Genomic DNA, 55,821 nt, shown 5'->3' with positions numbered 1-55,821 from the left:
GCAAACTCCGGCGCCGGCAACTGGTACACCTCCGATTGATGGACGACCTTATCCACGCCACTGCCCCGTTCCTCGCAAATGCCGAAGCGGCGCATCATGGACGCGAGCCTCTCGTTTCTCGAGCGCGGGGGGGTATCCAGAAAGCGTTGGACATCGACTAGCGGCGTACCGGGATTGGTGATCTCAATTCGATCGCGAAAGATCTCCACCATCGGGCCAGCACCGCCGACCGCGAAGTCCTGGTGAATCAATGCATTGACAAGCAGTTCCCGGATGGCCAGTGCTGGATACATCGGCACATCTTTTCGCAGCGCGCTACCGATGACTTCCTTGCCGGGCAGCAGGGCGCCGATATAGCCGATCAGCGCCTGGAAACCGGCCGCATAGCCTTTCTCGCCAATCTGCTCGCGCAACGTGGCGATACGGTCATTGTCCCGATACGCGACGACTCGTACGGCCTTGCGTCGCAGACTGTGAAAGTCATCGATTCGTCTGGCAAACAGGACACCACCCAAGTGAGTGATATCCCATCGACCATTGTTGCGTCGGATCAGATCCTCCGCTCTCAAGCGCTCCAGAATCGAAGCTCGACCATCCGGTAGCGGTGTACCGGTCAGTTCGAAATAAATCGGATAGTCGAGCAGGGTAAGGACGTCTTCGTCGGTCGCACCGGCATGCGCGACCATGACTTCGAAGTGGGTATCGTCGAAGATGCGTCAGAGCGCGCGCTCTTTCTCCGGGAAGTCCCTGAGCTTCTTCTTTATCGAACCGATCCTGATGTACTCGTTATGCCGAAACTGAACGGGATGGCGATACGCGCGACCGATTTCAAGGAGGACGACTCGCTTTCCGTCGATTTCGGTCTCCAGAAATCGAAACGAGATTTTGGGATTGAGTAACCGAAGCAACCAGCTCTCGAGCTCTTCGTTTCCTACCTTTGCTTCCCGAGGGGCAAAGTCGGTACCGACGATGCAGTGAGTCTCGTTGTCAACGCCCCAAATGAGATAGGCGTGCGGTTTGTTCGCGAGCGCAGCAGAGTTGGACAACGCGGACAAGTACTCGCCGATCTGTTCCGCATCCGCACGGTTGCGCTTGAATTCAAGCCATTCTGTTTCGACCGGCAAGGAGCAAAGCTCGCGAACAAGCGCAATGAAATTGTCTGAGTGGTACGGTGGATTCATGACGACGCCAGGGAAGGAGGCTGCTTGGGGCCGGACCGGTCGGTCGCCGCAGCGTATCGAGCGATACTCCCCCTTGCTGTCGTGAATCGACGAATTCTGATGCCTTGCGTCAGGACGACAAGAAACATGCCGACCATGGCGGCGGCAATGCCGACCAGGAACCGCGGGCCGGGCTAACGGCCGGAAACTTGGCCATCCGGCAACGCCGTCGCACCCGGCCCCAACGCCCTCTGCATCAGCGCCGTATCGATCCACTGTCCATGCTTGAACCCGACCGCCTCCAGGCGGCCGGCCATGCGGAAGCCCATGCGTTCGTGCAGCGCGATCGAGCCGTTGCCTTCGCCGCCGGCCGGGCAGGCGATCACGGCGACCATCTGGCGCCAGGGACCGTTCTCGCAGCGGGCCAGCAATGCGGCGAGCAGGACCGCGCCGATGCCGCGGCCGCGGTGGCGCTCGTCCAGGTAGATCGAGTCCTCGATGGTGTGGCGGTAGGCGCTGCGCGTGCGATAGCTCGACGCGTAGGCGTAGCCCGCGATCACCGGGCGGCCGTCGATCTGCAGCTCGGCCACCAGATAGGGCAGCCCCTTGGACAGCACGGCGGCGCGGCGTTCGCGCATTTCATCGAGCGTCGGCGGGACTTCCTCGAACGAGGCTCGGCCGTGCAGCACGTGGTGGGTGTAGATCGCATGGATCGCCGGGAGATCGTCGTCAGCGGCATCGCGCACGGTCGGCGCGGCAAGGGTGGCCTGGTTCGTGGTCATGGCGTCTGCAGTGGTACGGAAGGGAACGCGCGGCGTACCGGTTCGCCGGCGCTGCTTGTATAGTCCGTCGTGTTCGAAGATGACAACGTTTGTGTTTCGAGGTGACGGACCGATGATCAAGATTTACCACAATCCGCGCTGTTCCAAGTCGCGCGACACGCTGGCGCTGGTGCACCAGGCCGCCGAACGCCTGGGCGAACCGGTCGAGGTGGTCGAGTATCTGAAGACGCCGCCGACGCTGGCCACGCTCAAGCAACTGCAGGCGCTGCTCGACGTGCCGGTGCGGCAGATGGTGCGCGACAACGAGGCGATCTACGCCGAGCTCGACCTGGCCGATCCGGGGCTTAGCGATACCGAGGTGCTGCAGGCCGTCGCCGATCATCCGATCCTGCTGCAGCGGCCCATCGTGGTGCGCGGCCAGCGCGCGGCGATCGGCCGGCCGCCCGAGAGCGTCGCCGCGCTGCTTTCCTGAGCCCCAAATAGAAACCGGCCTCCGCGTGGAGGCCGGCCCGGTGCTGGAGGCGCGGTAGCTTCAGGCGGGTCGTTATTGGACACCCAGCCAGTGCATGGCCTCCTGACCGAAAGCGATGGCCGCCAGGACGATCAGCAGCAGGACCAGCGCCACGGTGCTGACGTAGACCGTGGCCTTGGCGATGTCCGCTTCATCGTCGGCGGGGTGGGAGTGGGCGACACTGCGCGCGTGCGGTGGCCGGTGCAGCCGTTCGGCCAGATGCCGCCAGTGAAGATCGGGATGGAAACGCATGATCGACACCTCCTCGACAGGAACGCGCGTCAGGCGGTCTTGACCAAAGCGGCGGACCGCCATGCATGGCGAGGCCGCCGCAGTTGCGCACGGCGCGGCGTCGGAACGGCCATGCACGCTTTTACTATAGGCGATGGCGGCATGGCGGGCGCCGCGGCGTGGCGCGGACGCGACCTAAGGGTCAACCCTGCTGTGCGAGGTCGTCGGGCGGCGCGGAGGTGTCGCCGGGTTCGGCGGGTTCGGCGGGGGGCTGCGGGGCGATCGCGGCGAGGGCCGCTTCGCGCTCGCGCAAGGCGGCCAGCATGTTGCAGAACATTGCGCCCTGCTCGAGCGCATCGTCCAGCGCGACATGCGTATGCGGCAGTGGGTCCTTCCACGCGTCCGGCAGCGCGGCCTTGACGGTGCGGCGGTAGCGCAGGCCCGTCAGCGAGAAACCCAGTGTCTTGATGTCGAGCGCGGCCCAGCCGAACGGCGAACGGCCGGCGAAGCGCATCATGTACCAGAACATCCAGGTGAAATCGAAGCCGGCGGGAAAGGCCACGAACACCGGCTTTCCGGGCAGGCTCTCGACCCATTCGACGTAGCGCACCAGCGCCTGCTCGGGCGGCTGCAGGTCGCGCCGGCACGCGGCCCATGCCTCGGGCTCGGTCTCCCACCATTTCATCTGCACCGGATGGCCGACCGCGCCCGGCAGCGTTTCCAGATTGGCCGAGAAAGTGCCGAGCACGGTCTTGTCGGCCAGCATCGCCACCGAGGCGAACGACAGCATCGAATGCGGACCCGGGATCGGACCGTCGGCCTCGACGTCGGTGCTGACGTAGATTTCGGGGCGGGTGTCGGGAGCCTGTTGCCTGGCCATGGTCGGATGCGCTGTTAACCCACGTTGATCAGATGATCGGCGACGAAGGGGTTGTCGCGCCGCTCGTCGCCGAAGGTCGAGACCGGTCCGTGGCCGGGCACGAAGGTCACGTCGTCACCCAGCGGCCACAGGTTGGTACGGATCGAGCGGATCAGGTCGGCGTGGTTGCCGCGCGGGAAATCGGTGCGGCCGATCGATCCGGCGAACAACACGTCGCCGACGATCGCCACGCGGTGCGGCCGGGAGAAGAACACGACATGGCCGGGCGTATGGCCGGGGCAATGGTAGACCTCGAGCGTTTCTTCGCCGAACTGCACCGTATCGCCCTGATCCAGCCAGCGATCGGGCTCGAACGCCTCGGCGTGGCCGAAGCCGAAGCGCTGGGTCTGCTCGGGCAGCTGGTCGATCCAGAACTGCTCGTCGCGATGCGGTCCCTCGATCGGCACGCCGAACTCGCGCGACAGCGCGGCGGCGCCGGCGCAGTGGTCCAGATGGCCGTGCGTCAGGAAGATCTTCTCCAGCGTCACGTCCTGTTCCTTCAGCGCGGCGTGGATCCGGTCCAGATCGCCGCCGGGATCGCAGACCGCGGCGCGCCCGGTGCGCTCGTCGATCAGCAGGGAGCAATTCTGTTGGAACGGCGTGACGGGGATCAGCAGGACTTTCATCGTGAAGGGGTTTGGACGAGCGCGCGGCAGCCGCGGCGAGTGGGTTCGATTCGACGTTCCGGCCGATGTGCCGGCCTGTGTCGTCGCATTGTAGCGTCGGCCTTTGGTAGACACCGTCCGGCACAAGATATGTGACGAGTCATCCTTTTTCGTTGTATCGCTGTCAACGGCAGGGATAGTCCCGAGAATCGCCGCAATCCGTTGTCAGTTCGTGGATTGCGAGCAATTGCACGCCGTAGCCAGACAATTCGTAACAAAATCACTGTAAATCGCGCGGACGACCGATGTTAGACTCGCGCGATGCTTTGGCCGACCCACCCCCTGACCCATGCACGCCGCGCGCTCCGCTACGGCTTTCACGCCGTCTGCGCGTTGACGCTGGCCGCCTGTGCGGTGTCGCCGAATAACGATCCCGATGGCGCCGCCGCCGACCAGAATGCGGCGCCGACGGCTGCCTCGCCCGCCGCGAAACAGGCGCAGGCACGCAAGTCCCGAGTCCCGAACCAGGACAATCGCGCCGCCGCCGGCAACGAGACGTCAAGCGCCCCGAATACCGAAACGCCGGCCCCGACCGGCTCGTGGCGCCTGTTCAGCTGGGGCGATGACGACAGCAGCGACAGCGAGTCCGCGTCGCGCGGTACGCCGCGCGGCTCGTCGCTGGAAGGCCTGCGCGCGGATATCGGCACCTTCGAGCAGCGCGGCACGGCCTCGTGGTACGGCAAGCAATTCCATGGCCGCAAGACCGCCAACGGCGAGCGCTTCGACATGGGCGCGATGACGGCCGCGCACCCGTCGCTGCCGCTGGACAGCTGGGTGCTGGTCCGCAACCTGCGCAACGACAAGGTGGCGGTGCTGCGCATCAATGACCGCGGCCCCTATCACGGCAACCGCGTGCTCGACGTGTCGTATCGCGCGGCCAAGCGGCTCGGCTTTGTCGACCGCGGGCACACCCAGGTCGAAATCCGCCGGCTGTCGCGCACCGAACTGGCCGCGCTCGGACCGTTGCGCGAGCCCGGCATGGACGATGGCGCCACCGACGGCGGTGGCGACGGCGTCGACGACGACACCGTGGCCAGGACCGTCAAGCCGAAGCGCGTGGTGCTGAAGACCCGCAAGACGGCCAGCAAGGCGAATGCTCGCTGAGGCCGGTACCCCTTTCCTCGCCTCCTTCCTCGCGCACCGGCGCGGCTCCGGCTGCGTCGTCGCCGCCGACCCGGCGACCCGCGGTATCGGTGTTTGCCTCGGTCACCACGTTGGTCTCTTCGCCGGTTCCACCCGGCACCTTTACCGGAGCGCCTGAGCGGCGCGGACCACGATGCCGGCGCGCATGGCTCCGCCTCGCATCTCTCCGGCCTTATTCCTGCTCGCGGCTCGCCAGCGCCAACTGATAGAGCGCCGCGGTATCGGCCCCCGTAATCGCGGCGGCCAGCTTGGCGGCGCGCTTCGCCGGCAATTCCTCCAGCAGCAGCCCCAGTACCCGCTGTGCGTTCGCGTCCAGCGCCGCCTCCCCTTTGGCCGGCGCGCCGGCCCCCTCGATCACCAGCACGAATTCGCCCTTGCCCCGGCCCGGATCGGCGGCCAGCCAGGCCGGCGCGTCGGCGACCGTCATCGTCTCGGCCTGCTCGAACAGCTTGGTCAGTTCGCGGCCGATCAACAGCCTGCGCGTTGGCGGCAGTTGCTGCGCGAGCGCGGCCAGCGTGTCGGCAATGCGGTGCGGCGCTTCGTAGATGACCCAGGCATGTTCCAGCGTCGCCAGCGCGGCGATGGCCCCGGTGCGCGCCTTGGCCTTGCTGGGCAGGAAGCCGGCAAAGGTGAAGCGGCCCGCGCCGGTGTCGAGCATGTCGCCGGCGACCGACAGCGCGGTCACCGCGGCACTCGGTCCGGGCAGCGGCACCACGCGATGGCCGGCCGCGCGCACCGCCTCCACCAGCCGTGCGCCCGGGTCCGAAATGCCGGGCGTGCCGGCATCGGAGACATAGGCGATGCGCTCGCCGGCCGCGAGCCGCTCGGCCACGCGCGCGCCGGCCTCGCGCTCGTTGTGCTCGTGCACCGCCAGCAAGGGGCGCTGCAAGCCCAGGCGCGACAGCAGCTGGCCGGTATTGCGGGTGTCCTCGCAGGCGATCGCGTCGGCCAGGCCGAGCACGTGCAGCGCCCGCAGCGTCAGGTCGGCGAGATTGCCGATCGGCGTGGCGACGACGTACAACGTGCCGGTGGGATAGGACTGGCCGGTTGCCAGCGAGATCCAGTCAGTCATGCTTGAGAACTTCCGTTGATGCGCACATTCAAATCCACGGCACGCGACCCGGCACGACGCTCGGCGGCAGGTTCGGCGGCAGGTTCCGAGCCAGGGACGAAGGACACGTCGAAAGCGCGCGGCGAACGCGCCGAAGCGCGGGCGCTGGCCTATCTGCAGGGCCAGGGTCTGGCGCTGGTGGTGCGCAATTATCGCTGCAAAGGCGGCGAGCTGGACCTGGTGATGCGCGCGCCCGACGGCACGCTGGTCTTCGTCGAGGTCCGTTCGCGCAGCAGCGACGCGTTTGGCGGCGCGCTGGCCAGCATCACGGTGACCAAGCGCCAGCGCATCCTGCAGGCCGCCAATCACTATCTGGCGACGCTGGACCACGCGCCGCGCTGCCGGCTCGATGTGGTCGCGATCGGACCGCGCCGGCTCGAATGGCTGCGCGACGCGTTCGGCGCGGGCGAGTCGGAATGACCGGGCAGCGCTTCGTCGCCGGACGTTTGCATCGCACGGTGGCCGCCGCCGGCAGGCTGTCCGTCATAATGCGCGTTGCGGCGCACGGCCGACCGGGCATGCCCGGGCGCGGCGCAGGCCGCCGTGCCGGCTGCCGATCCTCTTTCGCATTACCGCTACAGCAAGGAACGCATGAAGACTTCGCTTTTTTCGCGCGACGCGCTCGCTGAATCGACGCCGGGCCGTGCCCAGCCCGTCCGCGGCGCCAGCCGGCTGGCCGCCGTCGCCCGCGCCGCCGCCACCGCCACGCTGATGCTGACGGCCGCCACGCAGTTGAGCGGCTGCTTTCCGGTGATCGCCGGTGCCATGGGCGCCGGCGTGATGAGCGCCACCGACCGCCGGCCCACGTCGATCCAGGCGGTCGACCGCGGCCTGCAGCTCGAGATCGAAAACACGCTGGCGACGCGCTACAGCGGCGCGGCGCGCGTCAATGTCACGGTGTTCAACAAGAAGGTGCTGCTGACCGGCGAGGTCAAGGACACCAATCTGCGCCAGCAGATCGAGCAGTACGTGCGGGGCCTGCCGAATGCCCGCGAGGTCATCAACGAGCTGGAAGTGGTGTCGTCGCCGTCGTTCGCGGCGCAAAGCCAGGACGCCTTCGTGACCAGCAAGGTCAAGACGATGCTGATGACCGCCGAGGGCGTGCCGTCGAATTCCACCAAGGTCACCACCGAACGCGGCGTGGTCTATCTGATGGGCCTGGTGACCCGCCCCGAGGGCGATCGCGCCACCGAGACGGCGCGCAATGTCGGCGGCGTCAGCAAGGTGGTCAAGGTATTCGACTACATCGACGAAACCGAGCGCGCCCGCCTCGACGCGGCCGCCTCGTCGCAGAACGCGGCGCCGGGCGAACCGGTCGGCGGCACCCCGGCACCGGTGCAGACCACGCCGGGCACCGCGGCGCCGGCCAACTCGGCCCCCGCCCCCGTCGGCGCCGATCTGTCGTCGCCGGTTACCGCGCCGACGACTTCGCCCGTCCCTGGCCCGGTCGGCCTGCCTCCGGGCCGCAATCTGCCCTGATTCTGTCCCGATTCTGTCCTGACCCTGCCTGACCGCACAGGCGCGCCGGCGATCCGTCAAACCGGCCCGGCGCGCCTGGCCCGCTCCCTCCACCGTCCGACTCCCTCCCGCCCCGCCTCCGGCTGACCTACGCTGGTGTTGCGGCGACCCAATGGCGTTCGCCGTCCGACCATCTGCGAAAACCGCAGTACGCCCGCGCGGGCCGATGTGATAGGGTTGCCCTGCCTTGCGCGTCACTCACGCGCCCCGGCCGGTCGCTCGTCCGGTCCGCGTCGCGCGGCCGATCGATGCGCCGAAGTGCCGATCCGAGGAGCGAGACCATGAAGAACAACGATCCCCTGCGAACTGCCGCGGCTTGCCTGGCCGCCCTGGCAATGCTCGCGATGGCGCCGGCCGGCGCCGCCGAGGCCACGACCGAACAGGCGCGCAACTGGGCCGCCGCCTGCGCCGCCTGCCACGGGCCGTCCGGGCGTGCGCCCGCCGGAAGCCCGGTGCCGGGACTGGCCGGCCGGCCGCAGTCCTATTTCATCGAACAGATGCAGGCGTTCAAGACCGGCAAGCGGGAGGCCACGGTGATGCACCAGATCGCCAGGGGCTATACCGACGAGCAGATCGCGGCGATGGCGAAGTGGTTCGCCGCGGTCAAGTAATGCGGTCCCACGAACGAGCAAGGGGAGGCTGACATGCAACGACGCAAATTTCTCGGTGCGGCCGCGGCCGCCGCGGCCGTCGGTCCGGCGACCCTCGGCACGCTGCTCGGCGGCTGCGCCAGCGCCGGCACGCCGCGCGCCAGCGGCGGCAAGGTGGTGGTGGTCGGCGGCGGCTACGGCGGCGCGACCGCCGCGCGCTATCTGCGCGAATGGAGCGACAACACGATCGACGTGACGCTGGTCGAGCCGAATCCGACGTTCATCTCCTGCCCGCTGTCGAACCTGGTACTGGGCGGCAGCAAGCGGATTGAGGACCTGACGATTTCCTACGACGCGCTGAGCCGGCGCCACGGCGTCAAGGTCGTGCGCGACACCGTCGCCGCGATCGACCCGTCGAAGCGCCAGGTACGCCTGGCCAGCGGCGGTACGCTGCCGTATGACCGGCTGGTGCTGTCGCCGGGCGTCGACTTCATGCCCGACGACGTGCCCGGACTGAAGCGGCCCGGGGGCGACCAGATCCTGCACGCATGGAAGGCCGGTCCGCAGACGGTGGCGCTGCGCCGCCAGCTCGAAGCGATGCGCGACGGCGGCACCTATGCGCTGACGGTGCCGCTGGCGCCTTACCGTTGCCCGCCGGGACCCTACGAACGCGCTTGCCAGGTGGCGCACTATTTCAGCCAGGCCAAGCCGCGCAGCAAGGTGCTGATCCTCGACGCGAACCCCGACGTGACGTCGAAGGCCGCGCTGTTCAAGCAGGTCTGGGCCAGCAAGTACAAGGGCATCGTCGAATACCGGCCGCAGTACAAGACCGTCGATATCGACCCCGCCACGCGCACGCTGAAGTTCGAGGTCCAGGACGACGAGCGGGTCGACGTCGCCAATGTGGTACCGGCCCAGCGCGCGGGCGCGATCGCCGTCAATACCGGACTGGCGACGGCCAACGGCCGCTGGTGCGAGGTCGACTTCCTGACCTTCGAATCGAAGGCCGTGCCGAACATCCACGTGCTGGGCGACGCGATCCAGATCGCGCCGCTGATGCCCAAGTCCGGCCACATGGCCAACCAGCACGGCAAGATCGCGGCGGCCGCGATCGTCGCGCTGCTGTCGGGCCGGCAGCCCAATCCCGAGCCGCTGTACAACAACACCTGCTACAGCTTTACGTCCGATCGCGAGGTGATCCACGTTGCCAGCGTGCATCGCTACGATCCGCAGAAGAAGACGATGGTGACGGTGCCGGACTCCGGCGGCGTGTCGACGGCGCCCAATACGCTGGAAGGCACCTACGCGTTCGCCTGGGCCAACGCGATCTGGGCGGACGCGCTCGGATAAGCCGGATAAGCCCCCGGGAGCGCCCGGGCAGCGCCGCGCCAGGCGAGGACTCGGCAATGCCGGCGTCAAGCCACCGCAAATGACGTGACCGCTGCGGCGTCGCGCCGCGGCTTGCCGCTTGCGCCGGCATGAATCTCCTCGCGTGCGCCATAGCGGCTGGTGCATACGCGGCTCCATGTGTCGATGACGGGCGAAATGCGGCAATACTGCGCGACGTAGTTCTTGTTCGGATGCGTGCGCAGCAGCGGCTGCAACGGTTTGATGTCGCCGTCCGCCGCGATGGCGTCCCGCGCCGACTTGTCGATGGCGGTCGCGATGACCGAGTGGCCCCAGACCAGCTGCAGCGCACTGCGCGACAAGGCCGTGCCAGGTTGCGCCTGCTTTTCCACGGCAGTGCCCGTCAGAAACGCCGTCACCTTGCGGCCGTTTTCCGGGCTGATGCGCCAGCCGTTGCCGAGCGGATCCATATGAAGCAGGTCCAGCAGGGACAGTCGTATCCGATCGCTGGCCGGTTTGTCCGACAGCACGAAGTTCATCGCGCGGTGATATGCCCCCAGGCCGCAGGCGACGTGATCGTTCGCCAGGATGGCCGCGTCCTCGCTCGTCGCCACGGTGTCGCGCAGCGCGATCCACAGTTGCGGCACGCGGTCCTGGCCCGCGCGATTGATGGCAAACGAGGAGTGCGCGCCCTGAATGAGGAAGGGCAGCACCCGCCTGCGGGCATCGCTGAACGACATGCCGCGGATTTCGTTGGCCAGTGTGTCGGCAATACGCTGGATGGTCGCATCGTCGTCCAGCATCCGGCACAGGCCGGCCACCGCGCTTCCCTGGTGCATCGGATCGCCGGTTTCCGCGAGAGAAAGAATGTGCCGGCTGGTGCTGCACAACGCGACGAGCCGCCGAATGTTGACGGCGTCGCGCCACGCCGCTTCGGCGACGATCGGCACGGAGATCGAGACGGCAATACGCTCGAGCGCGGAGTGATCGCCCTTTCGGCCGGCCGTCCGAATTCGCGCCAATGCCGCCGACGCGTCCCGGATCGCCTCCATGGAAGCCGCCATGCACGCAATGTCCTCGCCTGCCTCGGTTCGCTTCCCTTGCCCGATCGAATCCACTGCCAGTCCATAGAGGCTGTCCACGTACCGGAACGTGTGGAACTGTGTCTCAGTCAGCAATACCTGTCCGTCCAGGCCGATGCCTCGAAACACCTTGTCGAACAGTTTCCTGCAGACGCTGCGCTGTTTTTGCACCGCTTCATCGAGCTCTGCAATGGCGCGCGTCGGCCGCTTTGCAAGCGGGGGCGTCAGATAGCGCAGACGGCCCGAATAGGGGCCGATCTGCACGGCGCCCGTTGCTTCGAAGTACGGCGCCGTAGCGCCCATCGCGCCGGCCGCGCCGCCATGTGCGGCGGCTGCCGTGCCTTCGGCCGCTTGCAATAGCGCCTCGGGGGAACAGGGAGTCGGATAGATCCGGGCCATGTTTCGCTGCTCCTTCGTCGTGGTGGAGGAACGCAATGTATGGGCGCCGAGTACCACGGCTCGATCGTCGAATGCCGCGGACTTTAGCAAGGCTGCGAGCGTGGCCTCGATTCTCACGGCCTTGCCGGGCGGCGGCCCCATGGCCCGGCACGGCCAGCATGGCCTGCGCGCCGCCGTCGCTCCGGGCGGGGGTAAACGATATATGCGTGCTCACGCATATACGCATATAGTGAATCGCATGAACGAACTGGATCGCGTCTTCGAACAGGTGTCGCACTACTTCGCGCTGCTCGCCGAGCCGACGCGGCTGAAGATCCTGCACGCGCTGTGCGACGGCGAGAAGCCGGTCGGCGCCGTGGTCGAGACGGTCGGTTCGTCGCAGGCCAATGTGTCGCGGCATCTGAACGCGATGTTCCGCTCCGGCGTGCTGGCGCGGCGCAAGGAAGCGAACCTGGTGTATTACGCGATCGCCGACCAGAGCGTGGTGGAGCTGTGCCGCACGGTGTGCGTGCAGGTTGCCGCGCGGATCGAGGACGACGCCCAGCAGGTCGCGATGGTGGACCGCTTCATGCCCGCCGAGCCGAAGCGGCGTGCGGCGGTGCGGCGCAAGCCGGCCGCGGCCGGCGCGATGCGCTGAGCGCAGGCGAGCCGAGGGCAGGACACCGAGATCACGACGAAGCGCGCATCGGTCCCCACCGGCGCGCGACCCAATACGAACAAGGCATGCCGACCGCGCCCGCACCGGAGCGCGGCGAGCAGCCGGAGGAGACCGAACGTGCCGGACCGTAGTCGCCCGGGCCGCATCGTGCCCGCGCCGGAACACTTCGTCAGCACTGACCTGCGGCAAGAGATCGGGCGCCACGGCTTCGACAGCCGCCGGCGCGATTTGCTGCGCGGCAGCTTTCTCGCTGCGGCCGGCGCCACGGCGGCAGCGGTGGGCCTGGGCAGGCCGGCGCGCGCCGCGGCCGCGGATAGCGCAAGCAACGGCGCAGCCAGCAGCGCTGCCGAAGGCGATCCCGCGATCCTGAAACCCCAACCCTGGGCCACCTCGCTCGGACAACCGGTCGCCGCACGGCCCTACGGCCAGCCCTCGAGCCACGAAACGGCGCTGATGCGGCGCGAATCGCCGGGTTTGACGCGCGTCTCGGCGGCCTCGGTCAGCTTCGCGCCGCTGCAGGGCCTGTTCGGCATCATCACGCCCAACGGCCTGCATTTCGAGCGGCATCACCAGGGCTGGCACGACATCGACCCGACTCGCCATCGGCTGATGATCAACGGCCTGGTCAAGGCCCCGCGCGTCTATACGATGGACGAGCTGATGCGGCTGCCGTCGGTGTCGCGGATGCATTTCATCGAATGCGGCGCCAATACCGGCATGGAGTGGGGCAATGTCGCGGTGCCGACGGTGCAATACACGCACGGCATGCTGTCCTGCTGCGAGTTCACCGGCGTGCCGCTGCGCGTGCTGCTCGAAGACGCCGGCGCCGACCAGCGGCGCGGCCGCTATCTGCTGGCCGAGGGCGGCGATGGATCGGCGATGACGCGCACGATCCCGATGGAGCTGGCCGACGAGATCATCGTCGCCTGGGGCATGAACGGCGAGATGCTGCGGCCCGAGAACGGCTACCCGTTGCGGCTGGTGGTGCCGGGCGTGCAGGGCGTGTCGTGGGTCAAATGGCTGCGCCGGCTCGAGCTGGGCGACCGCCCCTGGAACGCCAAGGACGAGACGCTGCACTACGTCGACATGATGCCGGACGGCATGCTGCGGCAGTACACGTCGATCCAGGAGTGCAAGTCGGTGATCACCACGCCGTCGGGCGGTCAGCGCCTGACCGGCAAGGGCTTCTACAACGTCAGCGGGCTGGCCTGGTCGGGCCGCGGCAAGATCCGGCGCGTCGACGTATCGCTCGACGGCGGGCGCAACTGGCGCACCGCGCGGCTGGAAACGCCGGTGCTGTCCAAATGCCTGACGCGCTTCAATCTGGACTGGGTCTGGGACGGCTCGCCGGCGATCCTGCAGAGCCGCGCGATCGACGAGACCGGCTACGTGCAGCCGACCATCGCGCAGCTGCGCGCGGTACGCGGCACGCGTTCGATCTATCACAACAACGCGATCCAGAGCTGGCTGGTCGCGGCCAGCGGCGAGGTGTCCAATGTCCAGGTGCGATAGCGGCAAACCGGCCCGCGCCGGCGCCCGCGCGGGCTGGCGCCGTGGCGCCATGCTGGCCTGCCTGCTGCTCGGCATCGCGGGGGCGGCGGTCCTGCCGCAAGCCGCGCAGGCCGAGCCGAAAGGCGCGGCGCGCGCCGACAGCAAGGACAGCAAGGACACCAGGGCGGCCCGCGCCCAGCTCGGCCGCACCGCCACCGCAGCCGAACTGAAGGCCTGGGACATCGACGTCCGCCCCGACTTCCAGGGCCTGCCGCCCGGCCGCGGCACCGTCGCCCAGGGCCAGGCCGTCTGGGACGCGCGCTGCGCCTCCTGCCACGGCGACTTCGGCGAGTCCAACGCGGTCTTTACGCCGATCGCCGGCGGCACCACCGCGGCCGATATCGCCAGCGGACGGGTCGCGGCAATGACCGGCTCACAGCCCTACCGCACCTCGCTGATGAAGCTGAGCACGGTCAGCACGCTGTGGGACTACATCCACCGCGCGATGCCCTGGGACAAGCCCAGGAGCCTGACCGTCGACGAGGTCTACGCGGTGACCGCCTACATCCTGAACCTGGGCGATATCGTGCCGGCCGATTTCACGCTGTCGGACGCCAATATCGGCGAGGTCCAGCGCAAGCTGCCGAACCGCAACGGCATGACCACCGAGCACGGCCTGTGGCCGGGCCGCGGCAAGCCGGACACGCGCAATACCGCGTGCATGTCCAACTGCGCCGGCAAGGTCGAAGTCAGCTCGCTGATCCCGGAATACGCGCGCGGCGCGCACGGCGACCTGGCGGAGCAGCAGCGCGGCTTCGGGCCGGTGCGCGGCATCGCCACCGGTTCGCCGGAGGACCAGGCGAAGCCGCCAGCCGCGCAGCAGGCCAGGGCCGAGGTCACCACGGCGGCTGCTCAACCCCTCGGCGCCAGGCTGACCGGCCAGTACCAATGCCTGGCCTGCCACGCGCCGGACCGCAAGCTGGTCGGACCGTCGTTCCACGAGATCGCCCAGCGCTATCGCGGCAAGGATGCCCACGGTGCGCTCGCGCAGAAAATCCGCGGCGGCGGGCAAGGCGTGTGGGGACCGGTGCCGATGCCACCGCAACCGCAGGTTCCAGAATCGGATATTCAAGCCATGGTGAAGTGGATACTTGAGGCAAAATAGCGTATTGGGCCGCCTGGCGCCTCCATCGAAGGGGGCCGGGCCGGACCAATACGCCGCCGTGCCGGGCAGATCCACTGCCACACGGCCGTGCCGTCCCCACGGCTCATTCCAGTTTGGAGAGGAGAACAATGAAGCAGTTCGTGATCGCAGCCATGATGCTGGCCGGTGCGGCCTCCGCCCACGCCGCCGTCGACGCGGCCAAGGCCCAGGAGATCGCCACCAAGAACGCCTGCATGGGCTGCCACCAGGTGGACAAGAAGCTGGTCGGGCCGTCCTACAAGGAAGTCGCCGCCAAGTACAAGGGCGACAAGGGCGCCATGGCGAAGCTGACCGACAAGGTCAAGAAGGGCGGTTCGGGCGTCTGGGGCCCGGTGCCGATGCCGGCCAACCCGAATATCAGCGAAGCCGACGTGAAGACCGTGCTGGAGTGGGTCCTGGCGGGCGCACCGGCCAAGTAATTGCCTGGTGAGGGGCCGGCGTGCCGGCGGCGATCGCAGTCGCGCCGCGGTAGCCGGCCCGAAGAAGAACGGCAGCAATAGCAGCAGCTACAGCAGCACAAGCAGTAAACGGGCGGCGATGCACCGCCCGCGCCAGGCCGGCCGGCCTGGCGGCCAAACGAATACCGCGGGGCGGGTAGAAGCAGGAGTGCACGACACCATGAACATCACAAGACGAGAGATGCTGCGGGTCAGCGCCGTCGTGTCGCTGATGGCGGCCGCGGGCCTGATCGGCGAGGCGCAGGCGGCCGAATGGAACAAGGCGGCCTTCGAGGGCAAGAGCGTCAACGACGTGATCAAGGCGCTGGGCGGCGGTTCGCCCGAGAAGAGCGGCGCGATCGCATTCAACGCGCCCGATATCGCCGAAAACGGCGCGGTGGTGCCGGTGGCGGTCACCAGCAATCTGCCCGACACCGAGCAGATCGCGATCCTGGTCGAGAAGAATCCCAATACGCTGGCCGCGGACTTCGTGATCCCGGCCGGCACCGAGCCGTTCGTCTCCACGCGCGTGAAGATGGGCCAGACCTCCGTGGTGCATGCGGCCGTCAAGGCCGGCGGCAAGTGGTATGTCGCCTCCAAGGAGATCAAGGTGACGCTGGGCGGCTGCGGCGGCTGACAAGCCGAGCGCGGATTCCGCTTTCCCAGACTGCCCATCGCAACAGGAGAACGACATGGCAGACCCGATGCGCGTACGCGCCACCGAGAACGGCGGCGTGGTCGACGTCAAGATTCTGATGAAACACGATATGGAGACCGGCCAGCGCAAGGACGCATCCGGCAAGACCATCCCGGCCTGGCACATCCAGACCGTCAGCGCCCAGTGCAAGGGCAAGGAGGTCTTCCATGCGAACTTCGGCCCGGCGGTGTCCAAGGACCCGTTCCTGAACTTCAAGTTCAAGGGCGGCGCCAAGGGCGACAAGGTCACGGTGACCTGGGTCGACAATCGCGGCGACAAGCGAACCGACGAGGCGACCATTTCCTGATGCCCGGGCGGCCGGCACGTTGCGGGCCGCTCTGGTAAGGTGCCCCTTCGGTAGCCGGGTCGGCGGCCGCGCACGAGGCGCGGCGGACACGGCGGAAGGAAGATCATGCGTCGAGCATTCTTTGCAAAGGCCGCCGCCGCGCTGGCGGCGGTCGGACTCGGAAGCCGGGCCGCGGCCCAGACCGCGGCCGCTCCCCGGAGCGGGGGCGGACGCCACCGCGTGGTGTACCAGCTGTCGGAAGGCAACGACCAGGCGGTGCGCGCGATCGGCAATCTGCGCAACCATCTGGCAGGCGCGCCCAATACCAAGATCGTCGTGGTCGCGCTGGGCTATGGCGTGGATTTCCTGGTCGAGGGCGCCCGCGATGCGCGCGGCAACACCTTCGATGCCGCGGTCGGCGCGCTGGCCGGCATGGGCGTCGAGTTCCGCGTCTGCCGCAACACGCTGACCGCGCGCCAGATTCCCGAGAACAAGCTGCTGCTCGAAACGAAGATCGTGCAGGCCGGCGTGGTCGAGATCGCTAGGCTGCAGCAGGACGAAGGCTACGCGTATATCAAGCCGTAGCGTGATGTGGGGCGCAACGTGCGGCCCGAGCCGGGCAGAGAACAATTCGCGCATAGAACAACAGCGGCCCGCCTGGTCGGCGAGACCGAGAGGAGAAACCCCATGAGACCGAACCGATGCCGCCTTGGCTGGCCCGCGCTGGCCGCCGCCGGCGCCGTCGCGCTGACCGGCGCGATGGCCGTGCAGGCGCAGGGCGAAAGCAATACCACCGACGAAATCGCCAAGTACCGCCAGATGCTGGCCGAGGGCAATCCCGCCGAGCTGTGGGAAGCCGCCGGCGAGGAGCTGTGGAAGAAGCCGGCCGGGCCGAAGAACGTATCGCTCGAGCGCTGCGACCTCGGCAAGGGCCCCGGCGTGACCAAGGGCGCCTACGCCGAGCTGCCGCGCTACTTCGGCGACGCCGGCAAGGTGATGGACCTGGAGCAGCGGCTGGTGTGGTGCCGCACGACGCTGCAGGGGCTGACCGAGCAGCAGGCCAAGGCGACGCCGTTCTCGTCCTCGGGCAAGCGTTCCGACATCGAGCGGCTGGTGGCCTTCGTCACCGGCGAGTCGCGCGGCGTCAAGATGAACGTCAAGCTCGACCATCCCGAAGAAAAGCAGGTCTACGCGCTCGGCCAGAAGATGTTCTATTACCGCGGCGGCGCCTACGACTTCGCCTGCGCGACCTGCCATGCGGTCGACGGCCAGCGCATCCGCCTGCAGGACCTGCCCAACCTGCTGACCGACAAGGGCGCCCAGGCGGCCTACACCACCTGGCCGGCCTACCGCGTGTCCCAGGGCGAGGTCCGCACGATGCAGCACCGGCTCTACGACTGCCTGCGCCAGCAGCGCTTCCCCGAGCCCGCCTACGGCTCCGATGTGATCACCGCGCTCACGATGTTCCTGGCGCGCAATGCCAACGGCGGCACCTATGACGGCCCCGGCCTGAAGCGCTGAACCAGGGGAGAGCACGAACATGATCCAGAAAAAACAATCGCGGTGGGGCGCCGCCGTTGCCGCCGTGGTGTTCGGCGGCGCGCTCGCGATGTTGGCGGCGCCGGCAATGGCGCAGGACGGCGCCGCCTCGAAGGGCAAGGCCGCGTCGAAGGCAGCGGCCAATATTCCGCCGGTTTCCGACGGCGACATGAAACGCCTGATTGCCAACTCGTTCAGCTCGAAAGGTCCGGCCACGCTGCAGGGCGTGCTGGAGCGCGACGAGATGCAGCAGCTGTGCAGCGACTATCCGGACCGCAGCAAGGTGCCGGCCGCGGTGGCCAGGAAGATCGAGGCCGCCGAGCAGCAGAAGATCCGCTATCCGGCCGACAACCGCTGGCTCGGCGACTGGAAGGAAGGCGAGAAGGTGGCGCAGCTCGGCCGCGGCATGCAGTTCTCCGACCCGCCTGGCGGCGTCAACGGCGGCAACTGCTATGCCTGCCACCAGATGACCAAGGCCGAGATCTCGTTCGGCAACATCGGCCCGTCGCTGTATCAGTACGGCAAGCTGCGCGGCAATTCCGAGGCGGTGCTCAAGTACACCTGGGGCAAGATCTGGGACTCGAACGCCTTCGCCGCGTGCTCCAACATGCCGCGCTTCGGCCATAAGGGCATCCTGACCGAGCAGCAGATCCGCGACGTCATGGCGCTGCTGCTGGACCCGGCCTCGCCGGTCAACCAGTAAGGGGCGGGCGATGCGGGCCGCGGCGGTGGTGACGGTCGGCTGGAGGGAGAGGCTGCATGGCGCGATGCTAGCCGCCGCGGCGGCCCTGGCACTGACAGTTGCCACGCCCGCCGCCGCGCTGGAAGTCGGCGACACCGTGCGGCTGCCGGCGGTGCAGCTGCTCGACGGCCGCACCGTGCCGCCCGAGCACTGGGCCGGCAAGCCGCTGGTGGTGCAAATCTGGGCCTCGTGGTGCCCGTTCTGCGCGCTGCAGAACCCGCGCCTGCAGAAGCTCTACGACAGTACGCGCGGCACGCCGCTGCAGGTGCTGACGATCAGCATCGACAAGGACCAGAAGGATGCCGTCGGCTATCTGCGCCAGCGCGGCTATACCTTCCCCGCGGCGATGGACACGCCGGCGCTGCGCGCCGCGATCGGTCCGCGCAAGGGCCTGCCCGAGCTCTACGTGATCGACGCAAAGGGCAAGGTCGTCCAGAAGGAAGTCGGCGAGATGCTGGAGGAGGAGGTCGCCGCGCTGGCGAAGTACGCCAGGCCCTGACGCGGCGGCGACGCGGCCCGTGCCCGGTGTCGCACCGGACGGCACGGCCGCCATCGAGAGGAAGACGACAATGAACCGACGCGAGTTCCTGCAGGTGCTGGCCATCGCCAGCGCCGCGGGCATGGCTTTCCCCACGCGCGACGCGCACGCGGCCCAGGCCGCGGCGAAGCTGTACGACGTGCCGCGCTTCGGCAACGTGCACCTGCTGCATTTCACCGACTGCCATGCGCAACTGCTGCCGGTCCATTTCCGCGAGCCCAGCGTCAACCTGGGCATCGGCGACTATGCCGGCAAGCCGCCGCACCTGGTCGGCCAGGCGCTGCTGAAGCACTACAAGATCGCGCCGGGCAGCGCGCAGGCGCACGCCTTCACCTACCTGGATTTCACCGAGGCCGCGCGCCGCTACGGCAAGGTCGGCGGCTTCGCCCATCTGGCCACGCTGGTCAAGCAGCTGAAGGCGAGCCGCCCCGGCGCGCTGCTGCTCGACGGCGGTGACACCTGGCAGGGCTCGGCGACCGCGCTGTGGACGCGCGGCCAGGACATGGTCGACGCCGCGCTGGCGCTCGGCGTCGATGCGATGACCCCGCACTGGGAAATGACGCTGGGCGCGGAACGCGTGCGCGAGGTGGTCGATCGCGACTTCAAGGGCAAGGTCGCCTTCCTGGCGCAGAACGTCAAGACCAAGGACTTCGAGGACCCGGTCTTCGAGGCCTACACGCTGCGCGAGATGAACGGCGTGCCGGTCGCCATCATCGGCCAGGCCTTCCCCTATACGCCGATCGCCAACCCGGGCTACCTGGTGCCGGACTGGACCTTCGGCATCCAGGAAGAGAACCTGCAGCGCATCATCGACGAGGCCCGCGCCAAGGGCGCGCAGGCCGTGGTGCTGCTGTCGCACAACGGCATGGACGTCGACCTGAAGCTCGCCGCGCGCGTGCGCGGCCTCGACGCGATCCTCGGCGGCCACACCCATGACGGCGTGCCCGCGCCGGTGCGCGTGCGCAACGCCGGCGGCACCACGCTGGTCACGAACGCCGGCTCGAACGGCAAGTTCCTCGGCGTGCTCGACTTCGACGTGCGCGGCGGCAAGGTCGCCGACTTCCGCTACCGGCTGCTGCCGGTGTTCGCCGACTACCTGCCGGCCGATCCGGCGATGGAGGCGCTGATCCGCAAGGTCCGCGCGCCCTACGAGCAGAAGCTGGGCGAGGTGCTGGCGGTCAACAAGGAGCTGCTGTACCGCCGCGGCAACTTCAACGGCACCTTCGACCAGCTGATCCTGGACGGGCTGATGGACGTGCAGGGCGCCGAGATCGCGTTCTCGCCCGGCTTCCGTTGGGGCACCACGCTGCTGCCCGGCGAGGGCATCACGATGGAAAGGCTGATGGACCAGACCGCGATCACCTATCCGTACACCACGGTGACGCAGATGAGCGGCGAGACCATCAAGACCGTGCTCGAGGACGTCGCCGACAACCTGTTCAATCCCGACCCCTACTACCAGCAGGGCGGCGACATGGTCCGCGTCGGCGGCCTGCAGTACACCATCGACCCGGCCGCCCCGATGGGCAAGCGCATCACCGAGATGCGCCTGAAGGGCAAGCCGATCGAGGCCGGCAAGACCTACAAGGTCGCCGGCTGGGCCCCGGTCGCCGAGGAAGCCCGCCAGAATGGCGGCCCGCCCATCTGGGACCTGATGGCCGGCTGGCTGCGCCAGCGCAAGGAAGTGGCCGCCGCGCCGCTGAACCTGCCGTCGGTCAAGGGGATGGGCGGCAACCCCGGCATGGCGGCGTGAAATCTGAGGCGCCGGCTGCGCCGCCCCGGCTTGAAATCGCCGGGAAGCTCACGCTATAATCGCCCGCTACGGGCCGATAGCTCAGCTGGGAGAGCGCTGCGTTCGCAATGCAGAGGTCGGGAGTTCGATCCTCCTTCGGTCCACCAAATACAAAAGGGCGCGGATTTTGATCCGCGCCCTTTTTTGTATGGGCCTGCGGCAAGGTCTGCGGGTCAATGCCGGTCTGAGAGGTGGCTCGGATGGACAAGCAGGCGTTGCATCAGCAGTTCGCGTTGTTTGATACCGAATCGTCGACTACTGCGCAAGATACGAGTGGAGCGACATCCCCTACGGGGCGGTTCAGCAATTTCGTGGTCTACGTTGACGAAAGCGGCGACCATGGCATGCAGACGTTGGACCCTCACTATCCGCTCTTTGTCCTTGCGTTCTGCGTGTTCTACAAAAGGCACTACAGCGAAAAGGTCGTGCCGGCGCTCCACAAATTCAAGTTCAACCACTTCGGCCATGACTCGATCGTGTTGCATGAACACGAAATCCGGAAGGAGAAGGGCGAGTTCAAGTTCATGAGTCGACAGCACAAACAGGCGTTCCTATCCGAACTCACCGGCATCATTGAATCCAGCAATTTCATCCTGATCAGTTGCATCATCGACAAAGCGAAGCTGCGTGGAAGGGGCGAGGACGGTAATCCTTATCACATGGCGCTGGGATTCTGCCTGGAAACGCTTTACGAACTGATGCTCGAGAAGAACCAGGATGGCGCGCTTACCCACGTCATTGTCGAATGCCGGGGTAAAAAGGAAGACAACGAACTGGAGCTCGAATTCCGGCGTATCTGCGACGGGGCAAACCGGTTTGGAAGGACGTTGCCATTCGACATCGTCTTTGCCGACAAGAAGGTCGATTCACCTGGCCTTCAACTGGCGGATCTTGTGGCGCGCCCAATCGGTATGAGTGTGCTTCGCCCGGGACAGGAGAACCGCGCGTTCGAGGTACTCCGGCGCAAGTTTTTCTGCAGCGGAGGCCGTGAGCGGTTGGGCGAGGGCATCGAGAACTGGGGTCTGAAGATTTTCCCACCCCAGGAAAGCGAAAGGCCCCGATGATCTCACCGAGGCCATGACGCCGACCGGGAACTCCCAGTCCACTTGCGCGCAGTATATGCCAATGCGCCAGCGATTTACAACGTAAGCTTGTAACCTTGGCTCCTTGAACGACTTACCGCATTTGCCTGGCTGACGCCGCCGCTACCGGCCGCACCCCCCGCAACTTCCCCGTCCCGGCCGACCGCCTCAATCAACGCCGCCGACACCGCCGACACCAACCCGGCAAATATCACCTAAGCACAGATCTGCCAAGGCTTGCCCTCGCCCGACTTCAGCAGCGCGGTGGCGATGATCGGCGTGATGCCCGATGCGAAGATGCCGGAGAGCTGGTAGACAAAGGCGAGCCGGTATAGCGGGCCTCGGCGTCGAGCAGCTCGCAGAACAGCGCCGCCTCGGGCCCGCAGACCACGGCGTAGAAGATGCCGAACGGCACGATGATGGCCGGCCACAGCAGCATCACGTTGCCGACGCCGTTGAGCATCAGCCAGAACGCGAGGAAGCCAAGCACGCGGTGATCAGCGATCCCCAGACGTAGACGCGGGTACGGCAGATCCGGTCCGACCGGTGGCCGAAGAACGGGATGAAGAAACACATGACGATGGCGGCGGCCATCACGCCGGCCATCACGCCGGTCAGCGCTTCGGTGCGGCTGAGTTTGTTTCCACGCGCTGATTTCCACGTCCGCTTATCTCCGATGCCGTCCATGGCACGTCGACTATACTTTTCCCATTGGAGGACAAGCGATGAAAGCCACTGTCAGGACCACGGTCAAGCTGATCCGCAACGATCCCGAGAGCGACAAGGCGCTGCGCGAATTCATTGCCACCGGGAAGCTGAACTCCACCAGGACGTTCAAGATCCGGGACGCCGCCAAGGGCGTTGAGCGCGAGGTCAAGCTGAAGCTGATTCCCGCCCAGGGCTGACCTTGAACATTGCGCTGCCCGCGATCCTGCTGTTTTTCCTGGTCGCGCCGGGCTTTCTTTACCACCACTACAGCCAGGCCAGAGAGGCGCGCGAAGCCGACATGACGCCCTTCGGGGCGACGGCCATCAAGTCCATCGTGCTGGCGCTGATCGTGGATGCCGCGGTCGGGCTCGCCGCCACCGAATATTTCGGCTACCAGCTTTATCTCGGCGACGCCTTGCGCATGCTGTCAGGCGGTACTGCGGCGGCCAGCGTCCCGCCGCACCGCTATGAATGGCTGAACGAGCACCCGTGGCCGGTGTTCGGTTTCTTCGCCGGAACGTTCGGGCTGGCCTTCGCGCTAGCCATGCTGCGCCGGTGGCTGGTCGGCCGATTTCACCTGGACCATCCGAACAGCTGGGCGAGCGGTTTTTTCCGGCAGCAGGCGCCCTGGTACTACCTCTTCAGCGGCATCGATTCGGGCATCAGCGACGGCGCGATGGTGGTCGTCAGCGCTGTCGTACCAATGAAGGACCAGTCGTATCTCTACACCGGCCTGCTGGAGGATTTCGAGTTCAAGAGCGATGGGGAGCTGGAGCGGATCATCCTGTCGGCCGCGTCCCGGCGCAAATTGACCGACGACCGTGGGCGCGGCCTGGAGGAGCACGGGCGCTTCTATCCGATCGAGGGCAATCGGCTGGTGATCCGGTCCACCGAGTGGACGACCTTGAACGTCAAGTTCCTGGTCGAAGAAAAGGCCGAAGCCTCGGCTCCGGCCCTGGCCGACGATTAACGTTTAACGCATCGGCCTGGCAGGCGCCGCGGCCACCCCTGACGCCTCGCGTACCTCACCGGTCCCCGACAACCGCCCGATCAACGCGGCCGACACCGCCGACACCAACCCGGCAAACATCACGTAGGCACAGATCTGCCAAGGCTTGCCCTCGCCCGACTTCAGCAGCGCGGTGGCGATGATCGGCGTGATGCCCGACGCGAAGATGCCGGAGAACTGGTAGACGAAGGAGATGCCGGTATAGCGGACCTTGGCGTCGAACAGCTCGCAGAACAGCGCCGCCTCGGGGCCGTAGACCGCGGCGTAGAAGACGCCGAACGGCACGATGATGGCCAGCCACAGCAGCATCACGTTGCCGCCGCCGTTGAGCATCAGCCAGAACGCCGGGAAGGCCGAGCACGCGGTGATCAGCGATCCCCAGAAGTAGACGCGGGTGCGGCCGATGCGGTCCGACAGGTGGCCGAAGAACGGGATGAAGAAACACATGACGATGGCGGCGGCCATCACGCCGGTCAGCGCCTCGGTGCGGCTGATCTTGACGGTCTGCGTCAGATAGCTGATCGAGAACACGCCGAAGACATTGAAGAACACGCCGTCGATATAGCGCGCCCCCATGCCCTTCAGGATATTGCCGGGGTAGCGCCGCATCATGTCGACAAAGGGAATGCGCGTCTCGGCGTTGCGCTGCTTGACCGCGGTGAACTCGGGCGTCTCCTTGATCGACAGCCGGATATACATGCCGACGAACACCATGCCGGCCGAGATCAGGAAGGCCACGCGCCAGCCCCAGCTCAGGAACTGCGCGTCGGTCAGCGTCAGCGACAGCAGTGCCACCACGCCCGAGGCCAGGCACAGGCCGATCGACAGCCCGATCTGCGGCAGCGAGGCATAGAAGCCCTTGCGGCCCGGCGGCGCGTATTCGTAGGCCATCAGCACCGCGCCGCCCCATTCGCCGCCGAGCCCGATGCCCTGCAGCACGCGCAGCAACAGCAGCAGGATCGGCGCCCACAGCCCGATGCTGTCGTAGGTGGGCACCAGGCCGATCAGGAAGGTCGAGATGCCCATGATCATCAGCGTGATCACCAGCATGCTCTTGCGGCCGACGCGATCGCCGAAGTGGCCGAAGATGACGCCGCCGAGCGGCCGCGTGACGAAGCCCACCGCAAAGGTGGTGTAGGCCAGCATGGTGGCGACCACCGGATCGCCGGCCGGGAAATACAGCTTGTTGAACACGATGCCGGCGACGACGCCGTACAGGAAGAAGTCGTACCACTCGATGGTGGCGCCGATCACCGCGGCCATCGCGACCTTGCGTACCGCCTGCTCGTTGGGGCTTGCCATGCTTGTCTCCTTTGGATGGACGGCGCCCTTGGTCGAATGAGTATGCGGGCGCTCGCGCTGCTGGGGCTCGGCCTTCGGTTGCGCAGCGAACCGAGCCCGGGTTCGCTGCGATATACGTTGGCGGCGCGATGGCGGGCCGGGGTCAGACCGGCTCGGTGATGCGGCGCTCGGGTTGGCGCTCGGGTTGGCGCTCGGTCCCGGCCTCAGCCTGGCGCCCGGTATCGCCTTCGGCTTGATGCTCCGGCTCGCGTTCGACCCGGGCGGAACCGGCCGCCGCCGCGCCGACGATCTCGCCGACGGTCTCCGCGCGCGCGTCCTCGCGAATGAAGTCCGCCGCGCGCTCGGCCATCATCACGACCGGCACATTGGTATTGCCCGACACCAGCGTCGGCATCACCGAGCAATCGACCACGCGCAGGCCCGCCACGCCATGCACGCGCAGCCGCTCATCGACCACGGCGAGCGGATCGCTGGCCGGGCCCATCTTGGCGGTGCCGGACGGATGGAAGATGGTGGCGCCGTACTCGCGGCAGAAATGCAGGATCTCGTCGTCCGACTGCACCGTGTCGCCGGGCCGGAATTCGGCCTGCATCAGCGTGCGCATCGGCTCGGTCCGCGCCACGCGGCGCGCGAAGCGGACCGAGGCGATGGCGCTGCGCCGGTCCAGCTCGGCCGACAGATAGTTGGGCTGCATCGACGGCGGCGTAAACGGATCGGTCGAGCGGATCCGCACCGTGCCGCGCGATTCGGGCCGCAGCTGGCAGACCGAATAGGTGCAGCCCGAGAACGGATGGACCTGGCCCCCCGCCATGTCGGCCGACAGCGTAGCGAAGTGGAACTGCGTGTCTGGCGTCGCGCTTTCCTGCGGCAGCACGCGGCAGAACATCGCGCCCTGGTTGATGCCGATCGCCAGCGGCCCTTGCCGCCACAACAGCCATTCGAGCCCCATGCGGGCCTTGCCGAACAGCGAGCGCAACTGGTCGTTGGTGGTGATCGGCCGCGCCACCTGGTAGATCAGCCGGATCTGCAGATGGTCCTGCAGGTTTTCGCCGACGCCCGGCAGCGCGTGCACCACCGGCACGCCGAATTCGCGCAGCAGGGCCGATGGGCCGATACCGGACAGTTGCAGCAGCTGCGGCGACTGCAGTGCGCCCGCGCACAGCAACACTTCGCGGCGCGCGCGCAGCACCTGCTGGCGGCCGTTCTGCATATAGCGCACGCCGACCGCGCGCCGCCCTTCGAACAGGATCGCGGTCGTATGCGCGCCGGTCTCGATGCGCAGATTGGAACGCGACTGCGCCGGCCGCAGATAGGCCACCGCGGTCGAGCAGCGCCAGCCCTTGCGCGTGGTCAGCTGGTAGTAGCCGACGCCTTCCTGGTCGCCGGTATTGAAATCGGCCTTGTGCGGCAGGCCGAGCGACTGGCCGGCTTCGATGAAGGCATCGACCAGCGGATGGCGCCGATCGATCGAGGTCGCGTTCAGCGGCCCATCGGTGCCACGCGTCGGGCCGGGGCCCAGGTCGTTGTTCTCGAGCTTGCGGAAGTAGGGCAGGCAGTCGTCCCAGCTCCAGCCGCGATTGCCGAGCGCGGCCCAGTGGTCGTAGTCCTCACGCTGCCCGCGCACGTAGATCAGGCCGTTGATCGCGCTGCTGCCGCCCAGCGTGCGGCCGCGCGGCCAATAAATGCGCCGGTTCAGCATGTTGGGGTCGGGGTCGGTATGGAAGCCCCAGTTGACCTCCTTGTGGAACATCGTCTTGCCGTAGCCGATGGGGATGTGGATCCACGGATAGCGGTCCGGCGGTCCGGCCTCGAGCAGGCACACCGCGTGGCGGCCGTCCTCGCTGAGCCGGTTGGCCAGCACGCAGCCGGCCGAGCCGGCGCCCACCACGATGTAGTCAACGGTTTGCGACATCGTCGCTGTCTCCTGGTCGGGTGTTGCGGGCAGGGTTTGTCCGGGGCGGATTGGCCGCGGGGCCCGCCAGCAACGTTCTTATAATGGAACGACTTGTCCCGATTTTATTTGCCGAGCCGGAAATGAAAAGGCAATACGCGTGGAGGCGCGGAAAGTGAAACAGAACGTGCAAATTCCGTTTCAGAATCGCAGCGCAGCAGACAATGCGGCGGACTCCCGGACGGCCGACGAGGATGCGCGCAGCCTGCGCGTGCTGATGGTGCTCGATGCGCTCGCGCGCGCCCAGCATCCGCAGACCTTGGCACAACTGTCGCAGCGCCTGCACGTGCCGAAGACCACGCTGATGCGGCTGCTGGCGGCGATGGAGGGTGCCGGCTTCGTGCTGCAGATGCCGGCCGAGCGCGGCTTCGTGCCGGGGCCCCGGGCCGCGGGACTGGCGCTGCAGACCTTGCGCAGCCCGCCGGTGCTGCGCGAATGCCGCGCGATCCTGGGACGGCTGGTGGCCGCGCTAGGGGAGACTTGCAACCTGACCGCGCTGGACGGCGATCGCGTGCTCTATGTCGAACGTGTCGAGACCCACGAGCCGCTGCGGCTGCAGCTGTCGCCGGGCATTCACGTGCCGTTGCACTGCACGGCCAGCGGCAAGCTGTTCCTGTCGGCGATGAGCCGGCTCGAACGGCAGCAGACGCTGCAGCGGCTGGTGCTGACGCGCAATACGCCGCGCACGCTGGCCGATCTGTCGCTGCTGGAGGCCGAGCTCGACCGGCTCGGCGCGCGCGGCATCGGCGTCGACAACGAGGAATTCGTGCGCGGCATGACCGCAGTGGCGGTGCCGGTGCGCGAACTGGCAGCGGAGGCCAACGGCATGGCGGCCACGGCTGCTCGTCCGGTGCTGGCCGCGATCGCCTGCCACGCGCCGACCGCGCGCGTGCCGCTGGAAGGGCTGTTGCGCGCGGTGCCGGTGCTGCAGGAGGCCGCGCAGCAGATGGCGCGCGTGCTGCGAGCCGAATGACGAAAGCCGAATGACCGGCGCCGGGGAAAAAGGAACGGCTACGCAGAACCCTGCCGCGGCACCCACACCGTGAAGGTCGTCCCTGCCCCCTCGCGCGACACCACCTCGATATCGCCGCCATGCAACATCGCCAGCTCGCGCGCGATATGCAGGCCCAACCCGAGCCCCTCCGATTCCGTCGCGGAGCGCCCCGAGCGGAACGCGTCGAACAGATGCGGCAGCAGATCGGCCGGGATGGTGCCGCCGTTGCTGACCGCCACGGTCACGCGCGCGTCCCCGCCTTCGATCCGCACGCGCACCGGCACCGCGGTGTCGCCATGCTGCAGCGCGTTGCCGATCAGATTGGCCAGCACCTGCGACAGCAGACCCGGGTCCACCGTCGCGACCGTGTCGCCGATGCGTTCCAGCAGCAGCCGGCCCTTGCCGTGCCGGCTCTCGTGTTCGTCGACGATCGCCGCGCACAGCGCATGCAGGTCCTCGCGCTGCAGCGCCGGCTGCATGCGGCCGCCATGCAGCCGCGCGACATCGAGCAGCTGATCGACCATCCGCACCATGCGCGTGCCGCTGCGGCGGATGCGCTCGACCGCCGGCGCGGTCCTGTCGTCGTGGCAGAAGCGCTCCAGGAAGGAGGTCGAGGCCAGGATCGCCGACAGCGGCGTGCGCAGGTCGTGCGCTAGCACCGCCATCAGCATCTCGTTGGCCTTCAGCAGCCGCTGCGTGGTGGCCAGCTGCTCGGCGAGCTGCTGCTTCTGCCGCGCCAGCTGCACGAACACGTCGACTTTGGCGGCCAGGATGTTGGCGTCGAGCGGCTTGTAGAGGAAGTCGACGGCGCCGGTCGCATAGCCCTTGAAGGTGCGCTGGCTGTCGTAGCCGGCCGCGGTCAGGAACAGGATCGGGATATGGTTGGTCCGGGTGCTGCCGCGCATCAGCTCGGCCAGCTCGAAGCCGTCCATGCCCGGCATGTGCACGTCGAGAATGGCCAGGCCAAACTCGTGCTCCAGCAGCAGGTCCAGCGCCTGCGGGCCCGAGTTGGCGTGCACCAGTTCGACATCGGGCCGCGCCAGCACGGCGTCCAGCGCGGTCAGATTGCTGGCGATGTCGTCGACGGTCAGGATCTTGATGGGATCGGACATGGCAAGGTTCAGTGGACGGCAAGCCGAAGCCGGCTGCCGATCGCTTCCAGGGTCAGCACCTCGTCGACCGCGCCGCGCGCGATCGCCTCCGCCGGCATCGTCTCGGCCGACGCGGTATCCGGGGCCTGCACCCAGGTTCGTCCGCCGCAGTGGCGGATGGTCTCGAGCCCGCGTGCGCCGTCATCGTTGGCGCCGCTGAGCAGGATGCCGAGCAGCGCCTCGCGCCAGGCGTGCGCGGCGGAATCGAACAGCACGTCGATCGACGGACGCGAGAAGCGCTCGGGCGGATCGACCGACAGCGCGAGCCGTACACCCCGTGCCGGCCCGCCGCCGTGCCCGCCGTCGCGTTCGACCAGCAGGTGGTAGTCGGGCGGGGCCAGGTACAGATGGCCGTGCCGCACCGGCATCTTGTCCTCGGCCTCGCATACCGGCAGCGCGCAGCGCAGCGAGAACAGCTGCGGCAGCAGGCTCGGCGTATCGGGCCGCAGATGCAGCACCACGATCAGCGCCGGACGAAAGGCCGCGGGCAGCATCGGCAGCAGCACGTTCAGCGCCTCGATGCCGCCGGCCGATCCGCCGATGACGACGGCCTCGGGCGATGGATTCAGGTCCGCGCGCGGCGCGTACGGTGCGTCGTTCATGCGGCGCTCATCGTTTGCGGTACAGCCGGTCCGAAGGCACCACGGCCTCGAAGGCCTCGGCGTGCGCGCTGAACTGCAACGTCTCCTTGCTGCCCAGGCCCAGAAAGCCGTGGCGCACCAGCGCGTCGCGGAACAGCCCGAGCGCGCGGTCCTGCAGCGTGCGGTCGAAGTAGATCAGCACGTTGCGGCACGAGATCAGCTGCGCTTCCTGGAACACGCTGTCGGTCGCCAGGCTGTGGTCGGCGAACACCGCGCGCGAAACCAGGCCGGCGTCGAACTTCGCCTTGCCATAGGCGGCGTGATAGTAGTCCCCCAGCGAATGCCGGCCGCCCGCGGCCAGGTAATTGCGGCCGAAGCCCCGCAGCCGCCCGGCGTCGTAGACCCCGGCGCGCGCCTCGGCCAGCGCCGCCGGATTGATGTCGGTTGCATAGAACGTGGTGCGCTCGTGCAGGCCCTCTTCGGCGAACAGGATCGCCAGCGACCACAGTTCCTCGCCGCTGCTGCAGCCGGCCACCCATACCGTGATCGACGGGTAGGTCTTGAGCACCGGCGCCACCTGCTCGCGGATCGCGCGGAAGTACGACGGGTCGCGGAACATCTCGCTGACCTGCACCGTCAGGTACTGGAACAGCCGGCCGAACAGCGCCGGATCGCGCAGCATGCGGTCCTGCAGCTGCGACAGCGTGTCGAGCTTCAGGTCGCGCAGCGCCTGCGACAGCCGGCGGCGCAGCGAGGCGCGCGAATAGCCGCGGAAATCGTGCTGGTACTTGCGGAAGATCCCCTCGAGCAGCAGTTCGAGCTCGATGTCGAAGTCGTCGGCGGGCACGGCCGCGAAGGCATCGTCGGCCGGCGCCGATCCGGACAAAGGCGCGGACGAACGCGTGGACGACGGCGCGGACGACGGCGCGGGGGGAGGGGTCAGCGTGCGTGCAGCCATACCCGGCACAGCGAAAGCAGCTTGTCGATATCGATCGGCTTGGCGATGTAGTCGTTGGCGCCGGCCAGCAGGCACGCCTCGCGGTCGGACGACATCGCCTTGGCGGTCAGCGCGATGATCGGCAGCCGCGCATGGCGGCCATCCTGGCGGATGTGCCGCATCGCGGTCAGCCCGTCCATCTCCGGCATCATGATGTCCATCAGCACCAGGTCGATATCGTCGCGGCCATCGAGGATTTCAAGGGCCTGGCGGCCGTTGCGCGCGATCTCGACCTGCGCGCCGAGCGGTTCGATGACCTTGGACAGCGCGAAGATATTGCGCGCGTCGTCCTCCACCAGCAGCAGCCTGCGGCCCTCGAAGGCATCGTCGCGGCTGCGCACCGCGCGCAGCATGCGCTGGTGTTCGGGCGGCAGCGCCGATTCCACGCTGTGCAGGAACAGCGTGACCTCGTCGAGCAGCCGCTCGGGCGAACGCGCGCCCTTGATGATGATCGACTTGGAATGGCGGCGCAGCTGCTGCTCGTCCTCGGCCGACAGCTGCCGGCCGGTGTAGACGATCACCGGTGGCATCGAATACGAGGAATCGGCCGCCATCTGCTCGAGCAGGTCGTGGCCCGAGCCGTCCGGCAGCGCCAGGTCCATCACCACGCAATCGAAGCGGCGTTCCGACAGCCGCGCCAGCGCCGCCGACACGGTGTCGGCGGTGACGATGTCGATATCGGCCGATTGCAGCAGCGCGCGGATGCTGTCGCGCAGCGTCGCGTCGTCCTCGACCACCAGCACCGTGCGCATGCCGCCGCGCGCCATGCGCGCCTCCAGCTCGCGGATCACGCTGGCGAGATCGTCGCGGCCGCTCGGCTTGAGCGTGTAGCCGATCGCGCCGCGATGCAGCGCGGCCTCGGCATGGTCGCTGATCGACACCAGATGGGTCGGGATATGGCGCGTCGCCGGGTCGCGCTTGAGCCAGTCCAGCAGCGTCAGTCCCGAATGGTCGGGCAGCGCGACATCGAGCAGGATGCCGCAGGGCTGGTATTCGCGGGCCAGCTCCAGACCCTGCTGGGCGGTGGTCGCGTGCAGGCAGTCGAAGTCCAGTTCGTGGGCCAGGTCGTAGAGGATCTGCGCGAACGCGACGTCGTCCTCGATCGCCAGGATCAGGCGGTTGCCGCGCGAGCGCCGGTCACGGTCGTCGTCGATCGGCGCCGGGCCCAGCATCGTATGCAGCGGCGGCGCGCTGATCGTGATCGGCGGCGCGGTGGGCGCGGTCTGCGGCTGTCTGGCGCCGCCGGTGGCGTGGGCGGGCGCGGCATGGTCGGCGACCGCGTCAGGGACCGGCGCCGGCTGCGGCGAGCTGAGCGCCTCGGTCACGTCGATGCCACCGTCGGCCGCGACCTGCGCCGCCGCTTCGAGCACCGCGGCCGGGGCCGGCGGCACCGACGACACCGCCGCCGCAGGCGCGGCGGGGCCGACGAATTCGAGCGGCAACGTCAGCGTGAAGGTGCTGCCCGAGCCCGGCACGCTGTCGACCGTCAGCGTGCCGTTGAGCAGTTGCGCCAGCTGTCGCGAGATCGATAGCCCGAGGCCGGTGCCGCCATAGCGCCGGCTGGTGGTGCCGTCGGCCTGCTGGAAGGCCTCGAAGATGATGGCCTGCTTGTCGCGCGCAATGCCGATGCCGGTATCGCGCACCGCGAAGCGCACCCCGTCCTCGCCATCGCGCGTGACCGACAGCGCCACCTCGCCGCGCTCGGTGAACTTGAACGCGTTGGACAGCAGGTTGCGCAGGATCTGCTGCAGCCGCACGCTGTCGGTCACCAGCGTCGCCGGCAGGCCGGGCGCGCGTTCGATGCGGAACTGCACCGACTTCTGCGCGGCGATCGGCGCGAAGCCTTGCGCGAGTCCGCCGACCACCGCCTCGATATCGACCGGTTCGGGCTGCACGGTCAGATGGCCGGCCTCGATCTTGGACAGGTCGAGGATGTCGTTGATCAGGTTGAGCAGGTCGGTATTGGCCGAATGGATGGTGGCGGCATAGCGCACCTGCTCCGGCGTCATGTTGCCTTCCTTGTTGTCCTGCAGCAGCTTGGCCAGGATCAGCGCGCTGTTCAGCGGCGTCCGCAGTTCGTGCGACATGTTGGCCAGGAACTCGGACTTGTACTGGTTGGCGCGCTCCAGCGCCCGCGCGCCGGCGGCGAGCTCGGCCTGGTACTGCAGCAGGTCGCGCTTCTGTGCCTCCAGCAGCTGGGTGTGCTCCTCGAGCTGGACGTTGCTCTGCTCGAGCTCGGCCTGCTGCGTCTCCAGCCGCGCCTGCGATTCCATCAGCGCGCGGCCGCGCTCTTCCAGTTCCTCGTTGGAGACGCGCAGTTCTTCCTGCTGGACCTGCAGTTCCTCGGCCTGGCGCTGGGTCTGCGCCAGCAGCGTCTCCAGCCGCGCGCGATACGCCGAGGCGGTCAGCGCCACGCCGGCCGCCTCGGCAATGCGGCCGATCAGTTCGACGGTATCGTCCAGCTTCGGCTGCGCGCTGGCGAAGGCCAGCTCCACCACGCCGACCACATGGCCGTCCGAGGTCAGCGGCGCGGCCACGACCGCCTGCGGCACGTCGCGCCCCAGCGCCGAAGCGATGCGCAGATAGTGCGTAGACAGGCCGCGCGCCAGCAGCGGCCGGTTCTCGCTGGCGGCCTGCCCGGCCAGCGTCTCGCCGAGCGCCAGGCTCTCGGGCGTGTCGGCCGGCGCCGCCCAACCCGCCAGCCGCTTCAGGCCGCCGTTCTCGAGTCCGTACACCACGCCGGCCTGGGCCTGTGCCAGCGGCACCAGCGCGCGCAGCAGCGCGGTGCCGACCTCTGCTGGGGTATCGAGCCCGCGGGTCTGCTGGACCACGCGGACCTGGCCTTCCTGCAGCCAGACGAAGCGCCGCATCTGCACCTGGCTGGCGACGTAGCGATAGATCGCCGCGGCCAGGAACCACATCACCACGGCGCCGCACAGACGGTTGATCAGGCCGATGGTCGGATCGCCGCCTTCCGGCGAGAAGATATAGCCGGCCGCCATCAGCAGGGTCGCCGCGGCGGCCGTCCATAGCGGCATCATCGGCCGGTCGACGAACACGCACAGGCAGATCGGCAGTAGATAGAAGATCCATTCGGCGACGCCGAGCGGCGTCAGCAGGTCCGCGAACAGCAGCGCGGCGAGCAGCACGGGAATGACGAGCGTACGCAGCAGATCGCTGCGCGCAAGGGTTTGGGGCATGGGCGACCGGGTGGAATGGGAAGGAGGCGGGGGCCCCGGCGCAAAAGCCGCCCGGTGCCTGCGCATGACGCCCCATGCTACCGGCCCGAGTGACGTAAAAAAATCAGACAAAATCCGACATGCCGGCCATGCTGGAAGCGCAAGCGGCTATGGCAGTATGACGCGATGGCGGCGCCACCCGCGGCCCGCCGCGCCTTGCCGATCGTCCATCCCCACAGGAGCCAGAACCATGCCGAGTTTCGATCGCCGTACCGTTGCAGGCCAGCCGCCGCAGGGAGGCCGCTGAGATGGCCGGTGCCAGCTTGCTCGCGCTGCTCGACGATATTTCGACGATCCTCGACGACGTCGCCACGATGAGCAAGGTCGCCGCGCGCAAGACCGCGGGCGTGCTTGGCGATGACCTCGCGCTGAACGCGCAACAGGTGACCGGCCTGAAGGCCGAGCGCGAGCTGCCGGTGGTCTGGGCGGTGGCGCTCGGTTCGCTGCGCAACAAGGTGATCCTGGTGCCGGCGGCGCTGGCCATCAGCGCCTTCGCGCCCTGGGCGGTCACGCCACTGCTGATGATCGGCGGCGCCTTCCTCTGCTACGAGGGCTTCGAGAAGCTCGCCCATCGCTTCCTGCCCGGCCACGCCGAGCCGACCGAGCGCGCCAGGGAGGCGGTCGAGCGCGCGGCGCTGCGGCAGGCGGCGTCCAATCCCGCGGTCGACCTGGTCGCGCTGGAAAAGGAAAAGATCAAGGGGGCGGTCCGCACCGACTTCATCCTGTCGGCCGAGATCATCGTGATCTCGCTGGGCACGGTGGCCAACGCGCCGTTCGGCACCCGGCTGGCGGTGCTGACCGCAATCGCCCTGCTGATGACGGTCGGCGTCTACGGGCTGGTGGCCGGCATCGTCAAGCTCGATGACGCCGGCCTCTATCTGAGCGAGCGCGGCAATGGCTTCGCGCGCCGCGTCGGCGACGGCCTGCTGCGGCTGGCGCCGATGCTGATGAAGACGCTGTCGGTCGCCGGTACCGTCGCGATGTTCCTGGTCGGGGGCGGCATCCTGGTCCACGGGCTGCCGTGGGCGCACCATCTGGAAGAGAGCGCCGCGCAATGGCTGGGCGCGATTCCTGGCGTCGGACCCTTCCTGTCCTGGCTGGGACCGCTGCTGATCAATCTGGTCGGCGGCGTGATCGCCGGTGCCATCGTGCTGGCCGGCGTGATGCTGGTGCAGCGGGGCCGGCGGGCGTTGCGGCCGAGTTCGCACTGAACGCTGCAGGGTTGGCAATGGCGCCCTTGGGGATAACTCCGGGGACAACCCTGTGCCCGTCCTGTGCGCCGCACAAGGGACAAGCGCTGGGAAGACTGTGAGGCGCCTGTGGACGGCGGACGGACAAGTCCGGCGCGTCCCGAACCCGTTTCCGCGGGGGTGTCGGGTTATCCCGTATACGTCGGGGTTTTCCCTGAGAGTTGTCCAGCCTGCCAGAGCTTGTGCCACAAGGGCGCGGCGCCCTTATCCACTGCCGAGGGCGCCGTTTACCTACTACTACTATCTATGTATACGTAAACAATCTTTAAAGACCATGGAGCACCGTTGCGCAGGGCGGAGGCTGGACGTGCGTTTACGCACGTTATGCAGGTGATGCACGTTACCGACGTTACGCGCGTAGCCGCAGCAGCCCCGGATACGGCCACGGCGGCGGTCGGTTAACGCGGCACCTGGAAGGCTGCCCGCTTACGCTGCGCTTCCTCGCGCGCCCAGCAACCCTGCTGGTGGTCGTTGACCATCCCCATCGCCTGCATCAGCGCATACATCGTGGTGGGGCCGACGAAGCGCCAGCCACGTTTCTTCAGGTCCCTGGACAGCGCGGTCGCCTCGGGGCAGGTCGTCATCGTGCGCAGCACCTCGGGCGTCAGCACGGCCGGCCGGCTCTTCGGATCCGGCTCGTAGCGCCACAGATAGGCGGCCAGCGACGATTCGGTCTCGAGCAGTTCGAGCGCGCGCTGGGCGTTGTTGATCGCCGCCTCGATCTTGCCGCGGTGGCGCACGATGCCGGCATCGCCGAGCAGCCGCTCGATGTCGCGCTCGCCGAAGCGCGCCACCTTCTCGACGTCGAAGTTGGCGAACGCCTTGCGGAAGGCCTCGCGCTTGCGCAGGATCGTCAGCCAGCTCAGGCCCGCCTGGAAGCCCTCGAGGCACAGCTTCTCGAACAGCCGGCGGTCGTCGTCGACCGGATACCCCCACTCGTTGTCGTGGTAGTGGCAATAGTCCTCGAGCGTGCCGCACCAGCCGCAGCGGGGCAGCGGCGTGACGGGCGCCGGTCCGGCCTGCTTCGGTCTGGTGGTGGCGGGCATGGTGGTCATTGTCTCTCCGTCGTCTCGGTAGTCTGGGTTGTCTCGCGGGCTTTGATCAGCCGGGGCCGGCGACCCGGCAGGCAAGCCGCCATGTTAGTGCCACTTCGCCCCCGCTGGCAGGGGACAACGCCGCAACGCTGAATTTCAAAATATTTGACCGACCCGTCCGCAACGCTTCACGCCCGGGCGGTGGGGATTTGTCAAACTTGGCTCGTATTCCATGAACACACGATGCCAAAGGACTCCCCATGCTGCCCGCGCTCTATGTCTCCCACGGTTCGCCGATGCTGGCGATCGAACCCGGGCCGGTCGGCCCGGCGTTCGATGCGCTGGGCGAGCGGCTGCGCGCCGAGCAGCCGCGCGCGGTGCTGGTGATCTCGGCGCACTGGATCTACAGCACGCTGGCCGTGACCACCGCCGAGCGGCAGCAGGCATGGCATGACTTCGGCGGCTTCCCGCCGGAGCTCTATGCGCTGCGCTACGACGCGCCCGGTTCTCCCGCGCTGGCGGGGCGCGTCAAGGCGCTGATCGAGGCCGCCGGCATCCCGGGCGCGGGCTTCGTCGCGCTGGACGAAGCGCGGCCGCTCGATCACGGCGCCTGGCTGCCGATGCGGTATTTCTTCCCGAAAGCCGACCTGCCGGTGGTGCAGCTGGCGTTGAACCCCTATCTGGACCCGGCCGTGCAGATCGAGATCGGCCGCGCGCTGGCGCCGCTGCGGGACGAGGGCGTGCTGGTGGTCGGCTCCGGCAGCTTCACGCATAACCTGAGGGAAGTGTTTCGCGAGGAACGGCCCAGCCAGCATGGTGTCGACGCCGAGCCCTATGTCGAGGCGTTTCGCGGCTGGATGGTCCAGGCGCTGGACGAAGCGCTGCGCACCGGCGATACCGCGCGCATCTCGCGCTACCGCAGCGAGGCGCCGCATGCGCGCCGGGCTCATCCGACCGACGAGCATCTGCTGCCGTTCTTCGTCGCGCTGGGCGCCGCGCTCGGGCCCGCCGCAGGGGCCGCCGGCGCGCCCGCGCCCGCCAAGGCGGCCGAGGCGGCCCAGGCGGCCAACGTCACCAAGGGCGCCAAGGTGGAGCGTGCCACCGATGCGGTGACCTACGGCGTGCTGGCAATGGATACCTTCGTCTTCGAAGGCATGGGCGCGTCGACCGCGACGTGAGTCCTCAGGGGGCCGGCTACGCGCCCGCCGGCGGCGCCCCCAGCATGCCGCGCCGGCGCAGCGCATAGGCGAACGCGCCCAGCGCCGCCAGCCCCAGCAACACCATCACCCACAGCATCAGCCAATAGCCGCCGGCCGCGCTCCACATCAGCGCGCCGAGCCACGGGGCGATCGCCTGCATCAGCAGCACCGGCGTCATCATCAGCCCGTTCAGCGTCGCATAGTGGTGCCGCGAGATCAGCTCGGGCATCGCCATCGCGCGCAGCATCGTGTTGATGCCGTTGGCGCAGCCGTACAGCACCGCGGCGAGCATCAGCCATCTGCCGTGGCCCAGCGCCAGCGTCAGCAGGCCCAGGCACATCACCAGATAGACCGGCATCGCGATCCGCACCGGCTGCCGCGATGGCATGCGTGCCATCGCCAGCCGGCCGATCACCTGTGCCGGCCCGATCAGCGCCGCCACCATCAGCTGCTCGCCGACCGGCAGGCCCTTCTCGTTGAGCATCGGGATCAGGTGCGCGCCCAGCAGCGAAGCCACCACCGCCAGCGCGGTGAAGGCCAGCACCACCGACCAGAACACCGGATCGCGCAGCGCCAGCGTGGCGATGCCGGGCGAGCCGGCGCCCAGCGGCGCGACCGGCTGCACGCTGGCATAGGTCGGATGCGGCTTGAAGCGCAACCTGGCATGCAGCGGCGCGCAGACCAGCAGGTTCAGCGCGGCGAAGATCAGCAGCGTGCCGCGCCAGCCGATATGCAACACCAGCCATTGCGCCAGCGGAATGAAGATGGTGCTGGCGAAGCCCGCCACCAGCGTGACGATGACGATCGACTTCTGGTAGCCGTCGCCGTAGGCCTGGCGCAGCACGACGAAGGCCGGCTCGTACAGCGTGGTGGCCATCGCCAGGCCGAGCGGCACCCACATCAGCAGGAATAGCGTCGGGTTCGGCGACCACGCCCACAGCAGCAGTCCCAGTCCGGCCAGCACCGAACCGGTACCCATGACCCAGCGGGCCGGTGCGCGGTCGAGCAGCCGGCCGACCGCGAACGAGCACAGCGCCCACACCAGCAGCCCCAGCGAATAGCCGCCCGCCAGGAACGGCTTGCCGTAGCCGAGCGATTGGCTCATCGGTTCGATGAAGACCGTGAAGGTGAAGTACAGCGTGCCCCACGAAATGGTCTCGGTCAGGCCGAGCACCCAGGCCAGATGTCGGGGTGGTTCCGACCTGGGGGCGGGGTGGGGCTGTGGTTCGGTGGGTTCCGTGGGGTCGGCGGCGCTCGCCGCAGCGGGGGCGGAGCCGGCGGTGTCCGGGCGCGGGCCGGAGGAGAGGTCGGGTGTCGTCATGGCATGCGCCGGGGAGGCCGGCGCCGTGGCCACCGATGCGATGCCGGCGGCGCATGTTAGGGGGAAACCCGATTGTAGCGGCGCTCCGCCGCCGCGTGCGCGGGGCGTTGCGCGGCGGCATCGCGCAGTCCCGCCTCTGCGCCTTCGCGCGCTATGCCGTGGTGTCGGGCGGTCCCTTCAGCTCGACCACATTGCCGTCGGGGTCGCGCAGATAGATCGACGGTCCCGTGCCCTCGGCCCCGTAGCGCGATTCGACCGGTCCCGCTTCGACACCGTGCGCGCGCAGATGGGCAGTGATGGCCTGCGCATCGAAGGGCTCGACGCGCAGGCAGAAGTGGTCCAGGTTGCGGCCCTCGGGGCCGGGTCCCGCGCCACCGGCCTTGCCGAGCGGACCGTCCAGCGTGACCAGGTCGATCAGGCTGGCGCCGGCACGCAACTGCGTCAGCCCCAGCTTCGGCTGCTCGCGCTCCAGCGTGCAGCCCAGCACGTCGATGTAGAAGCGCAGCAGCGCCGGCACGTCGGCGCTGCGCAGCACCAGATGATCGATGCCCCGGATCGTCAGCATGGCGTCATGGCGGAGGCGGTACAGGGGACACTACAGGCGTCGCCCATCGAACGGGATGACCTTCAGCTTGTCCAGGTCGATTCCCTCGAGGCAGCGCGCATTGACCGCCGCCGTCGGGTTGCCCTTCGGGTCGATGGCTTCGCCGAACGGGCCGCAGCCGCACACCGGGCAGAAATGGTGGGCGATCTTCATCGTGTGGAAGCGATAGGTCGAGTAATCCGACTCGGGCGTCTTCAGGTGCAGGCGCTCGCGCGGCACGAACCACAGCAGATGGCCGCGACGCTGGCAGATCGAACAATTGCACGACAGCACGGCGTCAATCTCGCCTTCGACCTCGAATGCGATGCGGCCGCAATGGCAGCTGCCCTGGTATGGCATGGTGTTCTCCTCGATTCTGTGGAAGGTGCCGCGGGTCGCTTCAGCGGGTGGGCGCCAGCCGGTGGGTTCGGGCTGGTGGCGGCGATTGTCGGTATCCCGACAGTGTAGCGGCATCAAGCGGTGTCACAATGCCGGAATCCCCAAGAGCGCATCAGCGCCGACCCCACCAGGAGACCACGATGAGCGAATCCCACCAGGCGCCGCGCGCGCAATTCAGCCATATGGAGCAGGGCACCCGCGAAGACTGGGCCGCGATCTCGGCCGAGTTCATGCCCTATGCCGCCGCGCTGCCGGACCGCGTGCTGGCCCATCTGCGGCTGCTGGAAGGCGACTGCGGCGGCTTCCCGATCGACCGGCTGACCCACTGCCTGCAGACCGCCACGCTGGCCCATCGCGACGGCCGCGACGAGGAATACGTGGTCTGCGCGCTGCTGCACGACATCGGCGACACGCTGGGCAGCTACAACCATCCGGACATCGCCGCGGCGATCCTCAAGCCCTTCGTCAGCGCCGAGAACCTGTGGATGGTGGAAAAGCACGGCGTGTTCCAGGGCTACTACTTCTTCCACCACCTCGGCCTGGACCGCAACCTGCGCGAGCAATTCCGCGGCCAGCCCGAGCTGTTCGAGCGCACCGCGGAGTTCTGCGCGAAGTACGATGCGGCGGCCTTCATGACCGACTACGACACGCTGCCGCTGTCGTTCTTCGAGCCGATGGTGCGGCGCGTGTTCGCGCAGCCGAAGAACTCGATGTATGTGAAGAAGGGCGAGGACAAGCTGGCGCAGGTGGAGTAGGGCAGCGACTGCCATTTCCCGTCGGTTTTCTCCCCTCTCCCGCACGGCGGGAGAGGGGCGGGGGAGAGGGCAAGGGCGGTCGGGCATGGCAGGCAGCATCGTCAAGCTGCCGCCCGGCCCTCTCCCCCAACCCCTCTCCCACAAGTGGGAGAGGGGAGCTGGCCCGCAGGGGCGAAGGCGCACTCAAGCCGCCTGCTGCCCCTGCGCCGGATTCCTGAACTGCGCCATCAGCGTCTGCCAGCGCGAGCGCGCTGCCTTCAGGTTGTTGGCCTTGACGTGGCCGAAGCCGCGGATGTCGTCGGGCAGGCTGGCCAGTGCGACCGCGGTGCCGTGGTTGGCGGCGTTCAGCCCCGCCACCAGCTCGTCGAGCAGCGCCCGGTATTCGCCGATCAGCGCGCGCTCGGTGCGGCGCTCCTCGGTCTTGCCGAACACGTCCAGCGGACCGCCGCGCAGGCCCTTGAGCCTGGCCAGCAGCTTGAAGATCGTCATCGTCGACGGGCCGAAGCGGCGCTTGATCAGCCGGCCCTGGTCGTCATGCCTGGCGATCATCGGCGGCGCCAGCCAGAAGTTCAGCTGGTAGTCGCGGCCCGGCTCGCCCTCGAACTGGTTGCGCAGCTTCTCGAGGAAGACCGGATCGGTATAGAGCCGCGCGACCTCATACTCGTCCTTGTACGCCATCAGCTTGGCCAGGTTGCGCGCGACCGCCTCGGTCAGCGGCAGCGGCTTGCCTGCACCCACCAGCGCGCTCTCGGCCGCGCGCACGCGGTTGACCGCGTCGCGATAGGTCTGCGCATAGGCGGCGTCCTGGTAGGCGGTCAGGTGCTCAGCACGATGGGCGATCAGCTTCTCCAGCAGCGCGCCCGACGACGTCGGCAGCTTGACCACGTCGGCGCCCTCGGCGGTGCGCTTCAGTTCGCCGGTCAGCGACAGCACATGTTCCGGGTCATGCGCCATGTGGCGGCCCCATTCGAACGCGGCCTTGTTCTTGTCGACAGACACGCCGTTCAGTTCGATCGCGCGCACCATCGCGTCCAGCGACAGCGGCACCCAGCCCTTCTGCCAGGCATAGCCGAGCACCAGCGGATTGGTGTAGATCGCGTCGCCGAGCAGCGCCACCGCCAGCGCGCTGGCATTGACGAAGTCGCATTGCTCGCCGACCGCGTTGCGCACGTCCTGCTCGGCAGACAGACCGGGGAACTGCCACTTCGGATTGCGGATGAACTCGGCGGTCGGGGTTTGCGCGGTATTGACGATCGCGCGCGTGCGTCCGGCCTGGGCCTTCGATAGCACCTCGTCGGTGGCCGACACGATCGCATCGCAGCCGATCACCAGGTCCGCCTCGCCCATCGCGATGCGGGTGGCGTGGATGTCCTCGGGCCGCGCGGCGATCTGCACGTGCGACAGCACCGCGCCGCCCTTCTGCGCGAGGCCCGCCATGTCAAGCACCGTGACGCCCTTCTGTTCCAGGTGCGCGGCCATGCCGAGCAGGCCGCCGAGCGTCACGACACCGGTGCCGCCGACGCCGGTCACCAGCACGCCGTACGGCTTCTCCAGCGCGGGCAGCGCCGGCTGGGGCAGCGGCGGCAGGTTGGCCATCGACACGCCGTGCGCCTCGGGCTTGCGCAGCTGCGCGCCCTCCGCCGTCACGAAGCTGGGGCAGAAGCCGTTCAGGCAGGAGAAGTCCTTGTTGCAGGACGACTGGTTGATCTTGCGCTTGGTGCCGAGCTCCGTTTCCAGCGGCTCGACCGACAGGCAGTTCGACTTGACCGAGCAGTCGCCGCAGCCCTCGCAGACGGTGTCGTTGATGAACACGCGGCGGGCCGGGTCGGGGAAGCTGCCGCGCTTGCGGCGGCGGCGCTTCTCGGTCGCGCAGGTCTGGTCGTAGATCAGGATGGTGCAGCCCGGTACCTCGCGCAGCTCGCGCTGGACGCGGTCCAGATCGTTGCGATGGTGGATCGTCACGCCCGGCGGCAGCTTGATCGCGGCGCTGTACTTCTCCGGCTCGTCGGTGACGATGTCGATCCGCTTCGCGCCCTCGGCCGCGACCTGGAAGGCGATGTCCTGCACCGACAGTTGGCCGTCGACCGGCTGGCCGCCGGTCATCGCGACCGCGTCGTTGTACAGGATCTTGTAGGTGATATTGACGCCGGCCGCGATCGACGCGCGGATCGCCAGCAGGCCGGAATGGAAGTAGGTGCCGTCGCCGAGGTTGGCGAACACGTGCTTGTCGCCGGCGAACGGCGCCTGGCCGATCCAGGCCACGCCCTCGCCGCCCATCTGGCTGAAGGTGCTGGTGCTGCGGTCCATCCAGACCGTCATGTAGTGGCAGCCAATGCCGGCCAGCGCCCGAGAGCCCTCGGGCACGTTGGTCGAGGTGTTGTGCGGGCAGCCCGAGCAGAACCATGGCTTGCGCTCGGCCGCGACGCGCGGCGTGGCCAGCGCGCGCTCCTTGGCCTCGATCACCGCGATGCGGGCGGCGATGCGCGCGCGCACGTCGCTGGGCAGATCGAACTTGTCCAGGCGCGTGGCGATCGCCTTGGCGATGATCGCCGGCGACAGCTCGTAATGCGCCGGCAGCAGCCAGTTGCTCTGCGGGATCGACCACTCGCCGCCGGCATTGTCCTTCTCGTCGAACTTGCCGTAGACCTTGGGCCGCACGTCGTCGCGCCAGTTGTACAGCTCTTCCTTCAGCGCGTACTCCATGATCTGGCGCTTTTCCTCGACCACCAGGATTTCCTGCAGCCCTTGCGCGAACGCGCGCGCGCCCTGCGCTTCCAGCGGCCAGACGCAGCCGACCTTGTACAGCCGGATGCCGATGCGCTCGCAGGTCTCCTTGTCCAGGCCCAGGTCGGTCAGCGCCTGGCGCGTGTCGAGGTAGGCCTTGCCGCCGGTCATGATGCCGAAGCGCGCATGCGGCGAATCGATTTCGATGCGGTCGATGCGGTTGGCCCGCACATAGGCCAGCGCCGCGTACCACTTGTAGTCGAGCAGCCGCGCTTCCTGTTCCAGCGGCGGATCGGGCCAGCGGATGTTGAGGCCGCCCGGCGGCATCGCGAAGTCCTGCGGCAGCGCGATCTGCACGCGATGCGGGTCGAGCTCGACCGAGGCCGACGATTCGACCACGTCGGTGACGCACTTCATCGCGACCCACAGCCCCGAATAGCGGCTCATGGCCCAGCCATGCAGCCCGTAGTCGAGATATTCCTGCACGTTGGCCGGGAACAGCACCGGCAGCCCGCAGGCCTTGAAGATGTGTTCGGACTGGTGCGCCAGCGTCGAGGACTTGGCCGAGTGGTCGTCGCCGGCCAGTACCAGCACGCCGCCGTGCTTCGACGAGCCGGCCGAGTTCGCGTGCTTGAAGACGTCGCCGGTGCGGTCCACGCCCGGCCCCTTGCCGTACCACATGCCGAACACGCCGTCGTACTGCGCGCCCGGGTACATGTTGACCTGCTGCGAGCCCCACACCGCGGTCGCGGCCAGGTCCTCGTTCAGGCCCGGCTGGAACACGATGTTGTGGCCGGCCAGGTGCGACTTGGCCTTCCACAGCGCCTGGTCCAGCGCACCGAGCGGCGAGCCGCGATAGCCCGAGATGAAGCCGGCGGTATTGAGGCCGGCGGCGCGATCGCGTTCCTGCTGCAGCATCGGCAGGCGGACCAGCGCCTGCGTGCCGCTGATGTAGATGCGGCCGCGTTCGAGCGTGTATTTGTCGTCGAGGGTAACGTTGGCGAGCGCGCGACGGATGGCGTCGCTGACCGGGGCGGTCAGGGGGGCATTCATGGGTGCTCCTCTTCGGGCATGTTGTCGGGATCGCCGACACACTTCAGTGGTGGGCAGCCGCGGCAGGCCTCTTGTGAAGGCGTTGGCGACCGTGTCTCTGCCCGGCATGGTAGCACCGGCGACGTTGACACGGCACCCTGCGGCGCAGCATCCCAAGCCCCTTCCGGCTCGGCGATTTCCCGAATGGACAAGCCCCGGCGTGTACACTGCACTGCATCCAAGCCCGGCAGCGGGCGGCGTCCGCCGGATGCCCCCCGCCGCGGTGGTGCAACCTCCCACTGCTGGAGCGACCGCTCCCCCAGGACAAACCGATGAATCCAAATCCTCGCCAGGGCACCGCGACCCTGGCCGTTCTGATCGACGCCGACAATGCCGGACCGGGCATCGTCGAAGGCCTGCTGGCCGAAGTGGCCAAGTACGGCGTGGCCGCCGTCAAGCGCATCTACGGCGACTGGACCAAGCCCAATCTGTCGGGCTGGAAGGAATGCCTGCTGTCGCATTCGATCCAGCCGATCCAGCAGTTCCGCTACACGGTCGGCAAGAACGCCACCGACAGCGCGATGATCATCGACGCGATGGACCTGCTGTACACCGGCCGTTTCGACGGCTTCTGCATCGTCTCCAGCGACAGCGATTTCACGCGGCTGGCCTCGCGCATCCGCGAGCAGGGCCTGACGGTCTACGGCTTCGGCGAGCGCAAGACGCCCAAGCCCTTCGTCACCGCCTGCGACAAGTTCATCTACTCGGACCTGCTGCGCGGCGACGTCGGTGCCGACGAAGCGGACGAGGCCGCCGCGCCTGCTCGCCGCCGCAGCGGCGGCGAGCTGCGGCAGGACACGCGCCTCGTACGGCTGCTGCAATCGGCCGCGCAGGCGGTCTCGGACGAGGAAGGCTGGACCACGCTCGGCAGCATGGGCACCCACATCGCCAAGCAGGCGCCCGAATTCGATTCGCGCAACTACGGCTACGGCAAGCTGTCGGAGCTGGTAGCCGCGACCGGCCTGTTCGAGGTCGAGACCCGCAACGGCGGCAACAACAAGACCATCTGGGTCCGGCTCAAGCGCCGCGGCGAGCAGCGCCCTGCGGAACAACGCGGTGGCGAGCGGCAGGGGCATGCGGGTGATCAGCGCGGCCAGGGTGGGCACGGCGAGCAGCGCAGCCAGGGCGAGCAACGAGGTCAAGGTGGCCAGGGCGGCCAGGGCGGCCAGGGCGGCCAAGGCGGCCAGGGGCAGGGCAGCCACGACACGCAAGGCGGACGCGGCCGTGGCCACGCCGCCCCGGCACAGGCAGCGGTTTCCACCACGTCCGCCGTAGCGGCCGAACAGACGCAGCTCGAGATCGGCGAACCGGTGCCTGCGCCGGAGCCGTTGCAGGCGGACGAGCCCGTTGCGGCCGATGTCATCGAGACCGCCGGCCATGCCGCCACGCCGGAACCCGCCGCGCCGCCGCGCTCGTCGCGCAGCCGCCGCGGCTCGCGTCGCCCCGACGTGAAGCTCAGCGACACGCCCTGGCCGATCGACAGCACGGTGTTTGCCGCGCCGGCGGCGGCCAGCGAAGCGCTGGAGGTACCGGGTGCGGAAGCGCCAGCAATCGCGGAGCCTGAGCAGCCCGTCGACACCGCCGAATCGGCGCAGGCCGCCGAGCCCGCGCCGCCGGCCCGCAAGCGCCGCAGCACGGCTCCGCGCAAGCGCGCGGCGAAGAAGACGGCGGCAGCGGAATAAGCCTGCCCGCAACAGCGAACGCCGCTTGCCCTCCCACCCGTTTCCCGCAAGCGGGAGAGGGGAGAAGACCAGCGGCGTGCCACTTCGGGTCAGCCGGTCTGGCATCAGGGAGCGATCGGGGGGCAGAGAGAGAGGCAAATCTCCGCCGTGTCCCGACGGGTGTTCTGCCTCTCCCCCTCAGGGGAAGACGGTTGGGGAGAGGGAGGCGGTTTAATCTCCGCGGAGCCCGTGTCAGGCCCGCTACCTCACCAGCTGATTGATCTCGATGATCGGCATCAGCACCGCCAGCACGATCAGCAGCACCACCACGCCCATCGTCAGGATCAGCAGCGGTTCGAGCAGGCTGGTCAGGAACAGCGTGCGCCGTTCCAGTTCCTGCGCCTCGCCCTGCGCGGCGCGCTCCAGCATCGTCGGCAGATTGCCGGTGGCCTCGCCCGAGCGGATCAGGTGCACCAGCACTGGCGGAAACTGGTTCTGCGCGGCCAGCGCGCGGGCCAGCGACGAACCCTCGCGCACGCGCGTGGTGGCGTCGTCGACGTTGGCGCGCAGTGCCTCGTTGCCCAGCGTCTCGCCCGCGGCCTGCAGGCTGCGCAGGATCGGCACGCCGGCCGACACCAGGATCGCCAGCGTGCTGGCAAAGCGCGCGGTGTTGTAGCCGCGGATTAGCTTGCCGGCCAGCGGCGCGGTCAGCAGCCAGCGATGCCATTCGAGCCGCACGCCCGGCTGGCGCAGCAGCGCGCGGACCGCCATCACCGCCAGCACCAGCACGATCAGCGCGGCCCACCACCATTGGCGCACGAAGTCCGACAGCGCCAGCATGATCACCGTCAGCAACGGCAGCTTCTGCTTGGTGTTGGCGAACACGCTGACCACCTGCGGCACAACGTACGACAGCAGGAAGATCACGATCGCGAACGCCACCACGGTGACGATGGCCGGATAGGTGAAGGCCAGCCGGATCTTCGCGGTCAGCGCGTTGCGGGTCTCGATATAGCCGGCCAGCTTCTCGAGCACCAGGCCCAGGTGGCCCGAATGCTCGCCGGCCGAGACCAGCGCGCGATAGATATCGGGAAAGTCGCGCGGATGCTGCATCAGCGCGACCGACAGCGAACTGCCGCCCATCACCTCGGCGCGCACCCCGGCCAGCAACTCGTGCACGTAGGCGCGCTCGGCCTGGTCGGCCAGCGCGCCCAGCGCTTCGTCGAGCGGCAGGCCGGCGACGATCAGGCTGGCCAGCTGGCGCGTGAACAGCGCCAGTTCCTGGGTCGACAGCTTGCGGCCGAAGCCGCCGGCGGTGCCGCGCGCGGCCTGCGCCGCGCTGCCCAGCGCATCGACGGTCAATGGAGTCAGCCCGCGCGTGCGCAGATGCGTGCGGGCCTGCTTGGGGCTGTCGGCCTCGATCACGCCGCGGTCGGTCTTGCCGGCGGCGTCGACGGCTTCGTAGCGGTAGGCTGGCATGGCTCAGATCAAGGGATCAATCGCGCGTCACGCGCAGCACCTCTTCGAGCGAGGTCGCGCCGCTGTCGATCCAGCGCTGCGCGTCGCCGCGCATCGTGTGCATGCCGTTGGCGAGCGCGGTCTGCTTGATTTCCGATTCGGGCGTCTGGCGATGGATCATCGTGCGGATGCGGTCGTCGACCACCAGCAGCTCGTAGACGCCCATCCGGCCCTGGTAGCCCGACTGCCCGCACTTGTCGCAGCCGACCGGGTGCCACACCTTCTGCAACGGCTTGCCCTCGGCCAGCAGCGTCTGCGCTTGCGCCGGCGTTACCGTGATGGTCTCCTCGCGCTTGCACTGCGGGCACAGCCGGCGTACCAGCCGCTGCGCCAGCACGCCGAGCAGCGACGACGACAGCAGGAAGGGCTCGATCCCCATGTCGACCAGGCGCGTCACCGCCGACGCCGAGTCGTTGGTGTGCAGCGTCGCCAGTACCAGGTGGCCGGTCAGCGAGGCCTGCACCGCGATCTGCGCGGTTTCGAGGTCGCGGATCTCGCCGATCATCACCACGTCCGGGTCCTGGCGCAGGATCGCGCGCAGCGCCTTGGCAAAGGTCATGTCGATGCGCGCGTTGACCTGGGTCTGGCCGATGCCGTCCAGGTCGTACTCGATCGGATCCTCGACCGTCATGATGTTGGTGGTGCGCGCATCGAGCCGCGACAGCGCCGCGTACAGCGTGGTGGTCTTGCCCGAGCCCGTCGGGCCGGTCACCAGCACGATGCCGTGCGGCTGGCGGATCAGCTCGTCGAACGCGTGCAGCGTCGCGGGCGCCATGCCGAGCTTGGCCAGGTCGAGCCGGCCGGCCTCCTTGTCGAGCAGACGCAGCACCGCGCGCTCGCCGTGGCCGGTCGGCAGCGTCGACACCCGCACGTCGACCGGCCGCCCGCCGACCCGCAGCGTGATGCGGCCATCCTGCGGCAGCCGCTTCTCGGCGATGTCGAGCTGGGCCATGATCTTGATCCGCGAGATCAGCGCGCCGTGCAGCGCCTTCTTCGGCCGCACCACGTCGCGCAGCGTGCCGTCGACGCGAAAGCGCACCACCGAGGCCGATTCGAACGGCTCGATATGGATGTCCGAGGCGCCTTCGCGCGCGGCCTGCGTCAGCAGCGCGTTGATCATGCGGATGATCGGTGCGTCGTCCTCCGATTCGAGCAGGTCCTCGACCGCGGGAATGTCCTGCATCAGCCGCGACAGGTCGACCTCGCCCTCGACTTCGCCGACCACTTGCGCGGCCGTGCCGTCCTGGCGGTTGTAGGCGTCGGACATCGCCCGTTCGAGCGCTTCCGGCTCGAGTACGCGCAGATGCAGCGGGCCGTGCACGCGCGCCAGCTCGGCCAGCGCCGCCGGCGAGGTCGCGCGGCTGACCCAGACCTCGAGCCCGTCGGCGCGCTGGTGCGCGACCAGCAGCCTCGCCTCGCGCGCGAAGCCGTAGGGCACCAGGCGCGCCGCGATCGGCGAGGACAGCGGCGTGTCGATGGCGCCCACTGCGCCCGCGGCGGCGTTGGCGTTGGCCGCGCCGAGCGCAGGATCGGCTGCCGGGCCGGGAAGGGAAGAGGGGACTGTCGCCATGGTGATTCGCCTGTCTGGTCGGCCCGCGTTCAGGCGCCTTCGCCCTGGTTCGGCGCGCGCGAGGTCGGGCCCGGCGGCGGCAGCGTCTGCTCGAGCGGCAGCGGACCGGGCACCGGCCCATTGTTGCGCGGATCGACGAACGGCGCGGCCGGCGCGTCTGCGGGCGGCAGCACCGGTGTCTGCGTGTCGCGCATCATCATGTTCGGCGAAACGAAGCCCTGCTGCTCGCCGCGGATATAGCCGTAACGGTCCTGCGTGATGCGGTCGGTCGCGCCGGAGGTGCGCATCACGTAGGGGCGCAGGAACACCAGCAGATTGGTCTTCGCGCGCGACTTGTTCTCGTAGCGGAACAGCCCGCCGATCCACGGCAGGTCGCCCAGCCCCGGCACCTTCTGCACGCCGTCGCCGTAGTTGTCCTCGATCAGGCCGCCCAGCACGATGATCTGGCCGTCGTTGACCAGCACATTGGTCTCGATCGAGCGGACATTGGTGGTCGGGCCCTGGATCAGGTTGGTGGTGCCCGGCACCACCGACGACGACTCCTGGTAGATCTGCAGCTTGACCAGGCCGCCATCGGTGATCTGCGGCTTGACCCGCAGCGTGATGCCGACATCCTTGCGGTCGAACGTATTGAACGGCGTGCCGCCGCCGACCGCGTTGTTCTGCGCGTAAGAGCCGGTGGTGATCGGAATGTTCTGGCCGATCAGGATCTTGGCTTCCTCGTTCTCCAGCGTGATCAGGTTCGGCGTCGACAGCAGGTTGACGCTGCCCTGGCTGCCCAGCGCGCGCAGCAGCGCACCGAGGCCCAGCGCGCGGTTGACCACGCCCAGGTTCAGGCCGCCGATGTCGGGCACCAGCCCGGCCGCCCGCTCGATCCCCGCGGCGCCGTTCTGCGAGATGTCGTAGACCGCGCCGCTCAGGTTGATGATGTTGCTGCCGCCGGTGCCGAAGTTGGTGCCGGCGAAGAAGTTGTTGTTGCCGCCCGCCGAACTGAGGATGCCTTGCCACTGGATGCCGAGCTCGGCCGCCTGCGTCGAGGTCACCTCGACGATCATCGACTCGATGTAGACCTGCGCGCGGCGCGCGTCGAGGTCGTCGATCACCGCGCGCAGGCTGCGGTAGACCGCTTCGCTGGCGGTGATGATCAGCGAGTTGGTCGACGGATCGGCCTGGATGATGCCGCCGGTGGTCGGAATCTGGTTCGGCGCGAACGAGGCGGAGAAGGCCGAGCCGGTTCCGCCCGTGCCGCCGCCGAAGCCGCCGCCGGTGCTGCCGGTGCGGCCGTAGCCGCCCATGCCGGTCGTGCCGCCGGTGAACTGGCCGGTCGGCGCGGCGATGTTCTGCGCGCCGGCCATGCCCGCCGCGCCACCGGCGGCGCCGGCGATCCCGCCGATGCCGCCTTGGCCCTGCTGGGCGACGTTGAAGCTGGCATCGGCGGCGACGATCGCGCGCAGCGTCGGCGCCAGCTTGACCGCGTCGGCGTTCTTCAGCGGCACCACCCAGATGTTGCCCGGGCGCGCGTGCGGCTGGTCCAGCTTCTCGATCAGCTGGCGCGCCTGCTGCAGGCGCGCGCGGCTGGTCGCGCGCACCAGCAGCGCGTTGCTGCGCGGCTCGGCGACGACCGAGGTGCGCAGGCTGGCATCGACCGCAGGACCCGCGGCGCCGCCCGGCGCGCCGCCGGCCGCGCCCGGATCGAGCAGGCGCTGCAGCACCACGGCGGCGTCGCTGGCGATCGCGTATTTCAGCGGGATCAGCTCGACCTCGCCCGACGCGGGCGCGTCGATCGCGGCGATGATCCGGCCGATGCGCCGCAGATTGTCCGCGTAGTCGGTGATCACCAGCGTGTTGTTGGCCGGATAGGCCGTGATCGTGTTGTTCGGCGCGATCATCGGGCGCAGCACCGGCACCAGCGCGTTGGCCGACTCGTAGTTCAGCCGGAACACCTGCGTCACGACCTGGCCGCCGCGGCTGGCGCCGGCGCCGACCACGGTCGGCGAGCCCTGCAGCTTGGCGTCGGCCTCGGGCACGACCTTGGTGAAGCCGTTGGCCTCGACCATCGCATAGCCCTGCATCCGCAGCACCGAGCCCAGCGTTTCCAGCGCCTGCGCCCGCGACACCGGCGCCTCGGTGACCAGGTTGACGGTGCCCTTGACGCGCGGGTCGATCACGAAGTTCTTGCCGGTGGCCTGGCCCACCGCGCGCACGACCGCTTCCAGGTCGGCGTTGACGAAATTGAGCACGACCTCGTCGCGGTTGCGCGGCGTGACGTCGGGCGGGGCCGGCACGGCGGGGCTCGCCTGTCCGGGTGCCTGCGCCCAGAGCGGGGCCGGCGCCATCAGCGACAGGGCGCACAGCGCCGTGACGGCGCGCGCGCAGGCGGTGGGCAGGATGGGGCGTCGGTCTGTTGTCGTCATAAGCGTCGGTTGGTTGCGCGGCCCGGTGCTTGGCGTGCTGCCTTGCGCCGGATCAGAAGCGCAGCCTGGTCACATTGTTCTCACGTCTTCCCAGCAGGCTCAATAGGGAGGCCAACTGATTCGCGGCGTCGGGATCCGCGTGGGCGGTGCCCTCGAAGCGCGCCTGGCGGCCCAGCGGTCCGCTGCCCTCCAGGTGCAGCGGCCCCGCCACCGTGGAGAGCCGCAGCATGCCGGTGGGGCCGGTCCAGTCGATCTCGGCGCGGTAGCTGCCGAGCGGCCGCAGCCGGCTGACGGCCGATGATACTTGGTCGATGCGAAGCGTCAGGTGGCCGTACAGTCCGGCCGGCCGGCCGCCGCTGCCCGCGTCCGCGCGAAAGCGGCCCTCCAGCGCGCTCCAGTCCAGCCGCATCGCGCCGTCCGGGCGCAGCGTGTTGAACGGCGCGCCGATGCCTTCGAGCAGCGAGGCCGGCAGCCGCAGCGAACCGGACTGGGCGCGCCAGCCGGACGGCGTCACCGTGACCGCGACCGGCGCCGGCATCGCCTCGGTGTGCTGGGCGACCAGCCGCAGCGAGCCGGTCAGCAGCGGCCAGAACGCGACCTGCCACTGCAGGCGGCCGGGCAGCACCGTGGCGGTGCGGCTGCCGCTGCCGGCGGACAAGGCCAGCGTGGCGCTGCCGCGCCACAGCGAGCCGGCGGCATCGGCCAGCAGCACGCGGCCCTCCGTGCGGCTGGCGACCGCGTCGGCGATCCAGGCGGCCGGCAGCGCGGCGATCACCGTGACCACGACCGTGGCCAGGCCCAGCAGCGTCCAGCGCAGCAGGCCGCGGCGGCGGGCCGGCCGCGGCTCGCGTCGCCGCAGGCGCAGCGCTTCCAGCCGCGCCATCAACTGCGTCCGCCCGGACGCTCGGGGCCGGCCCCGGGTCCCTGCAAGGTGGCGGTGACGTTGACGATGGCGGTGGCGCCGACGTAGACGATGCGGGCGTCGGTCACCTTCAGGCGCTGCTGCTGTCGCACGTCCGACAGCCAGGCCGCCACCGCGCCGAACGGCACCTTGTCGAGCTGCACCTGGATCGTGTTGTCGCCGGTCGGCGCGACGCGGCTGGCGCTCAGGCCGTGCTGGGCGAGGCCGTCGCGCAGCGCCTGCACCAGCGCCTCGCCACGCAGCGCCGGCGCAGGGCTGGCCGACAGCCCGCGCGCCTCCTGCGCCAGCGTTTCCATCTCGGCCAGCTGGGCGCGCAGCTGCGGCAGGCTTTTCTGCAGCCGCTCGCGGCCTTCGGCGGCGGGCTCCCACAGCACGCTGTAGCCGATCGTCAGCGCCAGCAGCGCGCCGCCGATCCCCAGCAGCGCCTGTTCGCGCGGATTGCGCGCGGTCCAGAAGGCCTCGGCCTGTTCGCGCCAGCGCGCCGGCACGCGGGGGCGCAGCTTGCCGAGCTTCGCGGCCAGGCCGGCGGAAGAGGTGGTGCGCATCATGACAGCGCTCCCGGCTTGATGATCCAGCGCGAGCCGGCGGGGGCGGGACCGCCGCCCGAGCGGGCGGCCTCGGCGGGCGCCCGGTCCTCTTCCATCGACAGGCCGGCCTGGCGCGCGGCCTGGCGCAGCGCATTGGTGTCGGTGCCGGGCTTGAGCGTCGCGTGCAGGGTCTTGCCGCGGTATTCGAGCGCCAGCAGCGCGTCCGGGGCCAGCTGCCGGCCGGCCTGGGCGAAGCGGTCGGCCAGCGGCAGGAAATCGTCGGGCGTGCTGCGGCCGCTGGCCAGGCGCAGTTGCTCGACCTGGCGGCGCATCTGCAGCGGCGGGTCGACCACCACCGGCATGCGCGGGAAGGCGCTGCGCAGCAGCTGGGTCTGGGCCTGCTGCAGCCGCGCCTGTTCGCCGCGCAGCATCAGCCAGTGGATGTTCAGCGCGGCCAGATGGACCAGCAGCAGCGCGGCGGCCAGCGCCAGCGGCGCGCGCCAGGCGCGCAGATTCCAGCGGTCGGCGCGGCCCTGCGCGAAGTCGAACTGCGCCAGATCGAGCGCGCTCTCGCGCAGGCTGGCCTGCGCCCCTTCGATCCAGACCGGCCAGCCGAGCGGGCGTACCGAGTTCAGCGTCGGCAGCGCGGCCGCCTTGCGGTCCCCGTACCAGACGCCGGCCGGCGCCAGCGCCTGCCAGGCGGCCAGCGCGTCGTCGCCGAGCAGCAGGCCGTAGCCCTGATAGCGGTCGGTTCGCACGGTCAGCTGCCAGACCGGCGCGGCCTGGCCGGTGTCCGTCTCGCCTTCGAGCAGCGGCGCCGCGGCGGCCAGCGCGCTGGAGGCGGCCTCGAGCGCCAGCGTGGCGGGCGGCTCGGACGGGGCGGCGGGTTCGGACGTGGCAGAGGGATCGGCTGGGGCGGATGCATTGGGCGCGGCCGCGTCTTCATCCTCGGCCGCCGCCAGCGGCAGGCAGAACTGCGCGGCCAGCAGATGGCGGCGGCGATGGCGGTGTTCGGCGAAGGCATCGAGCACCGCGCGCAGCCAGGCGCGCTCGGTCACCATCAGCAGGCGGCGGCGCGGGCCGCGCGCGGCGGCGGCCGCACTGCTGGCATCGGCAGCGGCTTGCGGTGCCTCCGGCCCGACCGCGATATGGCACGCCTGGGCATCGGCTGCCAGCGAATCCTCGACCAGGTTCGGCAGCGCCAGCTTGAGCCGGTTCGGCGCCAGCGGCGGTACCGCGGCGGTGGTCACCAGCACGTCGGCGGCGGCGACGATCAGCACCAGCCGGTCGGCCGGCGGCAGCTCGGCGATCGGCGCGTGGCCCTCGCGCAGCAGATGGCCCGTGGCGGGAGCGCGCTCGCGCCGGCCCTGGGCGGCCACGGCATCGCGCACCAGCGCGAACGGCATCGCCCCGAAGCGCCAGGGCTGCGGTTGATCGTGGGGGCGATGCGGCAGGCGGACGAACAGGGTGGTGCTCAAGGTTTCCTTGGAACTGCGCGGCAGTGAAGATGGATGGCGGAATCGTCGACGGCGTGGCGGCGCGTCTGCAATCTGGCCCGGTTCCGTGCCCGGGCACGGTCCGGCCCGGTGTCGGCTGTGCCGGCGGCGATCGCCGCTTGCCTAGCCGGGTGCCGGTAAATGCCTTTCCGCCAAGGCATCAGCATACCTTGCCTTTGTGGCGGATTCGCGTCAACCGTTTCGGGAGCGTGCGGCAGCCGTGCCGGCGGTTCGCGCGTTCGCGGCAAAGGGCGGCGGCGATCGGCATCCTGCCCATCAGCGCAGCTCCGGCATCCGCTCGAGGTCACGGGTCCAGACCACCTGCGTCGCCTGGGCACTGCCCAGGACCGCGGCGCGCCGGACCAGCGAGACCTGCATCCGGACCGCCCGCTCGTGGCGGATCAGCCCGTAGATCAGGAAGTAGTGCGAACGCGTCTCCAGCGCGGTGCCGACGCCGGCATCGGCCTGCGGCGCGATCGCGCGCAGCTGGGTCTGCAGGTCGCCGACGTTGTTGAAATAGGCGCGGTCGCGCTGGCGCACCAGTTCGCGGGCGCGATCGAGCGGCAGCTTGTCGATGACCGCGGCCAGCACCTCTGGGTCGGCGGTGTTGGCGTTGACCGGCGTGCGATCCGGCAGCAGGTCGACGAAGGGCTCGAGCACCGGCAGCATGTCCGGCTCATAGCCGGGGATGGCCATCAGGTCCGCCAGGCTGTCGGGCGGCCGCGGCGCGGCGCGGCCGGCGCCGGCCCGCTCCGCCTCGAGCAGATAGCGCGCGGTCGCCTCGGCCAGCCCCTGGTTCAGCCCCAGCACGCGCAGCAGGCGCCGATAGGCCGCGAGCCCGGCCGGGTCGATGGTGACTGAGATGCCGCCGTTGGCGCCCGCGCTGGTGGTGATCAGGTTGCGCAGATTGAAGCGGGCCTGCGCGTCCAGGATGCGGCCGGACAGGAACGAGGTCTCGCCGGCGCGGTCGGTGCGCAGCGCGGCGCCGAGGAAGTCCGACAGCCGCGTCTCGGCGATCGGCACCGCCCACGGCTCGCCGAGATGGTCGACGTTGGAGCGGCGCAGGTCGTCGCGCAGGATCAGCCGCGCCCAGTCGACCGCGGCGCGTTCGATCCAGGCGGCCTGGGCCACCAGCCGCTGGTTCTCGACCGAGCGGATCTGTACCTGCTGGCGCCACAGCAGGCCGGACACGACGACGACCGCCAGCGTGACGATCAGCAGCGCGGTGACCACGGCAGCGCCGCGGTGGCGGCCAGCTTGCCGCCGGAGGGCAGGGAAGCGAGCAGTCCCGTTCATCGCGCGCTCATTGGCCGGTCATGCACAGCTTGTCGAAGCGGCGCGGCGTGTCGCCGTCGCCCATCCGCGCCAGCACCACCAGTTCCAGCCCGCGCAGCGCGCCCGCCGGCACGCCGATCTGCGCATTGCTGGCGGGCACCGCGCTGGCCGCGCCGATCCGCAGCGCGGCGCGCAGCTCGCCGCTGGTATCGCGCCAGCCGCCCG

Annotated in this window: 51 protein-coding genes, 1 tRNA gene and 2 pseudogenes (1 of these 54 only partly in view); 26 read left to right on the top strand and 28 right to left on the bottom strand. The window is 68.9% G+C overall.

Annotation, left to right across the window (positions count from 1 at the left end):
* From LRR16_RS13560 to LRR16_RS13550, 3 genes are all read right to left on the bottom strand, one after another.
* Positions 1–686: the 5' portion of an ATP-binding protein gene (locus tag LRR16_RS13560; RefSeq protein WP_232206240.1), read on the bottom strand. Its footprint begins 283 nt before the window's first position; only the first 686 of its 969 coding nucleotides appear in the window; the start codon lies at positions 684–686; its stop codon lies off the left edge, out of view.
* Positions 687–716: 30 nt separating this feature from the next.
* On the bottom strand, positions 717–1,181 hold the full coding sequence (locus tag LRR16_RS13555; RefSeq protein ID WP_232206239.1) for a helix-turn-helix domain-containing protein: 465 nt from the start codon (positions 1,179–1,181) through the stop codon (positions 717–719).
* A 173-nt stretch (positions 1,182–1,354) separates the two neighbouring features.
* A complete protein-coding gene (locus LRR16_RS13550) occupies positions 1,355–1,942 on the bottom strand; it encodes a GNAT family N-acetyltransferase (RefSeq protein WP_006578828.1) in 588 nt (195 codons plus the stop codon).
* Between the two features lie 112 nt (positions 1,943–2,054).
* Here LRR16_RS13550 and arsC point away from each other — a divergent pair, with 112 nt between their 5' ends.
* Complete coding sequence (gene arsC, locus LRR16_RS13545) at positions 2,055–2,414, top strand: arsenate reductase (glutaredoxin) (protein WP_232206238.1); 360 nt, start codon at positions 2,055–2,057, stop codon at positions 2,412–2,414.
* 72 nt (positions 2,415–2,486) lie between these two features.
* Here the strand turns inward: arsC and LRR16_RS13540 are convergent, their stop codons facing one another.
* The 3 genes from LRR16_RS13540 to LRR16_RS13530 form a co-directional block, all read right to left on the bottom strand.
* Positions 2,487–2,705, bottom strand: coding sequence for a hypothetical protein (locus LRR16_RS13540; RefSeq protein WP_043437993.1), 219 nt, complete (start codon positions 2,703–2,705; stop codon positions 2,487–2,489).
* A 181-nt stretch (positions 2,706–2,886) separates the two neighbouring features.
* Positions 2,887–3,564 (bottom strand): exonuclease, encoded by a 678-nt coding sequence (locus LRR16_RS13535; protein ID WP_232206237.1) that lies wholly within the window; start codon positions 3,562–3,564, stop codon positions 2,887–2,889.
* A 14-nt stretch (positions 3,565–3,578) separates the two neighbouring features.
* Positions 3,579–4,229, bottom strand: coding sequence for an MBL fold metallo-hydrolase (locus tag LRR16_RS13530; protein ID WP_232206236.1), 651 nt, complete (start codon positions 4,227–4,229; stop codon positions 3,579–3,581).
* A gap of 300 nt (positions 4,230–4,529) precedes the next feature.
* Here LRR16_RS13530 and LRR16_RS13525 point away from each other — a divergent pair, with 300 nt between their 5' ends.
* Complete coding sequence (locus LRR16_RS13525) at positions 4,530–5,372, top strand: septal ring lytic transglycosylase RlpA family protein (RefSeq protein ID WP_232206235.1); 843 nt, start codon at positions 4,530–4,532, stop codon at positions 5,370–5,372.
* 211 nt (positions 5,373–5,583) lie between these two features.
* Here the strand turns inward: LRR16_RS13525 and rsmI are convergent, their stop codons facing one another.
* Positions 5,584–6,483, bottom strand: a complete 900-nt coding sequence (gene rsmI, locus LRR16_RS13520; protein WP_232206234.1) for a 16S rRNA (cytidine(1402)-2'-O)-methyltransferase — start codon at positions 6,481–6,483, stop codon at positions 5,584–5,586.
* Between the two features lie 18 nt (positions 6,484–6,501).
* Here rsmI and LRR16_RS13515 point away from each other — a divergent pair, with 18 nt between their 5' ends.
* The 4 genes from LRR16_RS13515 (at position 6,502) to LRR16_RS13500 (ending at position 9,980) form a co-directional block, all read left to right on the top strand.
* Positions 6,502–6,942 (top strand): YraN family protein, encoded by a 441-nt coding sequence (locus LRR16_RS13515; protein WP_232206233.1) that lies wholly within the window; start codon positions 6,502–6,504, stop codon positions 6,940–6,942.
* Between the two features lie 171 nt (positions 6,943–7,113).
* Positions 7,114–8,001: a BON domain-containing protein gene (locus tag LRR16_RS13510; protein WP_370646806.1), complete on the top strand. Its 888-nt coding sequence runs from the start codon at positions 7,114–7,116 to the stop codon at positions 7,999–8,001.
* A gap of 320 nt (positions 8,002–8,321) precedes the next feature.
* The gene (locus LRR16_RS13505; RefSeq protein WP_064574666.1) at positions 8,322–8,651 is read left to right on the top strand and encodes a c-type cytochrome; all 330 of its coding nucleotides are present in this window, start codon (positions 8,322–8,324) and stop codon (positions 8,649–8,651) included.
* Between the two features lie 33 nt (positions 8,652–8,684).
* Complete coding sequence (locus tag LRR16_RS13500; protein WP_064574664.1) at positions 8,685–9,980, top strand: NAD(P)/FAD-dependent oxidoreductase; 1,296 nt, start codon at positions 8,685–8,687, stop codon at positions 9,978–9,980.
* Positions 9,981–10,045: 65 nt separating this feature from the next.
* Here the strand turns inward: LRR16_RS13500 and LRR16_RS13495 are convergent, their stop codons facing one another.
* Complete coding sequence (locus LRR16_RS13495) at positions 10,046–11,458, bottom strand: hypothetical protein (RefSeq protein ID WP_232206232.1); 1,413 nt, start codon at positions 11,456–11,458, stop codon at positions 10,046–10,048.
* Positions 11,459–11,696: 238 nt separating this feature from the next.
* On the opposite strand from LRR16_RS13495, the gene LRR16_RS13490 reads away from it, so the two are divergent.
* The 13 genes from LRR16_RS13490 (at position 11,697) to LRR16_RS13430 (ending at position 21,906) form a co-directional block, all read left to right on the top strand.
* Positions 11,697–12,095, top strand: coding sequence for a helix-turn-helix transcriptional regulator (locus LRR16_RS13490; RefSeq protein WP_232206231.1), 399 nt, complete (start codon positions 11,697–11,699; stop codon positions 12,093–12,095).
* Positions 12,096–12,233: 138 nt separating this feature from the next.
* Positions 12,234–13,628, top strand: a complete 1,395-nt coding sequence (gene soxC, locus LRR16_RS13485; protein ID WP_232206230.1) for a sulfite dehydrogenase — start codon at positions 12,234–12,236, stop codon at positions 13,626–13,628.
* A gap of 49 nt (positions 13,629–13,677) precedes the next feature.
* Complete coding sequence (locus LRR16_RS13480; RefSeq protein WP_370646811.1) at positions 13,678–14,772, top strand: c-type cytochrome; 1,095 nt, start codon at positions 13,678–13,680, stop codon at positions 14,770–14,772.
* A gap of 128 nt (positions 14,773–14,900) precedes the next feature.
* Entirely contained in the window at positions 14,901–15,230 is a 330-nt protein-coding gene (locus LRR16_RS13475; RefSeq protein WP_006577473.1) for a c-type cytochrome, read from the top strand.
* A 199-nt stretch (positions 15,231–15,429) separates the two neighbouring features.
* Positions 15,430–15,885, top strand: a complete 456-nt coding sequence (gene soxY / locus LRR16_RS13470; protein WP_006577472.1) for a thiosulfate oxidation carrier protein SoxY — start codon at positions 15,430–15,432, stop codon at positions 15,883–15,885.
* A gap of 55 nt (positions 15,886–15,940) precedes the next feature.
* Positions 15,941–16,252 (top strand): thiosulfate oxidation carrier complex protein SoxZ, encoded by a 312-nt coding sequence (gene soxZ / locus LRR16_RS13465; protein ID WP_006577471.1) that lies wholly within the window; start codon positions 15,941–15,943, stop codon positions 16,250–16,252.
* 105 nt (positions 16,253–16,357) lie between these two features.
* A complete protein-coding gene (locus tag LRR16_RS13460) occupies positions 16,358–16,816 on the top strand; it encodes a DsrE family protein (RefSeq protein WP_053822785.1) in 459 nt (152 codons plus the stop codon).
* Between the two features lie 102 nt (positions 16,817–16,918).
* Positions 16,919–17,752, top strand: coding sequence for a sulfur oxidation c-type cytochrome SoxA (soxA, locus tag LRR16_RS13455; RefSeq protein WP_232206228.1), 834 nt, complete (start codon positions 16,919–16,921; stop codon positions 17,750–17,752).
* A gap of 19 nt (positions 17,753–17,771) precedes the next feature.
* Entirely contained in the window at positions 17,772–18,473 is a 702-nt protein-coding gene (soxX, locus tag LRR16_RS13450) for a sulfur oxidation c-type cytochrome SoxX (RefSeq protein WP_232206227.1), read from the top strand.
* Positions 18,474–18,537: 64 nt separating this feature from the next.
* A complete protein-coding gene (locus LRR16_RS13445) occupies positions 18,538–19,011 on the top strand; it encodes a TlpA disulfide reductase family protein (RefSeq protein ID WP_232206297.1) in 474 nt (157 codons plus the stop codon).
* A gap of 70 nt (positions 19,012–19,081) precedes the next feature.
* A complete protein-coding gene (gene soxB, locus LRR16_RS13440) occupies positions 19,082–20,803 on the top strand; it encodes a thiosulfohydrolase SoxB (RefSeq protein ID WP_232206226.1) in 1,722 nt (573 codons plus the stop codon).
* Positions 20,804–20,873: 70 nt separating this feature from the next.
* A tRNA-Ala gene (locus LRR16_RS13435) sits at positions 20,874–20,949 on the top strand.
* 93 nt (positions 20,950–21,042) lie between these two features.
* Entirely contained in the window at positions 21,043–21,906 is an 864-nt protein-coding gene (locus LRR16_RS13430; protein ID WP_174782224.1) for a DUF3800 domain-containing protein, read from the top strand.
* A gap of 74 nt (positions 21,907–21,980) precedes the next feature.
* Here LRR16_RS13430 and LRR16_RS13425 read toward each other — a convergent pair.
* Positions 21,981–22,563, bottom strand: a pseudogene (locus LRR16_RS13425) (MFS transporter); the annotation flags it as partial.
* A gap of 86 nt (positions 22,564–22,649) precedes the next feature.
* Between LRR16_RS13425 and LRR16_RS13420 the strand changes: the two are divergent.
* Both LRR16_RS13420 and LRR16_RS13415 read left to right on the top strand, forming a co-directional pair.
* Complete coding sequence (locus LRR16_RS13420) at positions 22,650–22,829, top strand: hypothetical protein (RefSeq protein ID WP_023265082.1); 180 nt, start codon at positions 22,650–22,652, stop codon at positions 22,827–22,829.
* 2 nt (positions 22,830–22,831) lie between these two features.
* Positions 22,832–23,602, top strand: a complete 771-nt coding sequence (locus LRR16_RS13415; protein ID WP_006577464.1) for a DUF6338 family protein — start codon at positions 22,832–22,834, stop codon at positions 23,600–23,602.
* A 3-nt stretch (positions 23,603–23,605) separates the two neighbouring features.
* On the opposite strand, the gene LRR16_RS13410 is transcribed toward LRR16_RS13415, so the two are convergent.
* Complete coding sequence (locus tag LRR16_RS13410; RefSeq protein ID WP_232206225.1) at positions 23,606–24,943, bottom strand: MFS transporter; 1,338 nt, start codon at positions 24,941–24,943, stop codon at positions 23,606–23,608.
* 142 nt (positions 24,944–25,085) lie between these two features.
* Complete coding sequence (locus LRR16_RS13405; RefSeq protein WP_232206224.1) at positions 25,086–26,855, bottom strand: GMC family oxidoreductase; 1,770 nt, start codon at positions 26,853–26,855, stop codon at positions 25,086–25,088.
* A gap of 154 nt (positions 26,856–27,009) precedes the next feature.
* Here LRR16_RS13405 and LRR16_RS13400 point away from each other — a divergent pair, with 154 nt between their 5' ends.
* Entirely contained in the window at positions 27,010–27,867 is an 858-nt protein-coding gene (locus tag LRR16_RS13400; RefSeq protein ID WP_232206223.1) for an IclR family transcriptional regulator, read from the top strand.
* A 38-nt stretch (positions 27,868–27,905) separates the two neighbouring features.
* Here the strand turns inward: LRR16_RS13400 and LRR16_RS13395 are convergent, their stop codons facing one another.
* Genes LRR16_RS13395 through LRR16_RS13380 form a run of 4 tightly spaced genes read right to left on the bottom strand, consistent with a single transcriptional unit; the run spans position 27,906 to position 33,817 of the window.
* On the bottom strand, positions 27,906–29,000 hold the full coding sequence (locus LRR16_RS13395; RefSeq protein WP_064574644.1) for a hybrid sensor histidine kinase/response regulator: 1,095 nt from the start codon (positions 28,998–29,000) through the stop codon (positions 27,906–27,908).
* Positions 29,001–29,008: 8 nt separating this feature from the next.
* Positions 29,009–29,641 carry a chemotaxis protein CheB gene (locus LRR16_RS13390; RefSeq protein ID WP_006579231.1) on the bottom strand — a complete coding sequence of 211 codons (633 nt, stop codon included), beginning with the start codon at positions 29,639–29,641 and terminating at the stop codon, positions 29,009–29,011.
* A 7-nt stretch (positions 29,642–29,648) separates the two neighbouring features.
* Positions 29,649–30,578, bottom strand: coding sequence for a protein-glutamate O-methyltransferase CheR (locus LRR16_RS13385; RefSeq protein ID WP_082928388.1), 930 nt, complete (start codon positions 30,576–30,578; stop codon positions 29,649–29,651).
* A complete protein-coding gene (locus tag LRR16_RS13380; protein WP_232206222.1) occupies positions 30,560–33,817 on the bottom strand; it encodes a response regulator in 3,258 nt (1,085 codons plus the stop codon). The genes LRR16_RS13385 and LRR16_RS13380 overlap by 19 nt, the downstream gene beginning before the upstream one ends.
* Positions 33,818–34,104: 287 nt before the next feature.
* Between LRR16_RS13380 and LRR16_RS13375 the strand changes: the two genes are divergently transcribed.
* The gene (locus tag LRR16_RS13375) at positions 34,105–35,067 is read left to right on the top strand and encodes a DUF808 domain-containing protein (protein WP_023263445.1); all 963 of its coding nucleotides are present in this window, start codon (positions 34,105–34,107) and stop codon (positions 35,065–35,067) included.
* 437 nt (positions 35,068–35,504) lie between these two features.
* Here the strand turns inward: LRR16_RS13375 and LRR16_RS13370 are convergent, their stop codons facing one another.
* Entirely contained in the window at positions 35,505–36,152 is a 648-nt protein-coding gene (locus tag LRR16_RS13370; protein WP_043437051.1) for a DNA-3-methyladenine glycosylase I, read from the bottom strand.
* A 248-nt stretch (positions 36,153–36,400) separates the two neighbouring features.
* Here LRR16_RS13370 and LRR16_RS13365 point away from each other — a divergent pair, with 248 nt between their 5' ends.
* Positions 36,401–37,318, top strand: coding sequence for a dioxygenase (locus LRR16_RS13365; RefSeq protein WP_064574642.1), 918 nt, complete (start codon positions 36,401–36,403; stop codon positions 37,316–37,318).
* 16 nt (positions 37,319–37,334) lie between these two features.
* On the opposite strand, the gene LRR16_RS13360 is transcribed toward LRR16_RS13365, so the two are convergent.
* The 3 genes from LRR16_RS13360 to LRR16_RS13350 form a co-directional block, all read right to left on the bottom strand.
* Entirely contained in the window at positions 37,335–38,660 is a 1,326-nt protein-coding gene (locus tag LRR16_RS13360) for an MFS transporter (RefSeq protein WP_232206221.1), read from the bottom strand.
* A gap of 151 nt (positions 38,661–38,811) precedes the next feature.
* Complete coding sequence (locus LRR16_RS13355; protein WP_006578343.1) at positions 38,812–39,225, bottom strand: VOC family protein; 414 nt, start codon at positions 39,223–39,225, stop codon at positions 38,812–38,814.
* A 30-nt stretch (positions 39,226–39,255) separates the two neighbouring features.
* Positions 39,256–39,603: a GFA family protein gene (locus tag LRR16_RS13350; RefSeq protein ID WP_023263443.1), complete on the bottom strand. Its 348-nt coding sequence runs from the start codon at positions 39,601–39,603 to the stop codon at positions 39,256–39,258.
* A 179-nt stretch (positions 39,604–39,782) separates the two neighbouring features.
* On the opposite strand from LRR16_RS13350, the gene LRR16_RS13345 reads away from it, so the two are divergent.
* Entirely contained in the window at positions 39,783–40,397 is a 615-nt protein-coding gene (locus tag LRR16_RS13345) for an HD domain-containing protein (RefSeq protein WP_023263442.1), read from the top strand.
* A 183-nt stretch (positions 40,398–40,580) separates the two neighbouring features.
* Here LRR16_RS13345 and LRR16_RS13340 read toward each other — a convergent pair whose 3' ends face one another.
* On the bottom strand, positions 40,581–44,174 hold the full coding sequence (locus LRR16_RS13340; protein WP_232206220.1) for an indolepyruvate ferredoxin oxidoreductase family protein: 3,594 nt from the start codon (positions 44,172–44,174) through the stop codon (positions 40,581–40,583).
* Between the two features lie 311 nt (positions 44,175–44,485).
* On the opposite strand from LRR16_RS13340, the gene LRR16_RS13335 reads away from it, so the two are divergent.
* Positions 44,486–45,895: an NYN domain-containing protein gene (locus LRR16_RS13335; RefSeq protein ID WP_232206219.1), complete on the top strand. Its 1,410-nt coding sequence runs from the start codon at positions 44,486–44,488 to the stop codon at positions 45,893–45,895.
* Positions 45,896–46,135: 240 nt separating this feature from the next.
* Here LRR16_RS13335 and gspF read toward each other — a convergent pair whose 3' ends face one another.
* The 8 genes and pseudogenes from gspF to LRR16_RS13295 form a co-directional block, all read right to left on the bottom strand.
* A complete protein-coding gene (gene gspF, locus LRR16_RS13330; RefSeq protein WP_023264354.1) occupies positions 46,136–47,353 on the bottom strand; it encodes a type II secretion system inner membrane protein GspF in 1,218 nt (405 codons plus the stop codon).
* A 16-nt stretch (positions 47,354–47,369) separates the two neighbouring features.
* Positions 47,370–48,962, bottom strand: coding sequence for a type II secretion system ATPase GspE (gene gspE, locus LRR16_RS13325; protein WP_232206218.1), 1,593 nt, complete (start codon positions 48,960–48,962; stop codon positions 47,370–47,372).
* A gap of 29 nt (positions 48,963–48,991) precedes the next feature.
* Complete coding sequence (gspD, locus tag LRR16_RS13320; protein ID WP_064574635.1) at positions 48,992–51,376, bottom strand: type II secretion system secretin GspD; 2,385 nt, start codon at positions 51,374–51,376, stop codon at positions 48,992–48,994.
* A 52-nt stretch (positions 51,377–51,428) separates the two neighbouring features.
* Positions 51,429–52,259, bottom strand: a complete 831-nt coding sequence (gspN, locus tag LRR16_RS13315) for a type II secretion system protein N (protein WP_064574633.1) — start codon at positions 52,257–52,259, stop codon at positions 51,429–51,431.
* On the bottom strand, positions 52,259–52,843 hold the full coding sequence (locus LRR16_RS13310; RefSeq protein ID WP_064575076.1) for a type II secretion system protein M: 585 nt from the start codon (positions 52,841–52,843) through the stop codon (positions 52,259–52,261). The genes gspN and LRR16_RS13310 overlap by 1 nt, the downstream gene beginning before the upstream one ends.
* Positions 52,843–54,303, bottom strand: a complete 1,461-nt coding sequence (gene gspL, locus LRR16_RS13305) for a type II secretion system protein GspL (protein WP_232206217.1) — start codon at positions 54,301–54,303, stop codon at positions 52,843–52,845. The genes LRR16_RS13310 and gspL overlap by 1 nt, the downstream gene beginning before the upstream one ends.
* Positions 54,304–54,597: 294 nt before the next feature.
* Entirely contained in the window at positions 54,598–55,617 is a 1,020-nt protein-coding gene (gene gspK, locus LRR16_RS13300; RefSeq protein WP_232206216.1) for a type II secretion system minor pseudopilin GspK, read from the bottom strand.
* Positions 55,618–55,624: 7 nt separating this feature from the next.
* A pseudogene (locus tag LRR16_RS13295) lies at positions 55,625–55,821 on the bottom strand (hypothetical protein); the annotation flags it as partial.

It is taken from the genome of Cupriavidus sp. UGS-1 (assembly GCF_021213615.1).
GTDB lineage: Bacteria > Pseudomonadota > Gammaproteobacteria > Burkholderiales > Burkholderiaceae > Cupriavidus.
This window is presented reverse-complemented; position numbering and strand designations above follow the sequence as displayed.

Coding starts and splice junctions, on each gene's coding strand:
- LRR16_RS13555 (WP_232206239.1), bottom strand. CDS start 1,181: ATGAATCCACCGTACCACTCAGACAATTTCATTGCGCTTGTTCGCGAG.
- LRR16_RS13550 (WP_006578828.1), bottom strand. CDS start 1,942: ATGACCACGAACCAGGCCACCCTTGCCGCGCCGACCGTGCGCGATGCC.
- arsC (WP_232206238.1), top strand. CDS start 2,055: ATGATCAAGATTTACCACAATCCGCGCTGTTCCAAGTCGCGCGACACG.
- LRR16_RS13540 (WP_043437993.1), bottom strand. CDS start 2,705: ATGCGTTTCCATCCCGATCTTCACTGGCGGCATCTGGCCGAACGGCTG.
- LRR16_RS13535 (WP_232206237.1), bottom strand. CDS start 3,564: ATGGCCAGGCAACAGGCTCCCGACACCCGCCCCGAAATCTACGTCAGC.
- LRR16_RS13530 (WP_232206236.1), bottom strand. CDS start 4,229: ATGAAAGTCCTGCTGATCCCCGTCACGCCGTTCCAACAGAATTGCTCC.
- LRR16_RS13525 (WP_232206235.1), top strand. CDS start 4,530: ATGCTTTGGCCGACCCACCCCCTGACCCATGCACGCCGCGCGCTCCGC.
- rsmI (WP_232206234.1), bottom strand. CDS start 6,483: ATGACTGACTGGATCTCGCTGGCAACCGGCCAGTCCTATCCCACCGGC.
- LRR16_RS13515 (WP_232206233.1), top strand. CDS start 6,502: ATGCGCACATTCAAATCCACGGCACGCGACCCGGCACGACGCTCGGCG.
- LRR16_RS13510 (WP_370646806.1), top strand. CDS start 7,114: ATGAAGACTTCGCTTTTTTCGCGCGACGCGCTCGCTGAATCGACGCCG.
- LRR16_RS13505 (WP_064574666.1), top strand. CDS start 8,322: ATGAAGAACAACGATCCCCTGCGAACTGCCGCGGCTTGCCTGGCCGCC.
- LRR16_RS13500 (WP_064574664.1), top strand. CDS start 8,685: ATGCAACGACGCAAATTTCTCGGTGCGGCCGCGGCCGCCGCGGCCGTC.
- LRR16_RS13495 (WP_232206232.1), bottom strand. CDS start 11,458: ATGGCCCGGATCTATCCGACTCCCTGTTCCCCCGAGGCGCTATTGCAA.
- LRR16_RS13490 (WP_232206231.1), top strand. CDS start 11,697: ATGAACGAACTGGATCGCGTCTTCGAACAGGTGTCGCACTACTTCGCG.
- LRR16_RS13480 (WP_370646811.1), top strand. CDS start 13,678: ATGCTGGCCTGCCTGCTGCTCGGCATCGCGGGGGCGGCGGTCCTGCCG.
- LRR16_RS13475 (WP_006577473.1), top strand. CDS start 14,901: ATGAAGCAGTTCGTGATCGCAGCCATGATGCTGGCCGGTGCGGCCTCC.
- soxY (WP_006577472.1), top strand. CDS start 15,430: ATGAACATCACAAGACGAGAGATGCTGCGGGTCAGCGCCGTCGTGTCG.
- soxZ (WP_006577471.1), top strand. CDS start 15,941: ATGGCAGACCCGATGCGCGTACGCGCCACCGAGAACGGCGGCGTGGTC.
- LRR16_RS13460 (WP_053822785.1), top strand. CDS start 16,358: ATGCGTCGAGCATTCTTTGCAAAGGCCGCCGCCGCGCTGGCGGCGGTC.
- soxA (WP_232206228.1), top strand. CDS start 16,919: ATGAGACCGAACCGATGCCGCCTTGGCTGGCCCGCGCTGGCCGCCGCC.
- soxX (WP_232206227.1), top strand. CDS start 17,772: ATGATCCAGAAAAAACAATCGCGGTGGGGCGCCGCCGTTGCCGCCGTG.
- LRR16_RS13445 (WP_232206297.1), top strand. CDS start 18,538: ATGCTAGCCGCCGCGGCGGCCCTGGCACTGACAGTTGCCACGCCCGCC.
- soxB (WP_232206226.1), top strand. CDS start 19,082: ATGAACCGACGCGAGTTCCTGCAGGTGCTGGCCATCGCCAGCGCCGCG.
- LRR16_RS13430 (WP_174782224.1), top strand. CDS start 21,043: ATGGACAAGCAGGCGTTGCATCAGCAGTTCGCGTTGTTTGATACCGAA.
- LRR16_RS13420 (WP_023265082.1), top strand. CDS start 22,650: ATGAAAGCCACTGTCAGGACCACGGTCAAGCTGATCCGCAACGATCCC.
- LRR16_RS13410 (WP_232206225.1), bottom strand. CDS start 24,943: ATGGCAAGCCCCAACGAGCAGGCGGTACGCAAGGTCGCGATGGCCGCG.
- LRR16_RS13405 (WP_232206224.1), bottom strand. CDS start 26,855: ATGTCGCAAACCGTTGACTACATCGTGGTGGGCGCCGGCTCGGCCGGC.
- LRR16_RS13395 (WP_064574644.1), bottom strand. CDS start 29,000: ATGTCCGATCCCATCAAGATCCTGACCGTCGACGACATCGCCAGCAAT.
- LRR16_RS13390 (WP_006579231.1), bottom strand. CDS start 29,641: ATGAACGACGCACCGTACGCGCCGCGCGCGGACCTGAATCCATCGCCC.
- LRR16_RS13385 (WP_082928388.1), bottom strand. CDS start 30,578: ATGGCTGCACGCACGCTGACCCCTCCCCCCGCGCCGTCGTCCGCGCCG.
- LRR16_RS13380 (WP_232206222.1), bottom strand. CDS start 33,817: ATGCCCCAAACCCTTGCGCGCAGCGATCTGCTGCGTACGCTCGTCATT.
- LRR16_RS13375 (WP_023263445.1), top strand. CDS start 34,105: ATGGCCGGTGCCAGCTTGCTCGCGCTGCTCGACGATATTTCGACGATC.
- LRR16_RS13370 (WP_043437051.1), bottom strand. CDS start 36,152: ATGCCCGCCACCACCAGACCGAAGCAGGCCGGACCGGCGCCCGTCACG.
- LRR16_RS13365 (WP_064574642.1), top strand. CDS start 36,401: ATGCTGCCCGCGCTCTATGTCTCCCACGGTTCGCCGATGCTGGCGATC.
- LRR16_RS13360 (WP_232206221.1), bottom strand. CDS start 38,660: ATGACGACACCCGACCTCTCCTCCGGCCCGCGCCCGGACACCGCCGGC.
- LRR16_RS13355 (WP_006578343.1), bottom strand. CDS start 39,225: ATGCTGACGATCCGGGGCATCGATCATCTGGTGCTGCGCAGCGCCGAC.
- LRR16_RS13350 (WP_023263443.1), bottom strand. CDS start 39,603: ATGCCATACCAGGGCAGCTGCCATTGCGGCCGCATCGCATTCGAGGTC.
- LRR16_RS13345 (WP_023263442.1), top strand. CDS start 39,783: ATGAGCGAATCCCACCAGGCGCCGCGCGCGCAATTCAGCCATATGGAG.
- LRR16_RS13340 (WP_232206220.1), bottom strand. CDS start 44,174: ATGAATGCCCCCCTGACCGCCCCGGTCAGCGACGCCATCCGTCGCGCG.
- LRR16_RS13335 (WP_232206219.1), top strand. CDS start 44,486: ATGAATCCAAATCCTCGCCAGGGCACCGCGACCCTGGCCGTTCTGATC.
- gspF (WP_023264354.1), bottom strand. CDS start 47,353: ATGCCAGCCTACCGCTACGAAGCCGTCGACGCCGCCGGCAAGACCGAC.
- gspE (WP_232206218.1), bottom strand. CDS start 48,962: ATGGCGACAGTCCCCTCTTCCCTTCCCGGCCCGGCAGCCGATCCTGCG.
- gspD (WP_064574635.1), bottom strand. CDS start 51,376: ATGACGACAACAGACCGACGCCCCATCCTGCCCACCGCCTGCGCGCGC.
- gspN (WP_064574633.1), bottom strand. CDS start 52,259: ATGGCGCGGCTGGAAGCGCTGCGCCTGCGGCGACGCGAGCCGCGGCCG.
- LRR16_RS13310 (WP_064575076.1), bottom strand. CDS start 52,843: ATGCGCACCACCTCTTCCGCCGGCCTGGCCGCGAAGCTCGGCAAGCTG.
- gspK (WP_232206216.1), bottom strand. CDS start 55,617: ATGAACGGGACTGCTCGCTTCCCTGCCCTCCGGCGGCAAGCTGGCCGC.